We start from the raw sequence: 55,044 nt of genomic DNA, 5'->3' as shown, positions 1-55,044 counted from the left end.
TGGCTCGGGGACACCTGGACGGTCGGGTGCCGCATCGGGCCGATGCGCGGCCGTCGTCGCGCGCCCGAACTGCGACGCAACCCCGGCGAGTACGTCGGGGTGCTGATGGTCCACCACGGGACCGAGATCTTCTCCCAGCAGGGGACGACCGCGACGATCACGCCCGGCACCGCGGCGCTGTGGGACGGCGTGCGGCCGGTCGACTGCGCCACCGGTGGTCACCTCGTCAAGCACACGATGTTCGTGCCGCGCGAGGCCCTCGCCCGCGAGGTACCGGACCTCGACGCGGTGTTCGTCCGCACGCTGCCCGCCTCGGACACGCTGCAGCTGCTGCGCGGCTGGCTGAACGTCGCGCGCGGGCAGGCCGTCCTCGACCCGGAGGCGGCGCGGACCGCCGAACGCATGGCGGTCGACCTGCTCGTCGCCGCGATCGACCGGGCCCGCGACGGATCGCGGGGGACCCAGGCCGTCCTGCGCGCGCAGGTCAAGGCGTTCCTCGACGACCATCTCGACGATCCGGACCTGACCCTCGACACCGTCGCGCGGGCCACCGCGATCTCGCTGCGCTACCTGCACCTGCTCTTCGAGGGGACCGGCGAGACCGCCCGCGAGTACCTGCGCCATCGGCGCCTCGAGCGGGCCCACGACATCCTGCTGCGCCACGGTGACCTCGTATCGGTCGCCGAGGTCGCCCGCCGGTGCGGCTTCGACAACCCCTCGTCGTTCAGCCGGGCGTACCGCTCCCGGTACGGACGCAGTCCGCGCGAGGCACGGCACGAGGCGCCCGTCCTGCTCTGACGTCCCTGTGCCGGGCCTCTGCGCACCAGGACAAGTTCCGTGCTCGCCATGGCGAGACCGGCGGTGCACGACCGGTCAGGCTCGACGTGTGACCACCACCACCCGCAATGCCGCGGCGGCCGGACCCGTGGACATCGGGCCCGCGCACCCCGCGCCGCTGTTCCAGCCCGGCCGGATCGGGTCGATGACCCTGCGGAACCGGTTCGTCCAGGCCCCGATCTTCACGCAGTTCGCCACCACCTGGGGCGAGGTCGACCAGCGGCTCGTCGAGTACCACCGCGCCCGCGCCCGCGGGGGCGTCGGCCTGATCATCACCGAGAACACCTCGGTCGACTGGGAGCTCGGGCGCACCGTCGGCAACCCGATGCGCATCGACCACGACCGCTTCCGGGCCGGGCTCACCGAGCTCGTCGAGGCGGTGCAGAACGAGGGCGCGAAGATCGCCGTCCAGCTGCACCACACCGGGCGGCAGAACTCGCAGGGCAACACCGAGCGGAACGAACCCCCGATCGCCCCGACCGCCGGCATCACGAGCGCCTTCGGCACGCCGCCGCGGGCGATCGAGGAGTCGGAGATCCCGGGTCTGATCGACCTGTACGCCCAGGGCGCGCGCCGGGCGAAGGCCGCCGGGTTCGACGCGGTGGAGCTGCACGGTGCCCACGGGTACCTGCTCTCCCAGTTCCTCTCGCCGAAGACCAACCGGCGCACCGACGCGTGGGGCGGTCCGCTGGAGAACCGCGCACGGTTCGCTCTCGAGGTCGTCGAGGCGGTGCGGGAGGAGGTCGGGACCGACTTCCCCGTGCTCTACCGGCTCAGTGTCGAGGAGCCCTACGAGGGCGGGCTCCCGCTCGAGGACGGGCTCGCGTTCTGTGAACTGCTCGAACCGCTCGTGGACGCCCTGGACGTCACCGGCGGCAACTACGACACGGCGATGACCCTGCTCCCGATGGTGCCCCCGGGCTCGCTGCTCGGGTACGCCAAGGCCGTCAAGGCGCGGGTCTCAATCCCGGTGATCGGCGTGGGGCGGCTGACCTGGCTCATCGACGACCTGCAGGACGCCGTCGGGGACGAGGAGCTCGACTTCGTGGCCCTCGGACGCAGCCAGCTGGCCGACCCCGACACGGTCGCGAAGACGCGACGGGGCGAGCCCGAGCGTGTCCGGCGCTGCCTGGCGGTCAACGAGTGCGTCTCGCGGTGGATGTTCAACGGCCAGCGCACCCGATGCGTGATCAACCCGGGTCTGGGACAGGAGCAGCGCGCCGGCGAGGCCCGTCGTCCCGCCGCGGTCCGCCGTCGGGTCCTCGTCGCGGGCGCCGGCCCCTCGGGCTGCGAGGCGGCGCTCCTCGCCGCCGAGCGCGGGCACGACGTCGAGATCGTCGAGCGCGCCGACCGGGTCGGCGGCCAGCTCCACGCCTGGGGTGCCGCGAGCACCTTCCGCGCGGAGATCGGCAACCTCGTCGCCTTCTACGAGGGCGAGCTGCGCCGAGCCGGGGTGCGGGTCCGACGGGGCACCGACGTCGCGTCGGTCGACCTCACCGGCTACGACCACGTCCTGCTGGCCACGGGCACGGAGACCGCCGACACCGGCGTGGACGCCGTGGCCCTCCTCGACGCCGGGACCGTTCCGGAGTCCGACGAGGTCACCGTGTTCGGCGAGACCGAGACCGCCCTGTTCGCCGCGCTCTGGCTCGCCGAGCAGGGTCGGCGGACCACCCTGATCTCGCCGGCCGAGGGCGTCGGCGTGGACAGCAACGACATGGAGGCCGGTCACCTCGCCGGGCAGCTGGAAGCCCTCGGGGCGACGGTGCTGACCGGGACTCCTGATCCCGGTGGCGCCGACGTCGTGCGCGCAACCACCCGGCGCCCGTCGGACGTGCTCGAGGACGCCGTCGACGGCGCGCGGGTGCGCGCCATCGGCACCCGGGCCCGGGGCGGGCGCATGTACGAGGCCACCCAGTCCGGGTTCTGGGCCGCGGCGGAGATCTGAGAGGAGCCCGCGATGACCGTGCGAGCGATCGAGCACGTCGGGCTGACCGTTCCCGACCTCGAAGCGGCGACGACGTTCTTCGAGGACGCGTTCGGCGCCCAGAAGATCTACGACATGATCGACCGGCCGCTGTCCGGGCCGGCGATCGAGAACGGGCTCGGCGTCCCGCCCGGGGCGACCATCGGGGCGATCCGCATGCTGCGCCTCGGCCACGGGCCCAACCTGGAGCTCTTCACCTACTCCGGGGTCGAGCAACGGTCCCCGGCACTGCCGTCGGACTTCGGGCTGCAGCACTTCTGCGTGTACGTCGACGACATCGACGCCGCCGCGGCCCGGCTCGAGAAGGCCGGCGCGACCCTGCTCAGCACGCCCTCCGACCTGCCCGGCGGCGATGCGGGCGAGGGCAACCGCTACGTCTACGCCCGCACCCCGTGGGGCAGCACGGTCGAGCTCGTCACCTACCCGTCCCCGCAGGCCTACGAGGCCACCACGACGCTGCGCCGGTGGCGCCCGGAGGAGTCATGAACCCGCGTTTCGAGCTCGCCCACCTGGCCCACGCCGAGCTGCTGACCCCGGACATGGAGGGCTCGCTCTGGTTCTTCACCGAGCTGCTGGGCATGCGGGAGGTCGCGCGGCAGGGCGATTCGGTGTACCTGCGGTGCTACGAGGACCCGTACCACCACAGCCTCAAGCTCACCGGGTCCGACGCCCCGGGGCTCGGCAACCTCGGCTGGCGGGCGACGTCGGCCGACGCGCTCGACCGGCGTGCCGCGGCGCTCGACACCGCCGGGCTGGGTCGCGGCTGGACCCGGGGTGATCTCGGTGTCGGGCGCACCTTCGCCTTCGAGAGCCCGGACGGGCACCCGATGGAGCTCGTCTGGGACATCGAGAAGTACGTCGCCCCGCCGGAGCTGCGCAGCCCGATCCTGACCCGCCGGTCGAAGCGCCCCCTGCAGGGCCTCCCGCCGCGCCGCCTCGACCACGTCAACCTCATGGCCTCGGACGTGACCGCGCAGAAGGAGGTGTTCGAGCAGACGCTGGGCTTCGGCACCCGCGAGCGGGTGGTCGACTTCAGCTCCGGCACCGAGATCGGCGCCTGGATGAGCGTGAACATCCTGGGCCACGAGATGGCGATCATGGCCGACTCGACGGGCTCCCGCGGGCGGCTGCACCACCTCGCGTTCTGGTACGGCGTGCCCCAGCACAACACCGACGCCGCCGAGCTCTGCCGCGAGTACGGCGTCCGGATCGAGGCGGGACCCGACGTCCACGGCATCACGCAGGGTGCGTTCCTCTACGTGTTCGAGCCCGGCGGCAACCGGATCGAGCTCTTCGGCAACTCCGGCATCCTCGAGCTCGAGCCGGACTTCGAGACGGTGACGTGGGACCTCGCCGACTTCGACACCGGCATCGCGATCGGCGGGGCGACGCTGCCCGCCGAGACCTACTTCGTCTACGGGACGCCGCCGGTCCCCGGGCAGGAGAAGCTCGTCGCCACGGGAGGGGCGCGCTCGTAGCGGCGTGACGACCGTCATCCCGGGTCGTGTGGGGGTGCACGGCGGGCGCTGATCACGGTTCCATACCCGGCGTGCCGCCCCCACCCGTCGCCGTCGAGGTCCGCGCCGACGGCACGGGGCGCGCCCGCGGTACCGGTGTCCGCGCGGGCGGGCTGGTGGTCGCGGCGCTGCTGCTCGCCGTGGCGGTCGTCGCGAGCCTCATGGTCGGCAGCCGGGGGATCGCCCCGGGCGTGGTGCTCGACGCGCTGCTGCACGGCCCGTCGGGATCGGCCGACACCGACGCGGTGGTGGTGCTCGACCAGCGCCTCCCGCGCACCCTGCTCGGCCTCGCGGCCGGGCTGGCGCTCGGTGCGGCCGGCGCGCTGATGCAGGCGCTGACCCGCAACCCGCTCGCCGATCCCGGCGTCCTCGGCATCACCTGGGGCGCCTCGGCCGCGATCGTCGCCGGCATCGTGCTGTTCGGGATCACCACGCTGAACGGCTACGTCTGGTTCTCGCTGGTGGGCGCGACGGTCGTCGCGGTGCTGGTCTACCTGCTCGGCGCGACGGGCCGCAGCGGCGCCACACCGGCCCGTCTCGCGCTCGCGGGCACGGCGATCGGGGCGTCGCTGCAGGGCGTGATCTACGCGGTCGTCCTCGTCGACGCGACCACGTTCGACCAGTTCCGCGTCTGGCGGATCGGCACGCTGACCGGCCGCGATCCGCAGGCGCTGCTGCAGGTGCTGCCGTTCCTCACCGTGGGGCTCCTGCTCGCGCTCGGGCTCGCGCGGGCGCTCAACGCCCTGGCGCTCGGCGAGGAGACCGCGCGCGGGCTCGGGGTCCGGGTCGGCGCGATCCGGGCGCTCACCGGCGTCGGGATCGTGCTCCTGTGCGGGGGCGCGACGGCGGCGTGCGGGCCGATCGCGTTCGTCGGGCTCGCCGTGCCGCACCTCGCGCGCCTCGTGACGGGACCCGATCAGCGCTGGGTGATCCCGTGGTCGATGGTGCTCGGCGCGCTGCTCGTGATCGTCGCCGACGTCGTCGGACGCGTCGTCGCGATCCCGGCCGAGCTGGAGGTCGGCGTGGTCACGGCGTTCCTCGGTGCGCCGGTGTTCCTCGCGATCGCCCGCCGGCCCCGGGTGGTGGCGCTGTGACCGTCCTGCGAACCGGCGGGGTCTCGCTGCGTTTCCGACGGCGGGCGGTGGCCGGCGTGCTCGTGCTCGCGGCCGCCGCCGTCGTGCTCGCCGCCGTGGCGCTGACCCTCGGTGACTTCCCGCTGTCCCTCTCGCAGGTCGTCGGCGCGCTCACCGGCACCGGCTCGCGTGCCCAGCAGTACGTCGTGGTCGGGCTGCGCCTGCCCCGCGTCGCGCTGGCCCTGGTGGTGGGCGCGGCGCTCGGGGTCGCCGGCGCGGTGTTCCAGTCGCTGGCCCGCAACGACCTCGCGAGCCCCGACCTGCTCGGCTTCACCACCGGCGCGGCCACCGGGGCGCTCGTCGCGATCGTGCTCGCCGGCGGGGGACCGGTCGGGACGACGGTCGGGGCGGTCGTCGGCACGCTGGTCGCGGCGCTCGTCGTCCAGGCGCTGCTCGGGGGTGCGGTCGGCGGCTACCGCCTCGTGCTGGTGGGGATCGGCGTCAACGCCGTGCTCGCCGCGCTGAACAACTTCCTCATCCTGCGCACCGACCTGCAGACCGCGGTCGCCGCGCAGAGCTGGCTGGTGGGGACCCTCAACGGGCGTGGCTGGGGCCAGGTCGTGGCGGTGGGGGTCGCGCTGGTCGTGCTCGTCCCGCTCGCGGTCGCCGGCAGCCGGCGTCTTGACCTGCTCGGGATGGGCGACGACATGGCCCGCGGGCTCGGCGTCGACGTCGCCCGCACCCGGGTCGCGGTGCTGCTCGTCGGCGTCGCGCTCGTCGGCGTCGCCACCGCCGCGGTCGGCCCCGTCGCCTTCGTCGCCCTCGCGGCCCCGCAGCTGGCCCGGCGGGTCACCGGCGCCACCGGCCCGGGCACGGTCGCGGCGGGCCTGATGGGGGCGGCGCTGCTGCTGGCCGGCGACGTGCTCGGGCAGCGCCTGGCCGCCCCGACCCAGTTCCCCGCGGGCACCATGACCGCGGCCGTCGGCGGGCTCTACCTCGTGTGGCTGCTGGGCAGGGAATGGAGGGCGGGACGGTGAGCTCCAGGCTGCGCGCCGAGGCCGTGACGCTGGCGTACGAGCAGCGGACGGTGATCCGCGACCTCGACCTCGAGGTCCCCGACGGGTCGTTCACCGTGGTCGTCGGCCCGAACGCGTGCGGGAAGTCCACGCTGCTGCGCGGCCTGGCGCGGATGATCCGCCCGGCCGCGGGCGCGGTGACCCTGGACGGCCGTCCCGTCTCCTCCTACGGGCCCAAGGAGATCGCCCGGCGGCTCGCGCTGCTCCCGCAGAGCCCCACCGCGCCCGACGGCATCACGGTGCTCGATCTCGTCGCGCGCGGCCGCTACCCGCACCAGTCGTTGCTGCGGCAGTGGTCGCCGGCCGACGAGCGGGCCGTCGGTGAGGCCATGGCCGCCACCGGCGTCACCGAGCTCGCGGAGCGGGAGGTCGGGCAGCTCTCCGGCGGTCAGCGCCAGCGGGTGTGGATCGCGATGGTGCTCGCCCAGCAGACCCCGCTGCTCCTGCTCGACGAACCGACGACGTTCCTCGACATCGCCTTCCAGCTCGACGTGCTCGACCTGTGCGCCGACCTGCACGCCGGCGGCGAGCGCACCCTCGTCGCCGTGCTGCACGACCTCAACCAGGCGTGCCGCTACGCCACCCACCTCGTCGCGATGCGCGAGGGCCGGATCGTCGCGCAGGGCCCGCCCGCGGAGATCGTCGACGCGGCGCTCGTCGGCTCCGTCTTCGGCATCACGTGCGAGGTCGTGCCGGACCCGCAGACCGGCACCCCGATGGTCGTCCCGGCCGGCCGGGAGGCTCGCCGTGTGAGTAGGTGAGGCTAACCATACGATCAGGGCATGGCCCTCCTCGCTCCTCCACGTCCGTCCGCACGCCGCGGACTCACGCGCCGCGGCTTCCTGGCCGGCGCCGGCGGTGCGGCGGCACTCGTCCTCGCCGCCTGCGGCAGCGGGGAGCCCAGCGGCGGCGCCGGGGGCGCAACGCGGACCGTCGAGGGCGCGAACGGGCCGGTCCAGATCCCGGCGAACCCGCAGCGGATCGTGTGCACGGACTTCTACACGACCTACGCCCTGCTCGACGTCGGCGTGACCCCCGCCGGGACGGCGCAGGCGACGCTCGGCGGGGTGCTGCCCGCGTACCAGCAGGCCTACGACGCGATCCCGAAGGTCGGCACGCCGACGACGCTGAACTTCGAGGCGATCGCGGCGCAGGGTCCGGACCTCATCCTCGGCACCTTGGTCCCGAACCTGCCGGCCGACCTCGGTGCGCAGCTCAGCGGCATCGGGCCGACGCTGCTGCTGCCGTCGGCCGCGAACCCCGGCAGCTGGGGCGAGCGTGCCCTGCGCACCGCCGACGCCGTGAACAGGCTCCAGCAGGGGGAGGCGCTGAAGGCGAGGTACGAGCAGCACGCGGGGCGCATCCGCGAGCAGTACAGCGCCACGCTCGCCCGCACCCGATGGGCACTCGTGCGCGGGAGCGCGGGCGGGGTCTTCTTCTCCGACTACCCGACCTCGTGGAGCGGTGTCGTGCTCGCCGACGCGGGCTTCCGGTTCGGGGCGTTTGCCGAGGGGAAGACCGGCGCCGGCGGCCGCCTGTCGTACGAGCAGGCCACGCAGCTCGACGACTGCGACGTCGTCCTCCACCTCGCCGACACCACCGGAGGGGTCGACGCGAACACGCAGACGCTGCTCGCGCAGCCGGCGTTCCAGCAGGTCCGGGCCGTGCGTGAGGGCCGGCTGTTCCCGCTGCCGAACTACTACTGCAGCCACTACCAGCAGGGCGAGGCCGTGCAGAGCTACCTGGAGACGCTGCTGCCGCGGGTCTGAACGGACGCGTCCCGATCGACGATCTCGCCGGCGTGGGCGAGCACCCAGTCCAGCAGCGGAGCGATCGCCTCGGCGAGCTCGTCGCCGAGCGGGGTGAGGGAGTACTCCACGCGCGGCGGGATCTCGGGGTAGGCGCGGCGCTCGACCAGACCGTCGGCCTCGAAGGTCCGCAGCGTGGAGGCGAGCATCTTCTCGCTGATGCCGTCGACCTCGCGGCGCAGCTCGCCCCAGCGCCGGGTGCCGTCCGCGAGCGCGGCGAGCACGAGGACGCCCCACTTGCTCGTCACGTGGTCGAGCACGACCCGGGTGGGGCACAACGCCGTGAGCACGCCGGGCGAGCGCGTACGCAGGACCTGGAGACTCACCGCCATGCCACCACCTTACCGAAAGGTGGGTACCTCCCAGCGGGAAGTTTCCTGGTGAGCGCCGTGGTTCCGCCTCCTGACAGGCAGAACCACGGAAGGACCCCTCATGACCATCCTCGTCACCGGCGCCTCCGGCGGCCTCGGCCGCCTCGTCCTCGACGGCCTCCTCGCGCGCGGCGTCGCGCCCGCCTCCCTGCGCGCCGGGGCCCGTCGCACCGACTCCCTGGCTGCGTACGCCGACCGCGGCGTCGAGGTCGTCGAGCTCGACTACGACCGCCCCGACACGGCCAAGGCCGCCGTCGACGGCGTCGAGCGCGTCCTGCTCATCTCGGGCAGCGAGCTCGGCCGGCGCGTCGAGCAGCACCGCACGGTGATCGACGCCGCGGCCGCGGCCGGCGTCGCCCACCTGCTCTACACGAGCGTCACGCGCGCCGACGACACGACGATCGTCGTCGCCCCCGAGCACACGGCCACCGAGCAGCTCCTCCGGGCGTCCGGGCTCCCGGTCACCGTGCTGCGCAACAACTTCTACAGCGAGGTGTTCGGTTCCGCCCTCGACGGCGCCCGCGGCAGCGGGGTCGTCCTGACCAGCGCCGGCGAGGGCCGGGTGGCCAGTGCCTCGCGCGCGGACTTCGCCGGGGGTGCCGTCGCGGCGCTCACGGGGGAGATCCCCGCCGGGGTCGAGATCCTCGAGCTCGCCGGTGACACGGCCTGGACCCGGTACGACCTCGCCGCGGCCGCCGCCGAGGCGCTCGGACGCGACGTCCGCGTCGAGCAGGTCTCGCCCGAGGAGCACCTGGCACGGCTGCAGGGCCTCGGGCTCGACGACGCCACCGCGGGCTTCCTCGTCACGCTCGACGGCAACATCCGCGACGGCGAGCTCGACATCACCGACGGCACCCTCGCGCGCCTGCTGGGCCGCCTGACCACCCCGCTCGTCGACACCCTGCGCGCACTCGCCTGAGCCCCGCGGTCACGTCAGGGGAGTGCCCTGCCCGGCGACGAGGGCGTCGAACTTCGCCGGGCCCACGATCGTCAGCAGTCGGGCCGGCCGGCCGCCGACGACCTCGAGGCCGTGGACGACGTCGCGGGGCAGGAAGATGAACCCGCCCGCCGCGGCGGTGAACTCCTCGTCGCCGCAGAAGCCGCGCACCTCGCCGTCGAGGACGTAGAACATCTCGTCCTCGCCGTCGTGGGTGTGTGCCGGGACGGTGAGCCCGGCGGGCGCCGCTTGCTCCATGACGCCGACCCGTCCCTCGGTGTCGGTCCCGCTCGCCTTGACGGTGAAGGTGGCGCCGCCGAACGCGTAGGTGTCGCCGCCGCCCGCCGGCCGCACGAAGAAGGTCATGGACCCATGATCGGTGATGGGTCTCGGGACCTTCGGCCCTGCACGGGGCCGACCCCCGACGGTCACCGTGGGGAGCGCCCCGAACGCTCTCCGGTGCCGAAGGAGGTCCCTCGTGGACGAGGACGCGTCGCCACCACCCGCGCCCCGGCACGGCGGCGGGTCGGCACGCCCCGACGGCGAGCCCGATCCCGCCTCACCCCCGATGCCGCCGCCGCGCGAACGGCGCCGCTACCGCCCCCTGCGGGGCATGGAGGAGCTGGTCGACGACTTCCTCGGATAGGACCCGTTGGTCCCTGCCGGAGCGGGGCCGGTCGACCCTGCCGCCCGCTCCACCGCGCCGCACACGCTCGGGAGCTCCGGGTGTGGGAGGGCGGGCATGGGCGCGAGGACGGGCGCGGTGCGCCGGGCCGTCGGGGTGCTCGTGCCCCCGCGCTCGGCGCTCCGGCGGCCCAGCGACCGCCTCGAGGTCACGGCGCGTTGGGTACTGCTGCTCACCGGTCTGCTGCTCCTGCCGCTCGCGCTCGCGGCCGGCGGGGAGGTCACCGCCCGGCTCGGCGCCCAGGCCGCGATCGAGCACGGCGAGCGCCATCCGGTGACCGCCGTGGTGCTGCCCACCCCGACACAGGGCACGCCGGCCGGCGGCGACGTCGCCTCGGCGCCCGCCGACGGCTGGACCGACCGGTCCACCGACATCGTGCGCACCCCGGTGCGCTGGACCGGCGCCGACGGGACCCCGCGCACCGGGCTCGCCCGGGTGCCCGACACGACCGTCCCCGGCGAAACGCGGGTGCTGTGGGTGGATGCCGCCGACCGCCCGACCCCGCCGCCGATGCCGCCCACGGCGCCCGGAGCGCACGGTGCCCTCGTGACGGGGTTCCTCCTGCTCATCCACCTGACCGTCTCGCTCGTCCTGCTCGCGGGTCTGCGCCACGTCCTCGACCGCGCGCGCCTGCGCTCCTGGGACCGGGCGTGGCGCCGGTTCACGGACCCCGAGCCGGACCCCGAGCCGGATCCCGACCGCCTGCCGTGACTCAGCCCGGCAGGACGGTGTTGCGCACGGCCCGGACGACGTCGTCGAGCTCGGTGACCTGCGCGAGCAGCTGGTCGCGCAGCGGGCCGTCGGCGCCCGAGGCGCTGCTCGTGAGCGCCAGCCCGACCCGCTGCACCCGGCGGACCACCCCCTCGGAGATCGACAGCACCAGCTGCTCGCGCTCCTCCAGGACGTGGACGGCCTCGCGGTCGCGCCGGCCCCGGGCGAGCTCGATCGCCGTGGTGGCGTGGGCCGCGAACCCCAGCAGCATCTCGGCCTCGACCGCGCCGAAGGCCTCGTCGCCGTCGGTGCGGGCGAGGATGAGGACCGTCCGGTCGGACGGGCCGGGCAGCGACACCGCGAGCACGGACCGCACCTCGGGGGCGCGCTCGACGACGCCGGTGGTGCGCGGGTCGGCGAGCGCGTCGGCGATGAGCAGCGGCCCGTCCTCGTCGAGCGCCGCCCGGGTGATCGAGCCGGGACTCGCCGCCGACCGGCCCGCCCACTCCCGCAGCAGGCCGGCCGCCGCGACGACGTGCGCGGTGCCGGGGTCGGCGTCGACGACCCGCGTGACCGCCGCCCCGTACGCCTGCGCCACGTCGACCGCGGTGTCGAGGAGGTGCTGGACCTCGTCCTCGGCCGCGATCTCGCCGGAGAGCAGCCCGCTCGACAACCGCGCGGACGCCGCTTGCCACCGCTCCCGGCGCCGGGCGGTGTCGAGCAGCAGGGCGTTCTCGACGGCGATCCCCGCGGCGCCGGCGAGCGCGGTGAGCAGCTGCTCGTCGTCGGCGGTGAAGCCGCCGTCGTGCTCGCTGCCGGCGACGTAGAGGGCGCCGCGGACGACGCCGCCCGCGCGCAGGGGGACGCCGAGGAACGACGGCACCGGCGGGGCGCCGTCGCGGTCGACCTCGCCGTGCGGGAGGCCGCCGACGAGCGTGGCGGTCTCGGCGTCCATCCCGGCGTGCACGAACCGCAGCACCCGGTCGTCGCGGACCACCGCGAGCGCGGCGGAGCGCGCCCCGACCAGCGTCCGCGTGCTCTCGACGATGCGCCCGACCAGGTCGTCGAGGTCGTGCCCGGCGGTGATCCGGTGGGTCGCGTCCAGCAGGTGGCGCAGCCGCCCCTGGGTCAGCTTCACCTCGGTCGCGCGCGCGATCAGCTGGTCGAGCAGCTCGTCGAGCTCCAGGCGGGCGACCGAGGGGAACGCGAGTCCCTCCGACGGCGCCGCGAGCGGTTCGGGCTGGTCGGGCACAGCACCACTTCTCGATGCCACGCTTCGTCATGGTCGTGCCGACCCTCGCCGTGTCAAGCGTTCCGGACTGATCGTCGGGACGTCCGGCCCTGGCTCCACGCCCCGGGCGGCGTGACGATGAGGCCCGGGAGGCGCGCGCGGGAGGTGGCGACGGTGGAGGAGCCGCACGGTCGCGCGCCCGTCGCCGCCCTCCTGCGCTCCCTGACCGCCCTGGCCACCGGGGCCGACCTCGACACCGTCCTCAAGCACCTGGTGGCGGCGGCCGCCGACCTGACCGACGCCCGGTGGGGCGAGCTGTGCGTGCACGGCGAGGACGGGTCACCGGCGCACGTCGTGTCGGCCGGCAGCGACGAGCCGCCGACCCGGACCCGCCTCGAGGTGCCCGTCCGGACGGGCGAGCGGGTGATCGGCACCCTGTCGCTGACCGGCCGCGACCTCACCGACGACGACGAGGAGACCGCGGCCGCGCTGGCCGGGACCGCCGCCGTCGCCGTGGAGCACGGCCGGCTGCTCCGCGACACCCGGCGGCTGCTGGACGAGGTGCGACGGCGGCAGCGCTGGCTCGAGGCGTCGGGGGAGATCACCGCGCAGGTGCTGGCGGGCGCCGACCCGGCCGAGGTGCTCGTGCTCGCCGCCGAGCGCTCCGTGGAGATCTGCGACGGCCTCGGCGCGGTGATCACCTCGCCGCCGGGCCCGGTCCTCGACGGCGACGACGTGCCGCCGGTCCGCGTCACGGTGAGCGTGGGGCTGGAGGGCCCGCTGCCCGTCGGCGCGCGGATCGCGGCGGTGTCGTCGCCGCTGGCCGAGGTGGCCCGCACGCGGGTGCCCCGGGTCGACGACGGCCTCGTGCTCGCCGTCGACGGGCACGAGCGCCGGCTGGGTCCCGCGCTGCTCGTCCCGCTCGACGGTGCCGAGGTCGTCACCGGCGTGCTCGTGGTGGTCCGCGACCCGCGGCGCGGCGGCGTCGACGACGAGGGCCTGGCCACCGTCGCGTCGTTCGCGGACCAGGCGGCGCTGGTGCTGCGCCTGACCGAGTCGCAACGGGCCCGGCGGCAGCTCGACGTGGCCGCCGACCGGGAGCGGATCGCCGCGGACCTGCACGACCACGTCCTGCAGCGCCTGTTCGCGCTCGGCCTGGGGCTGCAGGCCACCCAGGCCCGCATGCGGACGCTGCCCGAGGCCGCGAGCCGCGTCAACGAGGCGGTCGACCAGGTCGACGGCATCGTCCGCGACATCCGCACCAGCATCTTCGACCTCCACGCGCTCGACGGCGCCCCGGGCCTCGGCGGGCGGCTGCGCGGCGCCGTCGCGGAGATGGCGGTGCACGTCGAGACCGAGCCGGTGGTGCGCCTGTCGGGACCGGTCGACACCGTCCCCGAGGCGCTCGCCGCGCAGGTCGAGGCGGTGGTCCGCGAGGGCGTCTCCAACGCGATCCGGCACGGCGCCGCCGACTCGGTGATCGTGACGGTCTCCGTGGACACCGTCCTCGCGGTCGGCGTCACCGACGACGGCGTCGGCATCCCCGACACCGTGGCCCGCAGCGGCCTGGCCAACCTCGTCGCGCGGGCCCGCGCCCTCGGCGGCGACTCCGACGTCGGACGCCGGTCGCCCGGCCCCGGCACCCGGCTCACGTGGTGGGTCCCGTTCGACCCACCGGCCCCGCACGAGAGGACCCTGCCGTGATCACGGTGTTCCTGGTCGACGACCACGAGGTGGTGCGCCAGGGCGTCGCCGCGCTGCTCGACACCCAGGACGACATGGAGGTCGTCGGGGGCGCGGGCACCGTGACCGAGGCGCTGGCGGCGATCCAGACGCTGGCGCCCCGGGTGGCGGTGCTCGACGTGCGGCTGCCCGACGGCACGGGGATCGAGCTGTGCCGGGAGCTGCGCTCGCTGATGCCCGACCTCGCGTGCCTGATGCTGACGTCGTACACCGACGAGCGCGCGATGTTCGACGCGGTGCTCGCCGGCGCGTCCGGCTACGTGATCAAGGACGTGCGCGGCAACGACATCGTCAACGCCGTGCGCGAGGTGGGCTCGGGACGGTCGCTGCTGGACGGGCGGGCCGCGTCGGTACTGATGACACGGCTGCGGACGCGGACCGAGGCGCCGGACCCGCTCGCGGAGCTGACCGCCAAGGAGCGCGAGGTCCTCGGCTACATCGGCGACGGGCTGACCAACCGCGAGATCGGCGTGCGGATGTTCCTCGCGGAGAAGACCGTGAAGAACTACGTGTCGGCGCTGCTCGCGAAGCTGGGGATGCAGCGCCGGGTCCAGGCCGCCGTCCTCGCCGACCGGGTGCGCGCGGAGCGGGCGCGAGAGCTCTGACGATCCGGTAGGAACCCGGGCATGGACCTCGAGTTCACCGCCGCGCTGTTCGAGTGGCGCGGTCCCGCGCCGTTCTGGTGGCTGGCGCTGCCCGAGCACGGCCGCGACGTCGTCGACGCCGAGGACGCGTCGTACGGCTGGGGCGCGGTCCCGGTGCGCTGCCGCATCGGGGCGACGGAGTGGGAGACCTCGCTGCTGCCGAGGGACGGCGGCTACGTGCTGCCCGTGAAGAAGGCGGTGCGGTCCGCGGAGCAGCTCGGCGACGGCGACGAGGTCACGGTGGCGATGAGCGTCGTCCCGCGCGGCGGGCGCGCGGCCAACGGCACGGGCCGGACGGTCTGAGCGCCCCAGAGTCTGAGCGCCCTAGAACGGTGGCGGGTCGTCGATGAGGGGTGGCACGTCGTCGGCGGCGGTCGGCGTCGGGGCGGGCGCGGTGTGGCTTCGTGTGGCGAGCCGGGACGCGATCTTGGCGAGCCAGTCGGGGTCGTAGTCGCCATCGGTGATGTTGGGACCGTCGTCCGGCAGAGGCCGGGGTCGCCCTGCGGGGCGCGGGTCGGGGAGCGGTCGCAGGATCGTCCTCGGCCCGAAGGTGTGGGTCACCCCCGCGCGGGTGGTGATGACGAAGTGGCCGGGTCGGGGTCGGCGCACCGTCCAGCCGGCGAGGTGCTTCACGCGGTGGTCATGAGTGCACCAGGCGCCGAGGTTCCACGTCAGCGTCGGGCCCCCGGCGGCGTGGTCCCGGGTGTGGTCGATCTCGGCGCGATGCGCGGACCGACCGCACCACGGCGCGACGCACGCCCGGTCACGGGCGCGGACCCAGCGTTCCGCCTCGGCGCCCGCTCGACGGCGGCGCCGGCGATCGGGTCCGGCGTCGGCGTCCGGCGGACGTCCGAGCTGCCCGGTCGCCTCGAGGCCGTCCACGCGGTGCCGTAGCTCGGCGAGCAGATCGCCCCAGCCGAGATGATCAGCGGGGTCGAGGGCGTGGAGCAGCGTCGTCGGAACCTGGAGTTCGACGATCGCCCCGCAGCGCACCGCACCGGGTGCTCGCTGCCCCCGCGCCCGGTGCGGACCGCGGGGGCCGGGTGGTCGGGTCGGTCGTCGCCGGGCGAGCAGGACGTGGTGGAGGTGTCCGTCGGGGGTGGTGAGCACGACACGCCACTCGCCGTCGTGGCGAGCGGCGAGGAGGTCGCGGGCGAGGGACGCGGTGGCCGCGCCGTAGCCGGGGACGGTGGCGGGGTGCTCGTCGAGTCCGAGTGCCGTGGTCAGCCGGAGGCGCACCTCCACGGCGCCCTGGCGGATCCGCCCGGTGCGGCGCTCGCGCGCCACCGGCTCGTCCTCGTCCGGATCGCCCGGGAGGTCGGGGAGATCGAGCGCACCCTGCTGGGGGTTCTCGTCGGGGACATCGTCCGACGGGTCCTCCGGGTCGCCGCACGGTCTGGCGTCGGGGCTGCTGCCGTCGTCGGGGCTGCTGCCGTCGTCGGGTCCGCCGTCGTCGGGTCCGCCGTCGTCGGGTCCACCGTCGTCCGGACCGTCGTCCGGACCGTCGTCCGGACCGTCGTCCGGACCGTCGTCCGGACCGTCGTCCGGACCGTCGTCCGGACCACGGTCGTCGGGGTCGTCGTCGGCGGCGATGGTGGAAGCGGCGTGGTACTCGGCGGCGAGCTGGACGGCGATGTCACGGTCGGTCATGCCCGCGGTGCTGCCGTTGAGCAGCCGCATGCCGACCTGCAGCCGCAGCTGATTGATCGGGGTGAGGACCCCCAACTGGCGTGCGGCCGCCGCCAACGCGTCGATCCGTGCGTTGGAGTCGATGCCGTCCTCGGCCGGCGTGTCCACGAACGACAAGGTCGCCGTCCCCGCCGGGTTGGCCGTCAGCAGGACCCGCCCGCGGGCCTCGGCCCGCCGGCGGCGGCGCTCGGCCCACTCCGGGTCGATGGCGAGCACGATCTCCTCGAGCCGCTCTCGCAGCATCGCCACCGGCAGTCCGGCCGCGTCGGGCAGCACCTCACCGACAGCATGGCCGGCGTGGTCCTGAGAGAGATCGGTCGTCAGCTCGCTGATCGCGCGGACCTTCGGCTCGTCGAGCTCGCCACGCCACAACGCGTCGCCGAGCGCCGGGAGCCGCTCGAACAGGTCGTCGGCGAGGTCGAGGCGCCGCGAGGCCATGGTGCGCGACCAGCCCAACAGGGCGGCGACCTCGTCGCCGGAGAACTCGTCCGAGCTCGCCAGCCGCCCCGTGGTCTCTTTCTGGGCGATCCCCAGCTCTCGCAGGCCGGCCAGGAGCTGGGCCTCGGCGCGGTTGTGCGCCCGCCACCGGCCCCGGACGTAGGCGGCCAGGGCTTCGCCGGTCAGGTCCGTCGGGTCGAGGGCGTCGAGCACCCCGACGAGGTCGGCATCGGGGTCACGACCGTTCAGCGCGGCCGCCAGGCCCGCCTCCAGGTTGTCCACGATGCTCACACCGATCACGCTAGAGGCGACCCCCGACAACGACGCCCCGCGGAAGGCGTGCACGGCTCCGGTGCAGATCACGGAACGGTCACGATTCGGCGGGTCGGCGAGGTGGGTCCGCGAGGGACTACCCGGCCTGCGCCGTCCGCGCTCCCGAGCGTTCGGCCCCGATCCCGGCGGCGACGACCGCGGCGATCCCCAGGGCCGCCTCGAGCGACGGTGTCTGGGCGAGCAGCGCGGCGCCGATGGCGAGCGCGATCGCGGGCTCCAGACACATGAGCGTGCCGAACGCGGCGGTCGTGAGCCGGCGCAGCGCCAGCAGCTCCAGGCTGAACGGCACGACCGGCATGAGCAGCGCGATCCCGAGGGCGACGAGCAGCACCGTGAGGTCGAGCTGCCCGGTGCCGAGGTCGGCGAGCAGGCCGGGCCCGGCGACGACGGCCGCGACGAGCCCCGCCACCGGCATCGAGACGGCAAGCCCCGTCAGGCCGGTGACGTGGTCGCCGACGCGCTGGGTGAGCAGGATGTAGCCCGCCCAGCAGGCCGCCGCGGCGAGGGCGAAGCCGACGCCGGCGGGATCGAGGCCGGCCTGCCAGGGGTGGGTCAGCAGCACGACGCCGACGGCGGCGAGCAGCGCCCAGCCCCGGGCGCGCCCGCGACCCCGGACCAGCGCGACCCCGAGCGGGCCGAGGAACTCCAGCGCCGACGCGGTGCCCAGCGGGATGCGGGCGATGGCCTCGGTGAACAGGATCGTGAGCCCTGCGGTGACTGTGCCCAGCGCGACGCACGCGAGCAGGCTCGAGCGCGTGAACGCCGACGGGCGCGGGCGCACGAGCGCGAGCAGCAGCACCCCGGCGAACAGCAGCCGCAGCGCCGCCGTGCCGGCCGGGCCGACGGCCTCGAAGAGCCCGACCGACAGTGCGAGCCCCAGTTGCACGCACAGCATGGCGCCGATCGCCATCCCCGCCCCGGCGCGGGGGGAGGCGAGGCGGCCGGGGGTGGCGGGGAGCGCGGGGGCGGTCACGAGCACAGTGAAGAGCGCGCGACCGTTCACGTCCACGTGAGATTGCTTCACAGAACGTTCGCTGATCACGGATGATGGCTGCGTGGACACCCGACGCCTGCCCTATCTCGTCGAGTTCGACCGGCACGGCTCGATGCGGGTGGTCGCCGAGCTCCTGGGGACGAGCACCTCGGTGGTCTCCCAGCAGATCGCGGCCCTCGCCCGCGAGGCCGGCACGGCGCTCGTCGAGCCGGACGGGCGGCGCGCGCGCCTGACGCCCGCCGGGCAGCGTCTCGCCGAGCACGGGCGCGCGATCCTGGCCGCGGTCGAGTCGGCGCAGCGCGACCTCGACCCGCACGCCGAGCCCCGCGGGCTGGTCCGCGTCGCCGGGTTCGCCAGCGCGATCCGCCGCACGCTGATGCCGACCGTCGTCGCGCTGGGCCGCACGCACCCGCAGGTCGCGCTGACGATCCGCGAGTACGAGCCGGCCGAGGCGCACGCGATGCTCGTCGCCGACCGGATCGACCTCGCCCTGACCTACGACTACGACCTCGCCCCGGCCGCGCTCGACCCCGACCTCGCCGCGACGCCGCTGTGGACCACGGCGTGGGTGCTCGCGGTCCCCGCCGGCGAGGTGCCGGACGAGGCGGCCGACTCCCTCGCGGTCATGACCGCCTTCCGCGACCGCGCCTGGATCGGCAACTCCCGCAATCCCGCCGACGAGCAGGTGCTGCGCACGCTCGCGTCGATGGCGGGCTTCGCGCTGCGGACCACGCACGAGGCGGACAGCCTCGACCTCGTCGAGGACCTCATCCTCGCGGGCCTCGGCGTCGGCCTGCTCCCGCACGACCGCCCCACCGCGCCGGGCGTCGCGATCGTCCCGCTGAGCGCCCCCGCGGTGCGGCTGCGCGCGGCCGCCGTCGTTCGCCGGGGCCGCGAGACCTGGCCGCCCCTGGCCCTCGTGCTCGACCAGGTGGCGCAGGCGGTCGGCTAGAGCGACGGCACGCGCTCGTCCAGCTCGGCGAGCCAGGCGAGGAACGCCCGGGCCTGCGGTGACGGCCGCGGCTCGGAGTGGGGCCGCAGCAGGTAGTGCGCCTGGCGGGCCGGCCAGGCGCCGTCCAGGGCGAGGGCGACCCGCCCAGCGCGGACGGCCGTGCGGGCGAAGCGCTCGGGGATCACCGCGCACGCGTCCCCGGCGGCGACGATCTCGAGCGCCGCCAGGCTGGTGTCGACGGTGAGTGCCCGCGACGGGCGCGGGGCGTCGGCGGGCAGCAGCCGCGGCCAGAGGTCGTCGAAGCCGAGGACCTGGACCCGGTGGCGGGCGGCGAGGTCGGCGACCGACTCCACCGGGCGGTCGCCGGGCCCCCGGATCGCGAGGGCGTGGTCCTGGTGGAGCACCTCGCTGTGCACGCCGGCCCACGGTCCGCGGCCCTGGTGGATGTCGACGTCCACGTCCCCGGGGTCGAGCGCCTCGGACCAGACGGCGCACACGACGCGCAGGTCGATCTCGGGGTGGCGGTCCTGGAAGTCGCCGACGTGCGGGGCCAGCCACGTGGCCGCGTAGGAGACCTGGGTGCGCACGGTGAGCTGCTCGCGGCGCGCCGGCCCGAACAGCCCGGTCGTCGCGACGGCGAGGTCGTCGAGGCTCTCGCGCACGGCGGGCAGGTAGGCGCGGCCGAGCTCGGTGAGCCGGACGGTGCGGGGGAGCCGTTCGAAGAGCGGCACGCCGAGGTGCGTCTCCAGCGACCGGACGCGCTGGCTGATCGTGGCGGGGGAGACGTGCAGCTCCTCGGCGGCCGCCGCGAAGCTCTCGTGGCGCGCGGCCGCCTCGAACGCCTGGACGGACACGAGCGGGGGCAGCGGTGCGCGCACGTCGGGACCCTAGCCTCAGGATTCCGGGGTCTCAGGGTCCGTTCGCGTTGTTTGATCGTGGCCCGAGTTCGCGACGAGGGTGGAGGCGCTCGCCCGCATCCCCTGGAAGGACCCTCCGTGAGCCAGACCCTCGACCACCCGCCCGCCGCGCCGGAGGGCACGGTGACGCTCGACGAGCGCCACCTCGCGCTCGTGCTCGACGGCCGGCGGCGCCGCTTCCACTACGTGTGGTTGCGCGACAACAGCTGGGCCGGTCCGGACCGGGTGGCGCAGTCCGGCGAGCGCCGGCTCGTCACCGGGGCGATCCCACCCGGCGTCCGCCCGACCGCCGCCTCGTTCGACGCCGTCGCGGGTCTCGAGGTGCTGTGGAACGACGGGCAGGCCTGCGTGTACGCGCCGGAGTGGCTGCGCCGTCACGACTACTCGACCGGTCCCCGCCGGCGTCCCCGTCCCGCGGCGGCGCTGTGGCCGGCGGACGCGGGGAATCCCCCGCGGTTCGCGCACGCCGACGTCGTCGGCAGCGTCGACGGGCAGCTCGCCTGGCTCGACGCCGTCGCCGCGCACGGGGCCGCGGTCGTCACCGGCGTCCCGTCGCGCCACCACGAGGTCGAGCGGTTCGCGCAGACCGTCGGCCACGTCCGCGAGGTCGCGTTCGACCGCGTGCACGACGTGCGCCACGACCCCGCCGGCTACAACGTCGCGCACACCTCCGGCGAGCTGCGTCCGCACACCGACATGCCGAGCTACGACTGGCCGCCCTCGGTGCAGCTGCTGCACTTCCTCGTCAACCGGGCACGGGGCGGCGACTCGACGCTGGTCGACGGGTGGGCGGCACTCGCCGAGCTGCGCCGCGACGCGCCGGAACACTTCGCCACCCTGTGCCGGGTCCCCGTGCCGTTCCAGTTGTTCAGCGAGGACGAGGACACCTGGGCGGAGAACCCGATGGTCACCCTCGACGCCGACGGCGAGGTCCGGCTCCTGCGCTTCTCCAACCAGCTCGCCCAGCCCCTCGCCGCGCCCTTCGACGAGGTCGAGGCCTTCTACGCCGCCTACCGGCACCTCGCCGGGATCATCGACTCGGGCCGGTACCGCGCGAGCTTCCGGTGCGACGACGGCGACCTCGTCACCGTGCACTCCCACCGCGTGCTGCACGGCCGGCTGCCCTACGACCCGGCCAGCGGCGCCCGGCACCTGCAGGACGTCTACATGGACGTCGACGACCTCCTCGCCCGCCGCCGCGTGCTGCGCGGCGAGCACAAGCCGCTGCCCGCGCAGACCCCGGGGGAGACCGCATGACCGACACCGTCGGGTTCACCGCCATGGCCGACGGGACGGCCGACGACTACCGGTTGCTCGCGCGCTACGAGGACGCCGAGCTCGCCCGCTTCCCGGACCGCGTATTGGGCTGGCTGCGCGCGATGGACGACCACACCGGCTACCGGGTCACCCGCCTCGAGCACAGCCTGCAGGCCGCCACCCGGGCCCACCGCGCCGGCGAGGACGAGGAGACCGTCGTCTGCGCGCTCCTGCACGACATCGGCGACGTGCTCTCGCCCGCCAACCACTCCGAGGTCGCCGCCGCGGTGCTGCGCCCGTACGTCTCGGAACGAAACCACTGGGTGCTCGCCCACCACGGGGTGTTCCAGGGCAAGTACTGGTTCCACCACGTCGGCGCCGACCCGGACGCGCGCGAGCGGTGGGCCGACCACCCCTGGTACCAGGACTGCGTCGACTTCTGCGCGCGCTACGACCAGAACAGCTTCGACCCCGACCACCCGTCCGAGTCGCTGGCGTTCTTCGAGCCGATGGTCCGGCGGATCCTGGCTCCCGAGCGGGTCACCGCGCCCGATCAGGCTCCGACGTAGTCCGCGAGGTGCCGGCCGGTCAGCGTCGACCGGTCGGCGACCAGCTCGGCCGGCGTGCCCTCGAACACCACGAGACCGCCGTCGTGCCCGGCGCCCGGACCGAGGTCGATGATCCGGTCGGCGTGCGCCATCACGGCCTGGTGGTGCTCGATGACGATCACCGACTTCCCGGAGTCGACGAGCCGGTCGAGCAGCCCCAGCATCTGCTCGACGTCGGCGAGGTGCAGGCCCGTGGTCGGCTCGTCGAGCACGTACACGGTGCCCTGCTCGGCCATCTGCGTCGCGAGCTTGAGCCGCTGGCGCTCGCCGCCCGACAGCGTGGTCAGGGGCTGGCCGAGCGTGAGGTAGCCCAGGCCGACGTCGGCGAGCCGCACGAGGATCCTGTGCGCGGCCGGGGTCTTCGCGGGACCCGCGCCGAAGAACTCGACGGCCTCCGCGACCGGCATCGCGAGGACCTCGCTGATGTCCTTGGCTCCCAGGCGGTACTCCAGCACCGACGCGTCGAAGCGCTTGCCCTCGCACACCTCGCAGAGGGTCGAGATGCCCGCCATGATCCCGAGGTCGGTGTAGATCACGCCCGCGCCGTTGCAGTTGGGGCACGCGCCCTCGGAGTTGGCGCTGAACAGCGCGGGCTTCACGCCGTTGGCCTTCGCGAACGCCTTACGGATCGGCTCGAGCAGCCCGGTGTAGGTGGCCGGGTTGCTGCGCCGCGAGCCCTTGATCGGGGCCTGGTCGACCACGACGACGCCGTCGCGCCCGGCGACCGACCCGTGGATCAGCGAGCTCTTGCCCGAGCCCGCGACGCCGGTGACGGCGACCAGCACGCCGAGCGGGATGTCGACGTCGACGCCGCGCAGGTTGTGGCTGTCGGCGCCGCGCACCTCGAGCGCGCCCGTCGGGGTCCGGACCGCGTCCTTGAGCGACGCGCGGTCGTCGAGGTGGCGGCCGGTCAAGGTGCCGCTGCGGCGCAGGCCCTCGAGGGAACCCTCGTAGACGATCTCGCCGCCGGCGCGGCCCGCACCCGGCCCGAGGTCGACGACGTGGTCGGCGATCGCGATGGTCTCGGGCTTGTGCTCGACGACGAGGACGGTGTTGCCCTTGTCGCGCAGGCGCAGCAGCAGGTCGTTCATGCGCGCGATGTCGTGCGGGTGCAGCCCGATGGTGGGCTCGTCGAAGACGTAGGTGACGTCGGTGAGCGCCGAGCCGAGGTGGCGGATCATCTTGGTGCGCTGCGCCTCGCCGCCCGACAGCGTGCCCGCCGGCCGGTCGAGCGAGAGGTAGCCGAGCCCGATCTCGACGAACGAGTCGAGAGTCTCCGACAGCGACCCGAGCAGCGGGCGCACTCCTTCACGGGTCGAGCTCCGCTCCGCTCCGTCTCCCGCCGACGGCTCGTCCAGCCCCCGCACCCAGTCGGCGAGGTCGCTGATCTGCATCGCGGCGACGTCGCCGATGTTCTTGCCGTCGATCGTCGAGGACCGGGCGGCCTCGCTCAGGCGCGTGCCGTGGCAGTCCGGGCAGGTCGTGAACACCACCGCGCGGTCGACGAACGTCCGCACGTGCGGCTGCATCGCCTCCCGGTCCTTGGACAGGAAGGACTTCTGGATCTGGTTGATCAGCCCGGTGTAGGTGAGGTTGATGCCCTCGATCTTGAGCTTGACCGGCTCCTTGTAGAGCAGATCGTTCAGCTCGCGCTTCGTGAACTGCCCGATCGGCTTGTCCGGGTCGAAGAACCCGCAGCCGCGCAGGATGCGGCCGAACCAGCCGTCCATGCTCATGCCCGGGATCGTGATCGCGCCCTCGTTGATCGACTTCGAGGCGTCGTAGAGCGCGGTCAGGTCGAAGTCGGACGCGGTGCCGCGGCCCTCGCAGCGCGGGCACATGCCGCCGGTGATGCTGAAGTCGCGGCGCTCCTTGATCTCGCGGCCGCCCTTCTCGAACGTCACCGCGCCGGCGCCGCTGATCGAGGCCACGTTGAACGAGAACGCCTGGGGGCCGCCGATGTGCGGCGTGCCCAGCCTGCTGAACAGGATCCGCAGCATCGCCCCGGTGTCGGTGGCCGTACCGACCGTCGAGCGGACGTCGCCGCCCATCCGCTCCTGGCCGACGACGATCGCCGTGGTCAGCCCGTCGAGGACGTCGACGTCGGGGCGGTTCAGCGTCGGCATGAAGCCCTGCACGAACGCGCTGTAGGTCTCGTTGATCATCCGCTGGGACTCGGCGGCGATCGTGCCGAACACCAGCGAGCTCTTGCCGGACCCGGAGACCCCGGTGAACACGGACAGCCGGCGCTTCGGCAGCTCGACGCTGACGTCACGCAGGTTGTTCTCGCGCGCGCCGTGGACGCGGATCAGGTCGTGGCTGTCGGCGTCGTGAGCGGTCGACGTCGCCGTCCCGTCGGCCTGACTCAGGACCGTGCTCATCGGATCTCCGTCCCCCTGCTGGCGGTCACTTCACCTCGAAGATGCGGATCATGTTGCCCGCCGGGTCGCGCAGCGCGCAGTCGCGCACGCCCCACGGCTGGTCGGTGGGCTCCGAGACGACGTCGGCGTCCCCGGCCTGCAGCCGCTCGAAGGTCGCGTCGACGTCGGGCGAGGCGAGGTTGATGCTCGCGTACGTCCCCTTGGCCATCATCTCCGCGACGACGCGCCGCTCGTCCTCGGTGATGCCGGGGTCGGCCGTCGGCGGGTGCAGCACGATCGACGTGCCCGGCTGGCCCGCGGGACCGACGGTGAGCCAGTGCATGCCCATGTACTCGACGTCGTTGCGGACCTCGAAGCCCAGGGTGTCGCGGTAGAAGGCCAGCGAGGCCTCGTGGTCGTCGTGGGGGAGGAACGCCTGGTAGATCGTGATGTCGGTGGTCATGACGTTCACGCTAGGGAGGCGCCGACGACCGGTGCTTCTCGATTCCTGACCGGTCGCGTGACCTTCTTGGCCACGCACGGCGCCATGCCCTCGGCCTCGCGCGAGGCCTCGCGGCGATAGACGCTCGGTGACATCCCGACCAGCTCGGTGAAGCGCGTGCTGAACGTCCCGAGCGACGACGAGCCGACCGCGAAGCAGACGTCGGTGACGCTCATGTCGCCCCGGCGCAGCAGCGCCATCGCCCGTTCGATGCGCCGGGTCATGAGGTAGCTGTAGGGCGATTCGCCGTAGGCGCGCCGGAACTCCCGGCTGAGGTGCCCCGCCGACCAGTGCACGCCGCGCGCCAGCGCCTCGACGTCGAGGGGCTGGGCGTACTCGCGGTCGATGCGGTCGCGGACGCGGCGCAGCAGCGCGAGGTCGCGCAGGTGCTCCTCCCGGGGCGTCCGGCTCGTCACCCGGTGGATCGTGCCACGTCGGGGCCCGGGGACGAACCGGACGAGGCGACGTGCGGGAGGACGTCGGCCGCGAGGCGCTCCATCTGCTCGCGGTCGTCGGCGACGCTCTCGCCCAACGGGTCGAGCAGGATCATCCCGGCGCCCGCGTCGCGGACCGCGACCAGCCCGCGCACCACGTCGTCGGGCGACCCGGTGACGGGCACGTCCTCGATCCCGGGCTTGTCGCCGTACAGCCCGTGCAGGCTCGCCACCATGCGCTCGCGCGCCCGCCCCGGGGCGTCGTCGACGCGGACGTAGACGCGCTTGGCGAGCGGGAACCCCGCCGCGTCGCGGCCCTGGTCCTCCAGCTCGCGGCGCAGCGTCACGACCTGGTCGGCGAAGGCCGCCGTGGTCACCGAGCCGGCGCCGAGGAACGCGTCGCCGAGCCGCACGGCGCGGGCGAGCGCCCGCGGTGCGCTGCCGCCGAACCAGACCGGCGGGTGCGGGCGCTGCACGGGCTTCGCGGCGATCGGCAGGTCCTCGACGCGCCGGAACCGCCCGTCGAACGTCACCCGCGGCGTGTCGGACCAGGCCTCCTTCATCAGCGCCAGCCCCTCGGTGAAGCGCGCGACGAAGCTCTCGCGCTCGACGCCGAACGCCGCGAACGGCCGCCCTCCGCCGCCGGGCGCGAGGCCGACGTCGAGGCGGCCGTGGCTCAGGCGGTCGACGGCGGTGAGCGAGGCCGCGAGGAGCAGCGGGTCGTGCAGGGTGGTGATGAGGACGCCGACACCCAGCCGGAGCCGCTCGGTGCACGCCGCCGCGTAGGCGAGCACCTCCAGCGGCGCGAGCACCGGCGCCTCGCCGATCGTCAGCTCCATGGTCCAGGCGCCGTCGAACCCCAGCTCCTCCGCGCGGGCGAGGTGCGCCTTCACGCCGTCCGCGTCGAACGCGTCCGCGCCGAACTGGGGGATCGCGATCGACCAGCGCACGCGCCGACGGTAGCGCCCGGCACCAGTCTTGTGCACGCTCCGTAGCGGCGCTGTCGTGTTGCTGACGGCCCCGGCCGCCGTCGTTGACCCCCTCGCGGGGCATGTCGAGACTCTCCGTGACGGGGCGCGGTCGCGGTCCCGCGGGGAGCACGCCCAGGGGGACGCCCATGACCACCGCCGCCCACCAGCCCGCGCGAGCCCGGTCGGGCGTCCTCGCCCGGTACCCGCTGACGTCCTTCTTCGTGCTCGCCTACCTGCTCACGTGGCTGGTCTGGTCGCCCTGGGTGTTCGGCCGCGACGGCGCGGGCTGGCTGCCGACCAGCATCGACCCGGCGCTCGTCGGCTACCTCAACGCGTTCGCGATCCTCATGGGCCCGACCGTCGCCGCCCTCGTGGTGACCGCGGCCTGTGAGGGCGGCGCCGGCGTCCGGCGCCTGCTCGCCCGCGTCGTGCGCTGGCGCGTGGGGTGGATGTGGTACCTGGTCGCCCTCGTCGCCGTGCCGGTGCTCGCCGTGCTCGGCTGCGTCGTCTACAGCGGGACGCTGCCCGACGTCGCCGCGATCGGCGGTCCGGCGTTCCTGCTGAGCTACGTCCCGTCCTTCCTGCTCGTCGCGGTCCTGGGCGGCCCGCTGTTCGAGGAGATCGGCTGGCGCGGCTTCGCCCTGCCCCGGCTGCAGCGCCGGATGGCGCCGGCCGCCGCGGCGCTGGTGCTCGGGCTGCTGTGGACGTTCTGGCACCTGCCGCAGTTCTTCAGCCCGTCCTGGGCCGAGGCGTCCGGCGGCGGGGGGCCGATCGGCATCGCGCTCTACACGCTGACCGTGCTGTCGTTCTCGGTCGTCATCTCGTGGATCTTCAACAACACCCGGGCCAGCGTGCTGATCGCGATCCTCGTCCACACCTCGATCGACGCCGTCTCGACCCTGCTGCCGCCGATGTTCCCGCCCGGCGTCGGGTCGAGCGCCGTTCCGGTGATCATCGCGTTCGGCGGTGCCGCCCTCGTGCTGCTGGCCGTCACGCGCGGCCGGCTCGGGATCGGGCGTCTGCGGGCGGAGGACGCGTAGCCTCGCCGCCCTGGGGGTGGTCGCGATCCCGCTCGACCCGTCCGCACGCCGGACCATGATCGCGGCCCTCGTCCCGGACGCCGAGCCGCTGGTCGGCGCGTTCCGGGACGAGCTCGACCCCACCGCGCGGCGCGGACTCGGCGCGCACCTGACGCTCGTGTACCCGTTCGTCGAGCCCGCGTCCGTCACCGACGGCGTCGTCACGGCGTTGCGTGCCGCGGTCGCGGAGGTGCCGGCGTTCGACGGCACGTTCGGCGAGCTCCGGTGGTTCGGCCGGCGCGTGCTCTGGCTGGCCCCGGATCCGGTCGCGCCGTTCCGGGAGATCGCCGACCGCGTCCGCGCGGCGTTCCCGCAGCTGCCCGCCGAGCAGCGCGAGCTCGTCCCGCACCTGACCGTCGGGCTCCGGCGCGAGGCCCCGGAGGCGTCCCTGCGGGCCGCGGCGGCCGCCATCGCGCCGCGGCTCCCGCTGACCACGCGCATCGACCGCGTCGCGCTGATGGTGCGGACCGCGACGTGGGACGTCGGCGCGGACGCCCCGCTCGGGGTCAGTCCTTCTGGACCGTCCGCGCCAGGATCCCGAGCGTCGCCCTGAGGGAGTTCGGGTGGATCACCGGGAAGATGTCGCGGGCCGCCCACTCCGGGTGGATGTCCGACCAGTCGTAGTAGGACGTCACGCGCGTGCCGTCCTCGGCGGGCTCGAGCCGGTAGCCGTAGACGTGGCCGATGATCGGGCGCACCTGGCCCTCGATCGTCCAGGCGATCTCGACGTCGGGCTCGTAGACGGTGATGACGACCTGGACGTCGTAGCGACCGAGGGGCCGGTCGCCCAGCGCCTCGCGGTCCATGTGGACGGTGAACCGGTCGCCGACGCCCTCGACGGGCTCGCCGTCGGCGTCCATGAGCATGCCCGAGCTGTCGATCGCGACGTGGCCGTGCGGGTCGCGCAGGACGTCGAAGATGGACGCCGGGTCGGCCGCGATCCATCGGGTGACCTCGATGCGCTGCTCGCTCACGGTACGGAGCATGTCACCCCGAGTGGCACATCAGCGGTCCGGATGGGGCGGAACAGCCGTCCCGCCGAACGCGTTGTGCCACCTGCAGGCGAAAGACGAGGAGGAAATCCGTGGCCACTCAGACCGCGATCCTGGCCGGCGGGTGCTTCTGGGGCGCCCAGGAGCTGCTGCGCCAGCGACCCGGCATCCTCTCGACCCGGGTCGGCTACTCCGGTGACCCGAACACCCCGAACGCCACCTACCGGCGCCACGGCGACCACGCCGAGGCCGTCGAGGTCGTGTTCGACGACTCCACGATCTCCTACCGCGAGATCCTCGAGTTCTTCTTCCAGATCCACGACCCGTCGACCCGCGACCGCCAGGGCAACGACATCGGTCGCAGCTACCGCTCGGCGATCTACTACACGACCCCCGAGCAGGAGAGCGTCGCCCGCGACACCATCGCCGACGTCGACGCCTCCGGCCTCTGGCCCGGACCGGTCGTCACCGAGGTGGAGCCGGCGAGCGACTTCTGGGAGGCCGAGCCGGAGCACCAGGACTACCTCCAGAAGATGCCCTGGGGCTACACGTGCCACTTCGTGCGCCCGGGCTGGGTGCTTCCCAAGCGCGAGGAGACGACGTCGGCATGACGGCCGTGGAGGAGGACCTGACCGCGGAGTGGGCCGCCTGGCACGCGGAGCGCGAGGACGTGCTCCGCGCGCCGCACGGGTGGCTCAGCCTCACGGGGCTGCACTGGCTCGACGGTGAGGCCCGCGCCTACGCGGACCTGCCGGGCACGTGGCGGGCCGCGGACGGCGGCGCGGAGATCACCGCCGCGGCCGGCGACGACGTGTCCGTGGACGGCGAGCGGGTCGACGGCACCGTCCGCGTGGAGCCCGTCGACGGCAAGCCCGGCGTGCTCGTCGCCGTCGGCGAGCGGCGGGTCGAGGTGATCCGCCGGGAGGAGCACGTCGCCCTGCGCGTCCGCGACCCGCAGGGTCCGACCCTGGCGGCGTTCACGGGCGTGCCGGCGTTCCCCGTCGACGCCGCGTGGGTCGTCAGCGGGCGGTTCAGCCCGTGGGACGAGCCGCGGCGCATCGACGTCGACACCGTCGTCGACGGCCTCGGGTTCCACCCGACCGCCGTCGGGACGGTGCGCTTCACCCTCGGCGGCGAGGAGCAGGAGCTCATCGCGCTCGGCGGCGACGGTGACGAGCTGCGGCTGCACTTCCGCGACGCCACCTCGGGGGACACCACCTACGGCGGCGGTCGTGTGCTGCGCACCGACGGTCCCGCCGAGGACGGCTCCGTGCGGATCGACCTCAACCGCACGCTGAACCTGCCGTGCTCGTTCACGGCGTTCGCCACCTGCCCGCTGCCCCCGGCGGGCAACGTGGTCACGGTGCCGGTCGAGGCGGGGGAGAAGACGCCGGTCTAGCCGGTCGTATGGCCGTACCGAGTGGTTGCAAATCAGGACCACTACGGTACGGTCATGCGCCATGTCCGCACACACCGGGAAGGTCGCGCTCATCACCGGCGCGGCGCGGGGACAGGGCCGCAGCCACGCGTGGCGGCTCGCCGAGCAGGGCGCGGACGTCGTCGCGATCGACGTCTGCGCGCCGCACCCGGGCGTCGCCTACCCGATGGCGAGCCCGGACGACCTCGAGGAGACGGCCGCGGGCATCCGCGCGCGGGGCGGGCGGGTGAGCGCTCACGTCGCCGACGTCCGCGACGCCCCTGCGCTGGATGAGGCCGTGGCGGCCGGGATCGACGAGCTCGGCGGGATCGACATCGTGCTCGCCAACGCCGGCATCGGGATGGCGTCGCCGGACGTCAGCGCCGCGCAGGCGTTCCGCGACCAGCTCGACGTCAACACCGTCGGCGTCTGGAACACCGTCCAGGCCGCGGCGCCCACGATGATCGAGCAGGGCCGCGGCGGCGCGGTCGTCGTCACCAGCTCGTCGATGGGGCTCACCGGCCGGGGTGGCGACGGCACCGGGCAGAGCGACGGCTACGTCGCCAGCAAGCCCGCGGTGGTCGGGCTCGTGCGGGCCTGGGCGCACTGGCTCGCGCCGCACTCCATCCGCGTCAACTCCGTGCACCCGTCGGGGGTCGCGACGACGATGGTGCTCAACGACGCGGTCGCCGCCCTCTTCACGGATCCGCCCGCCGGCGAGGTCCCCGACGTCGGCAACCTGCTGCCCGTCGGTCTCCTCGCCCCCGAGGACATCACCGCCGCCGTCGACTGGCTCGTCTCCGACGGCGCCCGCTACGTCACCGGCGTCGCGCTGCCCGTCGACGCGGGGTTCACGGCGCGCTGATGTGCTGCGACGACGACGAGGTGCTCGACCTCCCTGCGCCGGCGATCGAGGCGCTCGCCCACTACCGGCGCCTGCGCGATCAGCGCGTCTGGGACTGGGGCGACGAGGACCTGCCCGAGTTCTTCCGGCTCGCCCGCTTCTCGCGGCTCGGGGACCTGACCGACGCGCTCGCCGCGACCGGCGGGGACTGGCCTGCCGCGATCCGCCGCGTCGCGGGGGAGACGCCGCCGCCGGGCCTCGTGGTGCTCGACGTCCCGTCCGCCGGGGCGGTCGTCCCGCGGGTCGGGGCGCCGAGGCTCGCGATCGCCGGGCGTCCGGTGACCCTCGACGTCGTGGTCGACGCGGCCGTGGCCGCCACGGTGGTCGTCGCCGGCACGCCGGTCACGGTCGCCGCGGGCGGGGCGGCCGTCGCGACGGTGGAGGTCGACGGCGCGCTGGCGGTGTCGTGTGCCGGGTCGGTGGTCGACGTCCCGGGTGCGCTCGAGGTCCCGCCCGCGGCGACGCTGCGGGTGCGTTCCGGCGCGTGGTCGCGGTGGTCGGTGGTCGACGCCGCGGGCGGCGGGTGGTGGCCGGACGGGGTCCCGGCGAAGACCGATGCCGCGCACCGGCCGTACTTCCACGCCCGCGACACCACGCTGACCGTCCCGGCCGGCGAGCTGACCGTGACCTGCACGCGCGGGCCCGAGTACGCGCCGGTGACGACGACGGTGGCGGTCGCCGGTGAGGACGCGGTGGTCGACCTGGAGCCCGAGCGACTCGTCGACCCGGCCGCCGAGGGGTGGCACTCCGCCGACCTGCACGTCCACCTCAACTACTCCGGCGACCTCGTCGTCACCCCGGAGCAGGCCCGGGCGATGCAGCGCGGCGAGGGCTTGGAGCTCATGAACCTCACCGCGGGCAACCTCGGCGGCGCGCACGTCTACGACCGCGCCCTGTTCGAGGCGACGGTGGGGGAGGACCTGTGGGCCCTTCCCGACGGCACGGTCGCCCGCACGTCGGTGGAGTTCCGCAACGACCTGCTCGGCCACGTCCACGCCCTGGCCCCGACCGCCCCGCCGACGCGCTACCAGACCGGCCACCCGGGCTCGGAGCACCCGCACGACTGGCCGCCGAACGCCGTCGCCTGTGCCGAGCTGCGGGCCGCGGAGGCGTCGACGCACTACGCCCACCCGGTGTTCGCGGGGTGCGGGACCTCCGACGACCCCTACGACCCGTTCCTCGCGCCGCACCGGACCGTCGAGGCGCGCGAGCTCGTCGCCGACGCCGCGCTGGGGCTGGTCGACGCGATGGAGGTCGTGTCCTGCTTCGCCGACCGCGCCGGCGCGGAGCTCTACCACCGGCTGCTGGGGTGCGGGCTGCGCCTCGCGGCGGTCGCCGGGAGCGACGTGTTCCTGTCGTTCGCACACGGGCCGGGGGTGGCGTCGAACCCGCCGGGGTGGCTGCGCACCTACGCCGACCTGGGCGGCGCGCCGGTCACGGCCGAGGCGGTGCGCGACGCGATCCGCGCCGGGCGCACGCTCGCGACCAACGGGCCGTTCGTGACCCTGTCCGTCGACGGCGCCGGGCCGGGATCGGTGCTCGACGCCCGGGCCGGCTCCGTCCTCGAGGTGCGGGCCCGGGTCCGTGGGCTCGGGGCGCGGGAGATCGTGCTCGTGGGCCCGGACGGGGAGATCGCGGCCGGGGAGGACGTGGTCAGCGCGTCCGTGGTCGTCGACGGACCGCTGTGGCTCGCGGCGATCGCCCGGGGCGGCCCGCACCCCCAGGACCCGCAACGGTCGGTGTACGCGCACACCTCGCCCGTGCACGTCGAGGTCGGCGGGCGGCGCGTGGCGCGGGTGGCCGACGCGCGCTGGTGCCTCGGCCTGCTCGACCGGCTGGAGGAGCTCGTCGTCGCCGAGGGGCGGTTCGACCCCGAGCGGCGCGAGGCGCAGCTCGCGGACCACCGCGACGTGCTCGACCGCGCCCGCGCCGTGTACCGAGCGGTGGGCGAACCCTGAAGATCAGGAGCGTCCCTGTGCACCCGGACCGGCCGCGGGGGGTGGATGGCGTCGCCCATGATCACCGGCGTGGCGCGGCGAGGAGCACGATGCGCTGGTCGACGAGCCCGCCGACCTGCGCGACGTGCCGCTCGGCCGGCTCCGCCGCCGGCGGCGCTCCTGCTCGCCGCGCTCCACCGCGGTCGGCGTTCCGGCGAAGGGTGCCCCTCGCCCGTCTATCCGAGCGAAGGGGCCCTTCGGTCGGAAACCCCGGGACCCGCTACGGCCGGCAGTCCCGGCACGGCCGGTACCCCGCGGCGCGGGCGCGGTCCAGGCTCGCGAAGCCGTGGCGGTGGGCCGTCGTGATCCGGCGCGCGTGGTGGCACGTCGGCAGGCAGACGATGCCGGTGGTGTCGCTGCCGATCAGCTTCGTGCCCGAGGCGGCGAAGTCGGCGAGCCGGGGGAGGTCGACGCCCTCCCGTTCGAGCAGCGCCACCTTGTCGCCGCGCCCGAAGAGGTACTGCCCGAGGTCGCCGTCGCCGCGCACGACGCGGTGACAGGGCACGAGCAGCGGGACGGGGTTGCGGGCGAGCGCCGTGCCGACCGCGCGCACCGCCTTCCGGTGCCCGGCCTCCCGGGCCACCCAGCTGTACGGGCGCACCTGGCCCGCGGGGATGCGCGCCGTGGCGTCGAGCACCTTCCGCGCGAAGTCGCCGACGTCGGTCAGGTCCACCGCCGGCGCCCGTCCCGTGCCGCGCAGCGCGGGCAGCAGGCCCCGGGGCGTGCGCGACGCCGGGCGGACGGGACGGCCGTGACGCGCGCGGTAGCCCTCGAGGAACGCGTCCAGGTCGCCGGCGTAGGCGGCGGTCCGCAGCAGGCGCACCCCGCCGGCGCCGACGACGGCGTACACCTCGCCCAGCGGGCTCTCGGCGCGCACCCAGCCGTCGACGACCCGCTCGGCGAGGGTCGCGGGGGCGGGCTCGGCGAGGTCGCGGAGGTCTTCCAGCAGCGTGTCGGTCATGAGGGCTCCTCGGGAGAGAGACGGGCCCGCAGTGCGGCGAGCCCGCGGGCGGCGTGCGACCGGGCGGTGCCCTCGCTGCACGCGAGCACGGCGGCCACCTCGGCCACCGGCAGGTCCACGACGTGCCGCAGGACCACCGCCGTGCGCTGCGCGACCGGCAGCTCGGCGAGCAGGCCGGCGAGGCGGTCGCCCAGGTCGGTGGCCTCGGCGCGCTCGGCGGGCCCGGGGGCGGGGCTGGCGCGGTCGGGCGGGTCGGCGGCGGCGTCGGTGCGGGGCCGGCGGGCGGCGTCGCGGCGGTCGTTGCGAGCGGTGTTGAGCAGGATCGTCAGCAGCCAGGGCCGCAGGTCGAGCCGTGCGATCCGCGGCGCGTCGTAGCCGCGCAACGCCCGGTAGGCCCGCAGGAACGCCTCGGCGGCGAGGTCCTCGGCGTCCGCCGGACGGTCCGCCGTCCGCCGCGCCACCGCGTGCACCACGTCGCCGTGGGTGCGCACCACCGCCTCGAACCCCGCGTCGAGGTCCTCGACCAGCGCGGTGCGCAGCTGCTCGTCGTCCGCCACGTCAGGGAGAACACCACAGCGCCGGGATCCGTGGCGCGCCTCCGATTCCTGCAAGACCGCCGGCCCACGACACGCCAGGCTCGCCGCATGACCGAGATACGCCGCATCGTCGCCAACCTCGCCGTCGACGACCCGCGCGCCGACGCCCCCTTCTGGACCGGCCTGCTGGGGCTCGAGACCGCGATGGACATGGGGTGGGTGGTCAACCACCGCAGCGGGGCCGCGCAGGTGCAGCTCATCAGCCGGGACGCGAGCGCCCCGGAGGACAGCCGGGTGAGCGTGGAGGTCGACGACGTCGACGCCGTCCACGCTCGGGCGGTCGCGGACGGGTACGAGATCGTCCACCCGCTCACCGACGAGCCCTGGGGCGTGCGCCGGTTCTTCGTCCGCACCCCGCAGGGCGTCGTGGTGAACGTGCTCGCCCACCCGTGAGCTGGTAGGCACGGCCCTCGTGCGGACACTGATCACCGGGGCGAGCGCCGGGCTGGGCGCCGGCATGGCGCGCGAGATGGCCCGGCGGGGGCACGACCTCGCCCTGGCCGCCCGGCGCCTCGACCGTCTCGAGGCCCTGCGCGACGAGCTCGCCCCCACCGGCGTGCGGATCGCGATCGCGTCGCTCGACGTCGACGACCACGACGCCGTCTTCGCGACGGTCCGGGCGCTGCGCGACGAGCTCGGCGGCCTCGACCGTGTGATCGTCAACGCCGGGATCGGCAAGGGCGCGCCGATCGGCACCGGCCGGTTCGACGCCAACCTCGCCACGGCGCGGACCAACTTCGTCGCTGCCCTGGCCCAGTGCGAAGCGGCCATGGAGATCTTCCGGGCACAGGACGCCGGGCACCTGGTCGTCGTGTCCTCGGTGGCCGCCGACCGCGGGCTGAAGGGCGCGCAGACCACCTACGCCGCCACGAAGGCCGCCCTGTCGCACCTCGCCGAGGGCATCCGCGTCGACGTCGCCGAGACGCCGATCACGGTCACCACCCTCGCGCCCGGCTACATCCGCACCGAGCTCAACGGCGGGATGCGCCGGCCGATGTCGGTGGACGCCGCGACCGGCACCCGCGCGATGGCGGACGCGATCGAGAAGGCACCCGCGCACGCCTACGTGCCGACCTGGCCGTGGGCGGTGCTCGGCCGGCTGCTGCGCGTGATGCCGACGCCGATCCTGCGTCGCGTCACGTGACTACGGTGGAGCCGTGTCCGACCTGAAGGAACGTCTGCGCAGCGACCTCACCACCGCCATGAAGGCCCGCGACCAGGTGCGCGTGGCGACGATCCGCATGGCGCTCTCGGCGATCAACACCGAGGAGGTCGCCGGCGACACCCACCGCGAGCTCACCGACGACGAGGTCGTCACGGTGCTGGGTCGCGAGTCGAAGAAGCGCCGCGAGTCCGCCGAGGCGTTCGACGGCGCCGGACGCACCGAGCTCGCGGAGCGGGAGCGCGCCGAGCAGGCCGTGCTCACCGACTACCTGCCGAGCCAGCTCTCCGACGAGGAGCTGACCTCGCTGGTCGCGGCGGCGATCGCCGAGACGGGCGCCGAGGGGCCGAAGCAGATGGGGCAGGTCATGAAGGTCGTCCAGCCGCAGGTCGCGGGGCGCGCCGACGGCCGCCGCGTGTCGGGCGAGGTCAAGCGCCAGCTGAGCGGCTCGTGAGGACCGCGCTGGTCACCGGCGGCGGCACCGGCATCGGGCGCGCCTGCAGCCTCTCGCTGCACCGCGCGGGCCGCGCCGTCGCGATCTCCTACCGCCGCTCGTCGGACGACGCCGAGGCGGCCGTCGCCGAGATCGAGGCCGACGGCGGGCGCGCGATCGCCGTCGCCGCGGACGTCACCGACGACGCCGCGGTCACCGCGATGGTCGCCGACGTCCGCGGGCGGCTCGGTCCGGTCGAGGTGCTGGTCAACAACGCCGGCGCCACGATCCCGCTGCCGCTCGACGACCTCGACGGCGCCTCCGACGACGTCTGGCAGCAGCTGCTCGCGGTCAACCTCATGGCGCCCTGGTACTGCGCCCGCGCCGCCGCCGACGACCTGCGCGCCGCCGAGGACGGGGTCGTCGTCAACATCGGCTCGATCGCCGGGCTGACGGGCAGCGGGTCGTCGCTTCCCTACGCGGTGAGCAAGTCCGCGCTGCACGGGCTCACCCGCTCCCTGGCCCGCGCGCTCGCGCCGGTGCGGGTCAACGAGGTGGCCCCCGGGCTGGTCATGACGCGTTGGTGGGCGGGCAACGAGGAGCGCGGACGCCAGCTCGCGACGAAGGCGCTCATCGACCGCGAGACGACCCCCGAGGACGTCGCCCGCGCCGTGCTCGGGCTCGTCGAGAGCCGGGCGATGACCGGGCAGACGGTGGTCGTCGACGGCGGGCAGACCCTCTAGAGCGCGCGGTTCAGCAGGACGCCGGCGAGCACCAGGCCGGCCACCGCGATCCCGACCCGCAGCACCGTCGGCGGGAGGCGCCGGGCGATCGCCGGCCCGCAGTAGTTGCCGACGAGCAGGCCGGCGGTGAGGGGGAGCGCCGCCGACCAGGACACCTCGCCGAGCACCGCGAACCCGATCGCGGCGACGGCGTTGGACGCCCCGAGCAGCACGTTCTTCACGGCGTTGACGCGCACGAGGCTGTCGGCGAGCGAGCGCACCAGGAGCGCCATCATGACCACGCCGGCGGCGGCGCCGAAGTAGCCGCTGTAGACGCCGACGGCGAACACGCCCACCACCGTCGCCGCCCGACCGGTCCGCGACGTCACCGGCTTCGCGTCGGCCCGCCGCGGCAGCAGCAGGACCAGCGAGGCGCCCGCGACGAGGAACGGCACGATCAGCGCGAAGGCGTCGGACGGGGTGACGAGCACGAGGCCCGCGCCGACGGCGCCGCCGACGAGGGTCAGCGGCAGCAGGCGCAGCACGCGCGGGGCCTGCCCGCGCAGTTCCGGGCGCGAGCCGGCCATCGAGCCGACGCTGGCGACGGCCAGGGCGATCGTGTTGGTCTGGTTGGCCGCGACGGGGGAGAGGCCGGCGGCCAGCAGCGCCGGGTACGAGAAGAGCGACGCCAGCCCGGCCATCGAGCCCGACAGCCCGGCGGCGAACCCGGCGACGACGAGCAGCACGACCATCCGCGCCATCACACCAGCGGCGGGCCCCGCCTGCCCGCGAGCGAGGCGCGATGCACACTCGGCCCGTGGAGGACCGTGCGCCGATCCGGGACGTGGAGATCCGCGACGAGACGATCCGTCTCGGGCAGCTGCTCAAGCTCGCGGGGCTCGTCGAGCACGGCGCCGCCGCCCGGGAGGTCCTCGAGGCCGGCGAGGTGACCGTCAACGGGCGCGGGGAGACGCGGCGGGGCCGTCAGGTCGCGCCCGGCGACGTGGTCGCGCTGGCGGGGGAGAGGATCCGGGTCCGCAACCCGGGGGGCCCGGCGAGTTGATGTGTACAAGCAACGAAGCTCGGGGTCGACGCCCCGGCGGACCGGGTGGAACGGCGACGACCCCGAGCCTCGGTGGAAACAGCCCCACGGAGAGAGGTCCGAGATGGGGCTGGGCACGAGCTTAGCCCTCCGGCGGCGGGCCGTCGTCGCTGGACACGGCCTCCGTTCGGGTCGCAACGATGTCGTCCCGGGGACGTGACACGACCGTCACTCGGTAACGACCACGTCACCGTCCGTCACAGTCGTCGCGCACCCCCGGACGGGGCCCTCAGCACGCTGTGATGAAACCGAGACCTGCTCTATCGTGGCGATCGATCCCCTTCGTCCGGTGACGTCGACGGCGCGCCCGCGAGGGGGATCGACCGATCGCATCCACCGATCGTGATCACCGGGAGGACGCGGAGCGTGAGCGGCGGGGAGGGTGCCGACGGCCGTGGTGGCCGCCGTGGCCGCCGCGCGCGGGTCGGGCGCACCGGAGCCCGCTTCCCCCGTGCCCTCGCCGAGGAGGTCCTCGACGCGAACGGGCCCGGGGACGCCCCCGCGGAGTCCGCCGAGGAGCCCGCCGACGTCGTCCTGCCCGGTCAGGGGGAGGAGCAGCTCCCGCTCACCGGCGCGCGCTTCGGGTCGCACGCGCGGCGGGCCCGCAAGGAGGCCGAGCGGACGCAGGCCGAGGACGACGCCGTCCCCGCGCAGGCGCCCCCGCCCAGCCGCGCCCAGCCCGAGGCCGACGACGCGCCGACGCTGCCCCTGTTCCTGACCTCGGCCCCGCCGCCGGAGAGCACGCGCACGCGGGTGCGCCCCTACGTCCGCACGCGCGGGCGCACGCGGACCCGCGCCGACCTCGCCGTCGAGACGCTGGTGTCGATCCCCTCGCCGCGCCCGCCGCTGGAGGACCCCGAGCACGTCGCCCTCGGCGACGTCGTGGAGGACCCGCGCTCGGTCGCGGAGGTTGCCGCGCTGCTGTCGGTACCGCTGGGCGTCGCCCGCGTGATCATCGACGACATGGCGGGCGCCGGGCTGCTGCTCGTGCACCCGCGCGCGGTCGCGGCCACCGGCGCCCCGTCGCGCGACATCATGCAGCGGGTGCTGGACGGTCTGCACAAGCTGTAGAACGGGGTCATGACCGCGACGTCTCCCCGCCTGACCGGCTACGCCCACGGCGGCGGCTGCGCCTGCAAGATCCCGCCCGGCGAGCTCGAGGACGTGGTGCGCGGGCTGATGCCGTCCGCGTCGACCGAGCGCGAGGGCGAGCTCGTCGTCGGGCTGGAGGACGGCGACGACGCCGCGGCGGTGCGCATCCGCGACGGGCTCGCGCTGATCGCGACCACCGACTTCTTCACCCCGGTCGTCGACGACCCCTACGACTGGGGCCGCATCGCCGCCGCCAACGCGCTGTCCGACGTCTACGCCATGGGCGGGCGACCGGTCCTCGCGCTGAACCTCCTGTGCTGGCCCCGCGAGGTGCTGCCCTACGACCTGGCCGCCGAGGTGCTGCGCGGCGGCCTCGCCGTCGCCGACCAGGCCGGCTGCCACGTCGCGGGCGGGCACTCGGTGGATGACCCCGAGCCCAAGTACGGCATGGCGGTCACGGGCGTCGGCGACCCGGAGGCGCTCATCCGCAACGACGCCGCCCGCCCGGGCACGCCCCTGACGCTGACCAAGCCGCTCGGGCTCGGCGTGCTCAACAACCGGCACAAGGCCACCGGGGAGTCGTTCGCCGAGGCCATCGAGGTCATGACCCGGCTCAACGCCGACGCCTCCCGCGCCGCGCTGGCCGCGGGGATCCGCGCCGGCACCGACGTCACCGGCTTCGGGCTGCTCGGGCACGCCCACAAACTCGCCCGCGCCTCCGGGGTCACCGCGGTGATCGACAGCTCGGCGGTGCCGTTCCTCGACGGGGCGCAGGAGGCGGCGGCCGGGGGCTACGTTCCCGGCGGCTCGCGGCGCAACCTCGACTGGGTGCGCCCCCACGCGCGCCTCGACGTCGACGAGGTCACCGCGCTGCTGCTCGCCGACGCGCAGACCTCCGGCGGGCTGCTGCTCGCCGGCGAGATCCCCGGCCACCCCGTGATCGGCGAGATCGTGGCGCCCGAGCAGGGGACGACGCTGCGCGTCAGGTGAGCATCGCCTGGCCCCACAGGTCGAGGGCGGCCTCGCGGACCTCCTCGACGTCGACGTCGTGGGTGGCGCTCGCCCCGTGGCCGCACCAGCCCTCGAGCACGCGCAGGCCGCACACCTGGCAGCCGCCGTGCCACGACACGAGCACCCGGTGCCACACGCGGGTCAGCGGGGCGACGTCGGCGAGGTTGGCGTAGGTGAACACCGCCACTGTCGGCGTGCCGACCGCACCCGCCAGGTGCCGCGGGCCCGAGTCGTTGCCGAGCATCAGCGTCGCCCGCGAGAGCAGGCCGACCAGCGCGGACAGGTCGAGCGTCCCCACGGCCGTCTCCGGTGCCGTGCGCATCCCCGCGACCACGCGCTCGACCCGCTCGGACTCCCCGGCGCCGCCGGCGACGACGACGCGGGCACCCCGGTCCGCGAGGTCCTGCGCGATCGCGCCGAGGCGCTCCTCGGGGTAGCAGCGCCGCGCGTCGGTGGCGCCGGGGTGCACGACCACCAGCGGCGCGTCCCCGTCCGGCACCACGGCCTGCGAGGCCTTGAGGTCGTCGTCGGTGACCGCCACGCGGGGCTCGACCCGGGTCGGCGTGCCCCCCGCGGCCGCGGCGACCTCCAGCCAGCGGATCGTGTCGTGCTGGAACGGCCAGTACGGCACCCAGCGGTCGGGGCGCGGCGCGTCCGGGGTGGCGGTGCCGACGGTGACCCGCGCGCCGAGGCGCAGCAGCAGCGCGTTGGAGTTGCGCCCGCCGCCGTGGAGCTGGACGGCGAGGTCGTACTGCTCGGCGCGCCGCTCGGCGCACCACGCCTCGACCTCGTCCGCGCTCGCGTCGGGGGCGTCGCCCACGCGCACGCCGGCCATCGGCGGCACCGCGACGACGCGGTCCACCGGCGACGGGCGGTGCTCGAGCAGCGCGGCGTGGTGGGGCTGGCCGAGCAGCGTGACCTCGGCGTCCGGGTAGGTGCCGCGCAGGGCGGCCAGCGCGGGCTCGGAGACGACGTAGTCGCCGAGCCCGTTCGCGCGCAGCACCGCGATCCGGCGGACGTCGGGCACCGGGGGAGCAGGGGTGGCGGGAAGCCCGAGGGCGGGAGACGAAGCGGAGCGGAGCTCGACCCCTGAGCTCGGTACTGTCACGGACGGAGAGCCTACGGTCGGGGCATGGCGAACGAGCAGCGAGCAGCGGTGGTGACCGGTTCGGGCAGCGGGATCGGCCGGGCGATTGTGGACCGGCTCCACGGGGACGGCTGGTCGGTCCTCGGCGTGGACCTCAAAGCCGACGAGACCTTGCCCGGCCCGGCGCTCGGCGCCGACCTGACCACCCGCGAGGGCAACCGCGCGGCGGTCGACGCGGCGCTCGAGCACTTCGGGCGCCTCGACCTCGTCGTCGCCAACGCCGGCTTCCAGCACGTCTCGCCGGTGGTCGACTTCGACGAGGACCGCTGGGACGCGCTGCTCGGCATCCTGCTGACCAGCCCGTTCCTGCTCGCGAAGTACGCGTGGGAGTCCCTGCGCGCCGCCCCCGAGGGCGGCCGCTTCGTCGCGATCGCCTCCGCCCACGCGCTGGCGGCGTCGCCCTTCAAGGCCGGCTACGTCTCGGCGAAGCACGGCGTGCTGGGCCTGGTGAAGACCCTCGCGCTCGAGGGCGCCGACGACGGCATCACCGCCACCGCGGTCTGTCCCGGTTACGTGCGCACCCCGCTGGTCGAGAAGCAGATCGCCCACCAGGCCCGCGCGCACGGCATCAGCGAGGACCGGGTGATCGAGGAGGTGATCCTCACACCGCACGCGCGCAAGCGGCTCATCGAGCCCTCCGAGGTCGCCGACGTCGTCGCGTTCCTGCAGACCCCGGCCGGCAGCACGTTCACCGGGTCGCCCGTGACGATGGACATGGGCTGGACGGCGCGCTGAGCCTGCTGCGCCGGCACGGTCCGGGGGATACTCCCGGGCCGTGACCCTCCGGGAGCTCGCCCACGAGCGCTGGCTCACCGTCCCCAACCTGCTGTCCTTCGTCCGCCTCGCCGGCGTGCCGCTGTTCCTCTGGCTGCTGCTGGGGCCGCGGGCCGACGGGTGGGCGCTGGTGGTGCTGGTGGCCAGCGGGATCACCGACTGGCTCGACGGCCGCATCGCCCGCGCGCTCGACCAGTACAGCCGGCTCGGCGAGATGCTCGATCCCCTCGCCGACCGGCTCTACACCGTGGCCACGCTGGTGGCGTTCCTCATCCGCGGGATCGTGCCGTGGTGGGTGCTCGCGCTGATCATCGGGCGCGATCTCGTGGTCTCGCTCGCCCTGCCGCTGCTGCGGCGCAAGGGCTACCTCGCGTTCCCGGTGCTCTACATCGGCAAGGCGGCGACGCTGAACCTGCTCTACGCGTTCCCGCTGCTCCTGCTGGCCCAGATGGACTGGGCGGGCGCCGACCTGGCGCGGCCGTTCGCCTACGCGTTCACGACGTGGGGCATCGCGCTGCACCTGTGGTCCGGCACGCTCTATCTCGTGCAGCTGGTCCGGACGCGGCCCGCCGAGGTGCCGGACCGGGCGTGACGCGCGCCCCGGTCCGGTTGGCCCGCGTGTCCCGGGCGCTCTAGCCTGCCGCCGCCCGAGTCCGACCGAGCAGTAAACCGACACGAGGAGGCGCCGGTGGTCCCCGAGGGCCTGCGCTACACCGCCGAGCACGAGTGGATCACCGCGACCGGCGGGGACGCGTCGATCGTCCGCATCGGCATCACGGACTACGCCCAGGACCAGCTGGGCGACGTCGTGTTCGTCCAGCTGCCGACGGTCGGCGCGTCGGTCTCGTCCGGCGAGTCCGTCGCCGAGGTGGAGTCGACGAAGTCCGTCTCGGAGATCTACGCGCCGCTGGACGGCGAGGTCACCGCGGTCAACGACGCGCTGTCCGAGACCCCCGAGCTCATCAACTCCGACCCGTACGGCTCCGGCTGGATGATGGAGCTGCGGGTGCCCGACCCGCGGGCGGTCGACGAGCTGCTCGACGCGGAGGGCTACCAGGCCCTCGTCGACGGTTCCTGACGACTCGTCGCGAGGTTCGGCCGCCCGCCGGAACGCCCTGGACGAGGGGACTCCTCCCTACGCTCCGCCACAGCACGCGGATGCGCGCTCACGGTGGGTGGGGAGGGACTCGACCCCGTGACGGGGACCGGTACCGTGACGGCCACCTCGCGACGATCCGTCACCGAGCCCGCACCGGCGCCCTCCCGAGAGCGTCGAACCGGGCCCGCGGGACGGGCGGGACGACCTGGACGAGCACGACACGACGGAGGAGCACGGTGAGCACAGGCGGTCCCCCGGTCCCCCCCGAGCGTCAGGGCGAGACGACGTCGGTCTTCCGGGCCGACTTCCTGGCCGAGCCCGAGACCGAGTCGCGCAGCGCGCCGGTCTCAGGGGTCGACTCCCTGCCGGCCGGCTCGGCGCTGCTGGTGGTCAAGCGCGGCCCCAACGCGGGCTCGCGCTTCCTGCTCGATCGCGACACCACGAGCGCCGGGCGCCACCCCGACAGCGACATCTTCCTCGACGACGTCACCGTCTCCCGCCGTCACGCGGAGTTCCGCCGTGACGGGGCGGAGTTCGTCGTCGTCGACGTCGGCAGCCTCAACGGCACCTACGTCAACCGCGAGCCCGTCGACACGGCCGTCCTCGCCAACGGCGACGAGGTGCAGATCGGCAAGTTCCGGCTCGTCTTCCTCACCGGCCCCCGCGACGGCGGGTCGGCCGGGGCGGGGGCGGGGCTGGAGTGACCGCCGCCGGGCTGCCCGAGCCGGGGGGAGCCCCCCTCTCGATCGGTTCGGTCCTGGACGCGCTGCGGGCGGAGTTCCCGGAGATCACGATCTCCAAGATCCGCTTTCTCGAGTCCGAGGGGCTGATCCGCCCCGCCCGTACCCCGGCGGGGTACCGGCAGTTCTCGCACGACGACGTCGTGCGGCTGCGTTTCGTGCTGTCCGCGCAGCGCGACCACTACCTCCCGCTCAAGGTCATCCGCTCGCGGCTCGAGGAGTTCGACCGCAACCCGGTGCCCGGCGGGCCCACGCTGCCCGGTGACACGGTCACCGGCGGCGAGGTGGCGCTCGCGGGCGGTCCCGCCGTCGAGAGCGGCGGGCCCGGGGGACCGGGCGGTCCCGGCGGTCCCGGGGGTCCGGGCGGACCGAACGGGTCCGGACCATCCCTCGGCGGGCCGGGCACGCCCGTGTCCGCACGGGTGCGCAGCCTCGCCTCGGTGGCCGACCGCGCCGAGCCCGACGAGGACCCGGACGGTCTCGCCGGCGTGCCGCGCGGCGACGCCGTGGGTCGCGACGTGCTGCTGGCCGAGGACGGCGTCGACGCCGCCCTGCTCGACGGCCTCGAGCACCACGGCATCCTGCGGGCCGACCCGGACGGTCGCTACGAGCCCGAGGACGTCCTCGTCGCGCGCACGGCCGGCGCGCTCGCCCGGCTCGGTGTCGAGCCGCGCCTGCTGCGCTCGGCCCGCGCCAGCGCCGACCGTGAGGTGGGCCTGCTGACCCAGCTCGTGACGCCGGTGGCCCGCAGCCGCGGGCCGGAGGCGACGCGCCGTGCGGAGGAGCTGTCGTCCGAGCTCGCGGCCCTGTCCGGGCGCCTGCACGCCCTGCTCGTCGGGTCGGGTCTGCGCCACGGCCTGCGTCGCTGAGAGCCGCGTCGCGGGGTCGTCACACGGCTGTCACACGAGGGTCCGCGGGCGCCCGGATCCATGCCGGATCCACGGTCGGATCCACTGGGCGACGCGATCCTCGACGCATCCTCGGACGCGCGCGCAGGGGTTCCCGAGCGTGTAGCGTCACGGTTCGTCGACCGGTCACCGGGGAGACGGAGCCAGAAGCTCGACAGGGCTCGATTCAGTCGAGGAGGGCGAGTCGCATGAGCGAGATGCGTGTCGTGGGGGTTCGGGTCGAGCTTCCCGCGAACCAGCCGATCCTCCTGTTGCGCGAGGCCGAGGGCGACCGGTACCTGCCCATCTGGATCGGCTCGGTCGAGGCCACGGCCATCGCCCTCGAGCAGCAGGGTGTCAAGCCGGCCCGGCCCCTGACCCACGATCTCCTCAAGGACGTCCTCGGCGCGCTCGACCGCCGCCTGGAGCAGGTCCGCATCATCGACCTGCAGGAGGGCACCTTCTACGCGGAGCTCGTCTTCGACGGCGACGTCCGTGTCTCCGCCCGCCCGAGCGACTCGGTGGCCCTCGCCCTGCGTGTGGGCGTGCCGATCCACGCCGAGGAGGGCGTGCTCTCCGAGGCCGGGCTCGTCATCCCCGACGAGCAGGAGGACGAGGTCGAGAAGTTCCGCGAGTTCCTCGACTCCGTGTCCCCGGAGGACTTCCGCGGGGCGGATACGTAGCGGAGATCCGGCCTCGCTATTCTCACCCTCAACTCGAGGTCGAGAGTCGCCGCGCGTCGCGTTGACCCCCGTCTCCGCCGCTCGTACCGTCGGCGACACAACGGCACGAGGGAGGCACATCGGTGAGCGGTGGTCAGGACGGCGGTCCCGCCGGCCCCGAGCTCGAGCCCCTCGGCCCGGAGGGTGAACAGGGTCTGCTGTTCGCCGACGAGCTGTTCGGCGACGACGGATCGGGCAACGGCGAGGTCGTCGGCTACCGCGGTCCGGCCGCGTGCCAGATCGTCGGCATCACCTACCGCCAGCTCGACTACTGGGCGCGCACGAAGCTCGTGGTGCCGAGCATCCGGACGGCCACGGGGTCGGGCTCGCAGCGGCTGTACTCGTTCAAGGACCTCGCGGTGCTCAAGGTGGTCAAGAACCTCCTGGACACCGGCGTCTCGCTGAACAACATCCGCGTCGCCGTCGAGCAGCTGCGCCGCCACGGCGTGCGGGACCTCGCGCGCATCACCCTGTTCTCCGACGGGGTCACGGTCTACGAGTGCACCTCCCCGGAGGAGGTCGTCGACCTGCTGCAGGGCGGCCAGGGTGTGTTCGGCATCGCCGTCGGGGGCGCCATGCGCGAGATCTCCGGCAGCATCTCGCGGTTCCCGGCCGAGCGCGCCGACGCGGCCGTCGTCGAGCACGCGCCGGAGGACGAGCTCGCGTCGCGCCGCAACCGGGGAGCCCGCTCCGCCGGCTGACGGCCCGCGCGCGTCGGCGGTGCCGCAGGGCGGTGGTCGCTCTCCACAACGATCTCGCGAGGATGTCGCCAGGGTCGTCCCGCCATGACGACGCCCGAGATCACCGTGGCGAGCGCCGGGCGCCCCCGTGCCGGGCAGCCGTGGCGACATCGCCGAGAGATCGCTCTGGCGAGCACCCGGAGCGAGCAGCGCGGCCCGGCGACGACGCGCCGTCCGGCGTGACGCGAGCCACGGACCTCCTGGGTCCGGGGCGCCGACTGCGGTACCCTCAGCGCGTCGTTCTTGGACACCGCGCGGGAGAGACCTGCAGACAGAAGCCTCTGGGTGCAGGCGCCGAAGGAGCAACTCCTCCCCGGAACCTCTCAGGCACCCCGACCGCGCGGAGGAGACGACCTCTGGAAAGAGGTGCTCGGTCCGGCGCCCGCCGGTTCCGTGCACCCGCCGATGGTGCAAGCCGAGGGTGAGCCCACCTCACCGGCGAAGCTCTCAGGCGCTCGCGCTGTAGCGGGCAGCGGCAGAGGGGGAGGCCGCGTTCCGGACGGCGACGTCCGTGGCGCGAGGCCCCTGTTCGCCCTGCTCCGGAGGCGTCATGAACGCATCGCACGGTCCCGCATCCTCCTCGTCCTGGGAGAACGCTCCGCTCGCCGCGCTCGAGCACGGAGTCCCCTTCGCCGACCGCCACGTCGGGCCCGACGCGCGCGGGCTCGCCCGCATGCTCGAGACCGTGGGCGTCGGCTCGCTGGAGGAGCTCGCCGACCGGGCGATGCCCACGTCGATCCGCACCGACCCCGCCGACTGGTCCGACGACCCGACCGGCCACGCGCCGCCCGCGCCGGCCACCGAGGCCCAGGTCCTCGAGGAGCTCCGCGGGCTCGCCGCGCAGAACACCGTCCTCGAGCCGATGCTCGGGCTGGGCTACCACGGCACCATCACCCCGCCGGTGATCCGACGCAACGTCCTCGAGGACCCGGCCTGGTACACCGCCTACACGCCCTACCAGCCCGAGATCTCGCAGGGCCGCCTCGAGGCGCTGCTGAACTTCCAGACGATGGTCTGCGACCTCACCGGCCTCGACGTCGCCGGGGCGTCCATGCTCGACGAGTCGACCGCGGCCGCCGAGGCGATGCTGCTGCTGCGCCGGGCCGACAAGACGAAGAGCTCGCGCTTCCTGATCGACGCCGACACGCTGCCCCAGACGATCGCCGTGCTCCGCACGCGCGCCGAGTCGCTGGGGATCGAGCTCGAGGTCGTCGACGTCACCGCCGAGCTGCCCGAGCACGACTTCTTCGGCCTGCTCCTCGCCGCCCCGGGCGCGTCCGGCGCGCTGCGCGACCACCGCGCCGTCGTCGAGGCCGTCCACGGGCGCGGCGCGGCCGTCGTGGCGGCCTGCGACCTGCTCGCCGCCGCGCTGGTGATCCCGCCCGGGGAGATCGGCGCCGACGTCGCGGTGGGCTCGACCCAGCGCTTCGGGGTGCCGCTCGGCTTCGGCGGCCCGCACGCCGGCTTCCTCGCCGTGCGCCAGACGCTCGCGCGCCAGCTCCCGGGCCGGCTCGTCGGCACCTCGGTCGACGCCGACGGCGACCCCGCCCACCGCCTGGCCCTGCAGACCCGCGAGCAGCACATCCGCCGGGACAAGGCCACCAGCAACATCTGCACCGCCCAGGTGCTCCTCGCGGTGATCGCGTCGATGTACGGCGTGCACCACGGCGCCTCGGGTCTGCGCACCATCGCGCGGCGCACCCACCGCATGGCTGCGGTGCTCGCCGCCGGGCTGGTCAAGGGCGGCGTCGAGGTCGTGCACCGCGAGTTCTTCGACACCGTGCTCGTGCGCGTGCCGGGCGGCGCCGCCGGGGCCGTGGCGGCGTGCCGGGCCGAGGGGATCCTGGTCCGCGAGGTGGACGCCGACCACGTCGGCGTCTCCTGCTCCGAGCAGACCACCCGCGAGCACCTGCGCGCGCTGTGGCGGGCGTTCGGCGCCGGGGAGATGGACGTCGAGGACCTCGACGCCGCCACCGACGACGCGATCCCCGCGGCGCTCGCGCGGACGTCGTCGTACCTCACCCACCCGGTCTTCCACCGCCACCGCAGCGAGACCGCGCTGCTGCGCTACCTGCGCGAGCTCTCCGACAAGGACGTGGCGCTCGACCGCAGCATGATCCCGCTGGGCTCCTGCACGATGAAGCTCAACGCCACCGCCGAGATGGAGCCGATCACCTATCCCGGGTTCGCGGGGTTGCACCCGTTCGCGCCGGAGTCGGACGCGCCGGGGATGCTGCAGGTGATCCACGACCTCGAGGACTGGCTGGTCCACCTCACCGGCTACCACGCGGTGTCGCTGCAGCCCAACGCCGGCTCGCAGGGCGAGCTCGCGGGCCTGCTGGCGATCCGCGCCTACCACCGCAGCCGCGGCGACCTGCAGCGCGACGTCTGCGTCATCCCGTCCTCGGCGCACGGCACCAACGCCGCGTCGGCGATCTCCGCGGGGATGCGGGTGAAGGTCGTGAAGACGACGGACCGCGGGGACGTCGACCGCGAGCACCTGGACGAGGTGATCGCCGAGGCCGGCGACGCGCTCGCCGCCATCATGATCACCTACCCGTCGACGCACGGGGTGTACGAGCCGCACGTGCGCAAGGTCTGCGCGGCGGTGCACGACGCCGGTGGGCAGGTCTACGTCGACGGCGCCAACCTCAACGCGCTGGTCGGGCTCGCCCGGCCCGGCCGCTTCGGCGCCGACGTCAGCCACCTGAACCTGCACAAGACCTTCTGCATCCCGCACGGCGGCGGCGGCCCGGGCGTCGGCCCGGTGGGCGTGGCCGAGCACCTCGCCCCGTTCCTCCCGAACCACCCGGCCCAGCCGTCGGCGGGCCCGGACACCGGCGTCGGCCCGGTCGCCGGCGCGCCGTGGGGGTCGGCGTCGATCCTGCCGATCTCCTGGGCCTACGTGCGGCTGATGGGGGTCGACGGCCTGCGCCGCGCCACCCTCACCGCAGTCGCGGCCGCGAACTACGTCGCGAAGCGCCTCGCCGACCACTTCCCGACGCTCTACACCGGGCCGGACGACTTCGTCGCCCACGAGTGCATCCTCGACCTGCGCCCGATGACCAAGAGCTCGGGCGTGACGGTCGACGACGTCGCCAAGCGCCTCGCCGACTACGGCTTCCACGCGCCGACGATGTCGTTCCCGGTGGCGGGCACGCTCATGGTCGAGCCCACGGAGTCCGAGGACCTCGCCGAGATCGACCGCTTCTGCGACGCCATGATCGCGATCCACGGCGAGGTGGCCCGCGTCGAGTCGGGGGAGTGGCCGGCGGACGACAACCCGCTGGTGCACGCCCCGTTCACGGCCCGCTCGGTGCTGGTCGGGGAGTGGGACCACCCCTACAGCCGCGAGGAGGCCGCCTTCCCGGCCGGCGGGCGCCCGACGAAGATCTGGCCGCCGGTGCGCCGCATCGACGCCGCCCACGGCGACCGCCACCTCGTCTGCTCCTGCCCGCCGCTGGAGGAGCTCGCCGAGTCGTGAGCCCTCGGGGCCGCCGCCGGGTGATCGTCGGCGGCGGTCCCGAGCACGCGGCGTGTCGGTCTCACTCGATCGTGGTGCCAGAGGTGACACTGTGGCGGACGATACGAGGGGGATCCTTGTGACCACGTACATCGCCGCCGGGGTCATCGCCGGCATCACGGTGGGGTTCTTCGTGGGACGGCGCTGGGCCGAGTACTTCCGCGCCGCCGCCGACGCCCGGGGGATCATGAACAACCGCGCGAAGTACCGCGGCACCAGCACCCTCGCGTTCGTCCTCGGCGGACTGCTGATCCTCGGTCTCGCGATCTTCTTCGGCAACAGTCCGTCCTACTGAGCCGCCGCCCCGGGCTCGTCGAGCGCGGCGCGCATCGGCGCCAGCGTCACACCCCGCGCGGCGAGCAGGGGCATCGCGCGCCCGGTCTCGGTGTGCAGCATCCCGAGCAGGACGTGCTCGGAGCCGATCGAGCGGTCGCCGCGCCGGATCGCCTCGCGCAGCGCGAGCTCGAGGACCTTCTTCGCCCCGCGGTCGAACGGGATGTGGCCCCACCGCCGGCGTCGCGCACCCCCGGCTCGCGTGCTCTCCAGGGCCCCCGGCCCGAAGGCGTCCTCGACGCGCTCGCGGACCTCGTCGAGGTCGATTCCGACGCTGGCCAGCGCGTCCTTGTCGGGCAGGTCGACCCCGGGCGCACCCAGATCGTCCTCCACCGTCGCGCGCGTGACCCCGCGCGCGGCGAGCAGCGCCGCCCCGCGCGTGTCGCTCGCCCGGCACAGCGCCAGGAGCAGGTGCTCGCTGCCGATCCGGCCGGCGGCGCGCTCGCGGGCGTCCTCCTGCGCGAGCACGACCACCCGCCGCGCCGGGTCGGTGAATCGTTCGAACACGTCGGCCTCCCGCCGTCGATCCTCAGAGGATGTGCCGGCGGTACTTCTTGTGCACCGCCTGCCGGCTGACCGAGAGTCCCTCGGCGATCTGCTGCCAGGACCACCCCTGGTCGCGCGCGTTGCGCACCTGGAGCTCCTCCAGGGACTCGAGGAGGGTGCGCAGCGACGCCACCGCCGCGAGCCCCGTCGCCGGATCCCGCGAGGACGCCGCTGCCGCCACCGCCGTCGCATCAGCCATGCGTGTCAATCTAGGTTGACACGACCGACGCTGTCAACCGGAGTTGACGCGCACAGGGGCGAAGGACTCCCTGGCTGCGTCGAGGCTGGTGCGAGGGACTCCTCGGCTGCCTCCGAGGCAGCGAACGTGACCCTCGCGCCCACCCCCGGCGCTCACACCGTGATCGCCTCCGCGGGAGCCGCCGGCGCGGGCACGATCGGCGGCGGGGTCGTGGCGTGGCGCAGGGCCCAGGCCAGGACGTAGTCGGCGATCTCCTCCCAGCCCGGCGCGGCGGGCAGGAGGTGGGGCTTGCTGCCGAACTCGACGACCTCGGTGATCGTCTTCTCGCCCTTGTAGTGCGCCGCGTTCGACCACTGCACCTTCGGCGGCATGATGTTGTCGCAGCTCCCGGCGACGAAGAGCAGCGGCGCCCGCTGCTCGTTGCGGTAGTCCACCCACGTGCCCTGGTGCCCGGGCGTGAGGTTGGCGAGCGCGCTCTCGAACAGGATGCCGCCCGACACCGGCACGGCGTAGCGCTCGTAGAGGGCGCGGGCCTGCTCCTCGGGGAAGGTGTTGGTGAAGGCGTAGTTCCAGTGCTCGAAGTCGTAGCGCACCGCGCGGTGGCGGTTCGCCGGGTTCTTCAGCACCGGGAACGTGGCCTTGACCTGCGACAACGGGACCACCGGCACGCCCTCGGTCGGCGCCGAGTTCAGGGCGACGCCGGCGGCGCCGAAGCCGTGGTCGAGCAGGATCTGGGTGAACGCGCCGCCCGCGGAGTGCCCGATGATGATGGGCGGCGACGACAGCCCGCGCAGGATCTCCTCGAGGTGCTCGACGATCCCGGGGATCGTGACGTCCTCGACGGGGGAGGGGTCGGCGTTGAGCGCCTCCACCTCGACCTCGAAGCCCGGGTAGGCCGGGGCGATCACGCGGTAGCCCCGGGCCTCGTAGTGGGCGACCCACTGCTCCCAGGAGCGCGGGGTCACCCAGAACCCGTGGACGAGGACGATGGTGTCGGGGGTCTGGCGGGCGTGGGTCAACGGGGGCTCCTCGGTCGGCCTACAGTGGTGATCACGGTAGGTAGACCGTCGGCGCCGGAGTTGCCCGACAGTGCACGGTTCTGGGCTCACGATGCGGGCGATGCCTTGGGATCGACCCTGATCGCGTCTACGCTGAGTCACCATGCTGGTGCTCGACTCCCGGGACGCCCCGGCCGCCGAGCGCGCCGAGCTCGTCACGACGCTGATGGCCGAGACGAGCGCCGCCACCGTCACGCTCGCACCGCACGACGACCTGTACGCGCGCATGGACCTCTGGCAGCTCGGCCGGCTCCCGCTGTTCCGCAGCGAGTCGTCGGGGATGGCGATGTCCCGCGACGTGCGCCGAGCCCGCCGGGACGAGGCGCCGATCGTGGCGCTGGCGGTCCAGGAGCGCAGCACCGCGCGCCACGAGCAGTTCGGCCACCAGCAGGCCGTCGCGCCGGGGCGGCTGATGCTGGTCGACCTCACCGCGCCCTTCGCCTTCTCGTGGGCGACGTCGGGGGCGTCGCGGGCGCTCCAGGTGCCGGTCGAGGCGCTGGCGCTCCCGCCGGAGGTCGTGCGGGAGGCCGCGCCGCGCCTCGACGCCAGCCCGCTCGCGGCGCTGGTCAGCCGTCACGTCGTCGACCTGTTCGACGCCGCCGACCGGCTCGAGGCCGGCGAACAGGCCGCGGCGATCGGGGCGGCGAGCATCGACCTCGTCCGCGCCCTGCTCACGTCGACCCACGGGAACCGGCAGGCCCGGACCGTGCACCACGAGACCCTGCTCGCGCAGATCCACGAGTACGTCCGGCAGCGCCTGCGCGACCCCGACCTCGGCGCCGACGAGATCGCGGCCGTTCACAACATCTCGCGCCGCCGGCTCTTCGCGCTGTTCGCCCGCGCCGGCGGTTCCCTCGAGCAGACGATCATCTCCCGCCGGCTCGAGGCCGCCCACGACGAGCTGGGACGGCCCGGCGCGCGCCACAAGGCGATCGCCACCGTGGCCCACGAGTGGGGCTTCCGCGACGCCGCGCACTTCTCGCGGAGGTTCAAGGACGCCTTCGGGATGACGCCGCGGGAACGGCGCGCAGCGGCGGAGGCGTCTACGCCAGGGTCGTCGTCCCCGGCGTGAGGACGACCGGCACCGGGGCGCCGCGGACGATCGCGCCGCCCGGGTCGCCGAGCAGGACGCGGGTGGCCGCGCCGGCCGCGTTGGCGCCGACGACGAGGATCTCGCCGTCGTCCCAGCCGATGCTCTCCACCGCCTCCTCGACGCTCGCCTCGGCGGCGGCCACGGTCTCGGCGTCGGTGACACCGAGCTCGGCGAGGGCCGCCCGCTGCGCGGCGAGCATCTGGTCGCGCCACTGCTCGACGACGATCTCCTCGGCGTGCAGGCCCGCCTCGGGGGGCACGGTGGGCCCGCGCTGGGGCCCGAACGACGCGACCCGCACCGATGCCCCGGTGCGGCGGGCGAGGTCGACGGCCGTGGCGAGGACCCGCGGGGCGTGCCGGCCGCCGCCGAACGCGCAGGTCACCCGCGTGATCGGGCCGTCGTGGACCGCGCGGTCCCCGGCGAGCGCCACGGGGACGTCGGCGGACCGCGCGAGGCGCGCGCCGACCGAGCCCGGGCCGGGCGGGGCGTCGCCGAGCACGATCACGGACGCGTGCTGGGCGTGCGCCGCGCGGGCGAGTCCGCCGGGGACCGAGCGGTCCTCGACGACGATCGTCTCGACGTCGACGCCGTCCACGACCGGAGCGGCGTCCGCGTGGGCGTCCGCGTCGCCGGGGGAGGCCACCGTGCACACCACCAGCGGGCCCCCGAGCGCGCGGGCCAGGCGGGTGCCGAGCACGAGCGCGCCGGGCCCCGGGTCGCTGCCGGGCACACGGCCGACCAGCACGGTCACGACGAGGCCTCCTCATCGGTCGTCGCGGCGGCCAGCCGCGAGTGGCGGGCGCCGTAGAACCCCCAGAACACCAGCGCGACGCCGAGCCAGAGCACGAACACGATCAGCGTGATCCACTGCAGACCGCTGATGAGGTAGACGCAGGCGGCGATCGAGAGGATCGGCGTCACCGGGTAGCCCGGCACCTTGAACCCGCGCGGCAGGTCCGGGGCGGTGCGGCGCAGGACCATCACGCCGACCGAGACCACCGAGAACGCCACCAGCGTGCCCACGCTGACCAGGTCGGCGAGGACGTCGAGCGGGATCAGCCCCGCGAGGATCGCCACGGCGACGCCGACGATGATCGTGGTGGGCACCGGGGTCAGCGTGCGCGGGTTCACCCGCGAGAGCAGGGGCGGGAGCATGCCGTCGCGGCTCATCGAGAACAGGATGCGCGACTGCGCGTACATCGTCACCAGCGTGACACTGAAGATCGAGATGACGGCGCCCGCCGCGACGACGATGCCCGGCCAGGCGGACCCGGTGACCTCGCCCATGATCGCGGCGAGGCCCGCCTCCTGGCCCTCGAACTCCTGCCACGGCTGGGCGCCGACCGCCGACACGGCGACCAGCAGGTAGATCGCGGTGACGGTGACGAGCGCGAGCATGAGGGCGCGCGGCAGGGTGCGCCGCGGATCGCGGACCTCCTCGCCGGCCGTCGACACCGCGTCGAGGCCGATGAACGAGAAGAACACCGTGCCCGCCGCCGCGCCGACGCCGCTGAACCCGAGCGGGGTGAACTCCGCGAAGTTGTCGGTGCTGAAGGCCGTGAACGCGATGCCGACGAACAGCAGCAGGACGCCGAGCTTGATGACGACCATGACGGCGTTGACGGTGGCGGACTCGCTGACGCCGCGGATGAGCAGCAGCGTGCAGAGCACGACGAGGATCACGGCCGGCAGGTTGAACGCCCCGCCCGCGCCGGGCGCGCCCGACAGCGCGTCGGGGAACCGGAGGCCGACCGTGGCCTCGAGCAGGGCGTTGAGGTACTCCGACCAGCCGACCGCCACGGCCGCCGAGGACACGAGGTACTCGAGGATCAGGCACGCCGCGACGGCCATGGCCGCGCCCTCGCCGAGGGTGGCGTAGGCGTACGAGTACGACGAGCCGGACACCGGCACCGCCGAGGCCAGTTCGGCGTAGCAGAGCGCGGTGAGGCCCGCGGTGATCGCGGCGATGACGAAGGACAGGACCACGGCGGGCCCGGCCTCCGGGGTGGCCTCGGAGAGCACGAAGAAGATGCCGGTGCCGACCGTGGAGCCGATGCCGATGGCGGCGAGCTGACCGAGGCCCATCGACCGCTTGAGCTCGCCGCCCTCGCGGCCGGCGTCGGCGCCGGTCTCGGCGGCCATCGCGGTGACCGGTTTGCGCCGCAGGAAGGCGGTGCGGTCGGCTCCGGGCACGGGTCCCCCTCGAGGTGTGTGCTGCGCGTGTGACCCGTCGACCTCGAGCGGGTGATCGGACTCTAGCCCGTGGTCCCGCTCACCGACTCGCGCGACGCGTCACGACTCGTCCGGCGCCCGACCGACAGCGCGACGACCGCCGCCACGACCGTCACGACGCCGACCACCCAGAGGCCCGCGCGCTGGCTGCCGGTGAGGTCCGCGAGCCCGCCGGTGACGTACGGGGCGGCGAACCCGGAGATGTTGCCCAGGGAGTTGATCAGCGCGATGCCGCCGGCCGCGGCCGCCCCGGTGAGGAACTGCGAGGGCAGCGGCCAGAACGTCGGCAGGGCCGCGCACGTGCCGACGGCGCAGACGGTGACCGCGGCGATCGCCGAGTACGGATCCTGCAGGTAGAGCGCGATGGGGATGGCGATCCCGCCGAGGATCATCGGCAGCGCGAGCCAC

General features: G+C 74.6%; 61 protein-coding genes and 1 riboswitch (2 of these 62 cut by a window edge). Of the genes, 40 read left to right on the top strand and 21 right to left on the bottom strand.

Features of this window, described 5'->3' with window-relative positions:
• The 8 genes from WCD58_RS26410 to WCD58_RS26375 all read left to right on the top strand — a co-directional run.
• Positions 1-798, top strand: partial view of a helix-turn-helix transcriptional regulator gene (locus WCD58_RS26410; protein WP_337706084.1) — the 3' portion only. It extends 132 nt beyond the left edge of the window; only the last 798 of its 930 coding nucleotides appear in the window; its start codon lies off the left edge, out of view; the stop codon is at positions 796-798.
• A gap of 88 nt (positions 799-886) precedes the next feature.
• Positions 887-2,785: an oxidoreductase gene (locus WCD58_RS26405; RefSeq protein ID WP_337706083.1), complete on the top strand. Its 1,899-nt coding sequence runs from the start codon at positions 887-889 to the stop codon at positions 2,783-2,785.
• A 12-nt stretch (positions 2,786-2,797) separates the two neighbouring features.
• On the top strand, positions 2,798-3,310 hold the full coding sequence (locus WCD58_RS26400) for a VOC family protein (RefSeq protein WP_337706082.1): 513 nt from the start codon (positions 2,798-2,800) through the stop codon (positions 3,308-3,310).
• A complete protein-coding gene (locus WCD58_RS26395; protein WP_337706081.1) occupies positions 3,307-4,302 on the top strand; it encodes a VOC family protein in 996 nt (331 codons plus the stop codon). The genes WCD58_RS26400 and WCD58_RS26395 overlap by 4 nt, the downstream gene beginning before the upstream one ends.
• Before the next feature lie 71 nt (positions 4,303-4,373).
• A complete protein-coding gene (locus WCD58_RS26390) occupies positions 4,374-5,435 on the top strand; it encodes a FecCD family ABC transporter permease (RefSeq protein WP_337706080.1) in 1,062 nt (353 codons plus the stop codon).
• The gene (locus WCD58_RS26385) at positions 5,432-6,451 is read left to right on the top strand and encodes a FecCD family ABC transporter permease (protein WP_337706079.1); all 1,020 of its coding nucleotides are present in this window, start codon (positions 5,432-5,434) and stop codon (positions 6,449-6,451) included. The genes WCD58_RS26390 and WCD58_RS26385 overlap by 4 nt, the downstream gene beginning before the upstream one ends.
• Complete coding sequence (locus tag WCD58_RS26380; RefSeq protein ID WP_337706078.1) at positions 6,433-7,251, top strand: ABC transporter ATP-binding protein; 819 nt, start codon at positions 6,433-6,435, stop codon at positions 7,249-7,251. Before WCD58_RS26385 ends, WCD58_RS26380 begins: the two co-directional genes overlap by 19 nt.
• A gap of 21 nt (positions 7,252-7,272) precedes the next feature.
• Positions 7,273-8,259 (top strand): ABC transporter substrate-binding protein, encoded by a 987-nt coding sequence (locus WCD58_RS26375; RefSeq protein WP_337706077.1) that lies wholly within the window; start codon positions 7,273-7,275, stop codon positions 8,257-8,259.
• On the opposite strand, the gene WCD58_RS26370 is transcribed toward WCD58_RS26375, so the two are convergent.
• Entirely contained in the window at positions 8,229-8,630 is a 402-nt protein-coding gene (locus tag WCD58_RS26370) for a winged helix-turn-helix transcriptional regulator (RefSeq protein ID WP_337706076.1), read from the bottom strand. The genes WCD58_RS26375 and WCD58_RS26370 overlap by 31 nt on opposite strands.
• A gap of 100 nt (positions 8,631-8,730) precedes the next feature.
• Between WCD58_RS26370 and WCD58_RS26365 the strand changes: the two genes are divergently transcribed.
• Positions 8,731-9,588, top strand: coding sequence for an NAD(P)H-binding protein (locus WCD58_RS26365; protein ID WP_337706075.1), 858 nt, complete (start codon positions 8,731-8,733; stop codon positions 9,586-9,588).
• A gap of 9 nt (positions 9,589-9,597) precedes the next feature.
• On the opposite strand, the gene WCD58_RS26360 is transcribed toward WCD58_RS26365, so the two are convergent.
• Complete coding sequence (locus tag WCD58_RS26360) at positions 9,598-9,972, bottom strand: cupin domain-containing protein (RefSeq protein ID WP_337706074.1); 375 nt, start codon at positions 9,970-9,972, stop codon at positions 9,598-9,600.
• Between the two features lie 112 nt (positions 9,973-10,084).
• Here WCD58_RS26360 and WCD58_RS26355 point away from each other — a divergent pair, with 112 nt between their 5' ends.
• Positions 10,085-10,252 (top strand): hypothetical protein, encoded by a 168-nt coding sequence (locus WCD58_RS26355; RefSeq protein ID WP_337706073.1) that lies wholly within the window; start codon positions 10,085-10,087, stop codon positions 10,250-10,252.
• 96 nt (positions 10,253-10,348) lie between these two features.
• Entirely contained in the window at positions 10,349-11,002 is a 654-nt protein-coding gene (locus tag WCD58_RS26350) for an Rv1733c family protein (RefSeq protein ID WP_337706072.1), read from the top strand.
• 1 nt (position 11,003) lies between these two features.
• Here the strand turns inward: WCD58_RS26350 and WCD58_RS26345 are convergent, their stop codons facing one another.
• On the bottom strand, positions 11,004-12,254 hold the full coding sequence (locus WCD58_RS26345; protein ID WP_337706071.1) for a GAF domain-containing protein: 1,251 nt from the start codon (positions 12,252-12,254) through the stop codon (positions 11,004-11,006).
• A 153-nt stretch (positions 12,255-12,407) separates the two neighbouring features.
• On the opposite strand from WCD58_RS26345, the gene WCD58_RS26340 reads away from it, so the two are divergent.
• From WCD58_RS26340 to WCD58_RS26330, 3 genes are read left to right on the top strand one after another with little or no spacing between them, the layout of a single operon-like run.
• Positions 12,408-13,937, top strand: coding sequence for a sensor histidine kinase (locus tag WCD58_RS26340; protein WP_337706070.1), 1,530 nt, complete (start codon positions 12,408-12,410; stop codon positions 13,935-13,937).
• Entirely contained in the window at positions 13,934-14,581 is a 648-nt protein-coding gene (locus WCD58_RS26335; RefSeq protein ID WP_337706069.1) for a response regulator, read from the top strand. The genes WCD58_RS26340 and WCD58_RS26335 overlap by 4 nt, the downstream gene beginning before the upstream one ends.
• 21 nt (positions 14,582-14,602) lie before the next feature.
• Positions 14,603-14,923: a DUF1905 domain-containing protein gene (locus WCD58_RS26330; RefSeq protein WP_337706068.1), complete on the top strand. Its 321-nt coding sequence runs from the start codon at positions 14,603-14,605 to the stop codon at positions 14,921-14,923.
• Between the two features lie 21 nt (positions 14,924-14,944).
• On the opposite strand, the gene WCD58_RS26325 is transcribed toward WCD58_RS26330, so the two are convergent.
• A complete protein-coding gene (locus WCD58_RS26325) occupies positions 14,945-17,038 on the bottom strand; it encodes an HNH endonuclease signature motif containing protein (RefSeq protein ID WP_337706067.1) in 2,094 nt (697 codons plus the stop codon).
• Positions 17,039-17,156: 118 nt separating this feature from the next.
• Complete coding sequence (locus WCD58_RS26320) at positions 17,157-18,053, bottom strand: EamA family transporter (protein ID WP_337706066.1); 897 nt, start codon at positions 18,051-18,053, stop codon at positions 17,157-17,159.
• A gap of 82 nt (positions 18,054-18,135) precedes the next feature.
• Here WCD58_RS26320 and WCD58_RS26315 point away from each other — a divergent pair, with 82 nt between their 5' ends.
• On the top strand, positions 18,136-19,026 hold the full coding sequence (locus WCD58_RS26315) for a LysR family transcriptional regulator (RefSeq protein ID WP_337706065.1): 891 nt from the start codon (positions 18,136-18,138) through the stop codon (positions 19,024-19,026).
• Here the strand turns inward: WCD58_RS26315 and WCD58_RS26310 are convergent.
• Positions 19,023-19,904 (bottom strand): LysR substrate-binding domain-containing protein, encoded by an 882-nt coding sequence (locus WCD58_RS26310; protein ID WP_337706064.1) that lies wholly within the window; start codon positions 19,902-19,904, stop codon positions 19,023-19,025. The genes WCD58_RS26315 and WCD58_RS26310 overlap by 4 nt on opposite strands.
• A 117-nt stretch (positions 19,905-20,021) precedes the next feature.
• Here WCD58_RS26310 and WCD58_RS26305 point away from each other — a divergent pair, with 117 nt between their 5' ends.
• Both WCD58_RS26305 and WCD58_RS26300 read left to right on the top strand, forming a co-directional pair.
• A complete protein-coding gene (locus WCD58_RS26305; protein WP_337706063.1) occupies positions 20,022-21,200 on the top strand; it encodes a TauD/TfdA family dioxygenase in 1,179 nt (392 codons plus the stop codon).
• Positions 21,197-21,769 (top strand): HD domain-containing protein, encoded by a 573-nt coding sequence (locus WCD58_RS26300; protein ID WP_337706062.1) that lies wholly within the window; start codon positions 21,197-21,199, stop codon positions 21,767-21,769. The genes WCD58_RS26305 and WCD58_RS26300 overlap by 4 nt, the downstream gene beginning before the upstream one ends.
• Here the strand turns inward: WCD58_RS26300 and WCD58_RS26295 are convergent.
• The 4 genes from WCD58_RS26295 to WCD58_RS26280 are packed head-to-tail and all read right to left on the bottom strand — an operon-like array spanning position 21,754 to position 26,054.
• Positions 21,754-24,189: an ATP-binding cassette domain-containing protein gene (locus tag WCD58_RS26295; protein WP_337706061.1), complete on the bottom strand. Its 2,436-nt coding sequence runs from the start codon at positions 24,187-24,189 to the stop codon at positions 21,754-21,756. The genes WCD58_RS26300 and WCD58_RS26295 overlap by 16 nt on opposite strands.
• 25 nt (positions 24,190-24,214) lie before the next feature.
• Positions 24,215-24,631, bottom strand: a complete 417-nt coding sequence (locus tag WCD58_RS26290) for a VOC family protein (RefSeq protein ID WP_337706060.1) — start codon at positions 24,629-24,631, stop codon at positions 24,215-24,217.
• 5 nt (positions 24,632-24,636) lie between these two features.
• On the bottom strand, positions 24,637-25,086 hold the full coding sequence (locus tag WCD58_RS26285; RefSeq protein ID WP_337706059.1) for a helix-turn-helix transcriptional regulator: 450 nt from the start codon (positions 25,084-25,086) through the stop codon (positions 24,637-24,639).
• A complete protein-coding gene (locus tag WCD58_RS26280; RefSeq protein WP_337706058.1) occupies positions 25,083-26,054 on the bottom strand; it encodes an LLM class flavin-dependent oxidoreductase in 972 nt (323 codons plus the stop codon). The genes WCD58_RS26285 and WCD58_RS26280 overlap by 4 nt, the downstream gene beginning before the upstream one ends.
• 167 nt (positions 26,055-26,221) lie before the next feature.
• Here WCD58_RS26280 and WCD58_RS26275 point away from each other — a divergent pair, with 167 nt between their 5' ends.
• Both WCD58_RS26275 and WCD58_RS26270 read left to right on the top strand, forming a co-directional pair.
• The gene (locus WCD58_RS26275) at positions 26,222-27,115 is read left to right on the top strand and encodes a CPBP family intramembrane glutamic endopeptidase (RefSeq protein ID WP_337706057.1); all 894 of its coding nucleotides are present in this window, start codon (positions 26,222-26,224) and stop codon (positions 27,113-27,115) included.
• A 16-nt stretch (positions 27,116-27,131) separates the two neighbouring features.
• Positions 27,132-27,707 (top strand): 2'-5' RNA ligase family protein, encoded by a 576-nt coding sequence (locus tag WCD58_RS26270; protein ID WP_337706056.1) that lies wholly within the window; start codon positions 27,132-27,134, stop codon positions 27,705-27,707.
• On the opposite strand, the gene WCD58_RS26265 is transcribed toward WCD58_RS26270, so the two are convergent.
• Entirely contained in the window at positions 27,661-28,128 is a 468-nt protein-coding gene (locus tag WCD58_RS26265) for an SRPBCC family protein (RefSeq protein ID WP_337706055.1), read from the bottom strand. The two genes, WCD58_RS26270 and WCD58_RS26265, sit on opposite strands and share 47 nt — an antisense overlap.
• A gap of 110 nt (positions 28,129-28,238) precedes the next feature.
• Between WCD58_RS26265 and msrA the strand changes: the two genes are divergently transcribed.
• The 4 genes from msrA (at position 28,239) to WCD58_RS26245 (ending at position 32,425) form a co-directional block, all read left to right on the top strand.
• Positions 28,239-28,757 carry a peptide-methionine (S)-S-oxide reductase MsrA gene (gene msrA, locus WCD58_RS26260; RefSeq protein WP_337706054.1) on the top strand — a complete coding sequence of 173 codons (519 nt, stop codon included), beginning with the start codon at positions 28,239-28,241 and terminating at the stop codon, positions 28,755-28,757.
• A complete protein-coding gene (locus WCD58_RS26255; RefSeq protein WP_337706053.1) occupies positions 28,754-29,545 on the top strand; it encodes a DUF1684 domain-containing protein in 792 nt (263 codons plus the stop codon). Before msrA ends, WCD58_RS26255 begins: the two co-directional genes overlap by 4 nt.
• A 61-nt stretch (positions 29,546-29,606) precedes the next feature.
• Positions 29,607-30,428: a mycofactocin-coupled SDR family oxidoreductase gene (locus WCD58_RS26250; RefSeq protein ID WP_337706052.1), complete on the top strand. Its 822-nt coding sequence runs from the start codon at positions 29,607-29,609 to the stop codon at positions 30,426-30,428.
• The gene (locus tag WCD58_RS26245; protein ID WP_337706051.1) at positions 30,428-32,425 is read left to right on the top strand and encodes a CehA/McbA family metallohydrolase; all 1,998 of its coding nucleotides are present in this window, start codon (positions 30,428-30,430) and stop codon (positions 32,423-32,425) included. The genes WCD58_RS26250 and WCD58_RS26245 overlap by 1 nt, the downstream gene beginning before the upstream one ends.
• A gap of 259 nt (positions 32,426-32,684) precedes the next feature.
• Here the strand turns inward: WCD58_RS26245 and WCD58_RS26240 are convergent, their stop codons facing one another.
• Together WCD58_RS26240 and WCD58_RS26235 are read right to left on the bottom strand one after the other, a co-directional pair.
• Positions 32,685-33,425: a methylated-DNA--[protein]-cysteine S-methyltransferase gene (locus tag WCD58_RS26240; protein WP_337706050.1), complete on the bottom strand. Its 741-nt coding sequence runs from the start codon at positions 33,423-33,425 to the stop codon at positions 32,685-32,687.
• A complete protein-coding gene (locus tag WCD58_RS26235) occupies positions 33,422-33,982 on the bottom strand; it encodes an RNA polymerase sigma factor (protein WP_337706049.1) in 561 nt (186 codons plus the stop codon). The genes WCD58_RS26240 and WCD58_RS26235 overlap by 4 nt, the downstream gene beginning before the upstream one ends.
• A gap of 87 nt (positions 33,983-34,069) precedes the next feature.
• Between WCD58_RS26235 and WCD58_RS26230 the strand changes: the two genes are divergently transcribed.
• The 4 genes from WCD58_RS26230 to WCD58_RS26215 are packed head-to-tail and all read left to right on the top strand — an operon-like array spanning position 34,070 to position 36,359.
• The gene (locus WCD58_RS26230) at positions 34,070-34,414 is read left to right on the top strand and encodes a VOC family protein (RefSeq protein ID WP_337706048.1); all 345 of its coding nucleotides are present in this window, start codon (positions 34,070-34,072) and stop codon (positions 34,412-34,414) included.
• A gap of 19 nt (positions 34,415-34,433) precedes the next feature.
• Positions 34,434-35,165: an SDR family oxidoreductase gene (locus tag WCD58_RS26225; protein WP_337706047.1), complete on the top strand. Its 732-nt coding sequence runs from the start codon at positions 34,434-34,436 to the stop codon at positions 35,163-35,165.
• A gap of 13 nt (positions 35,166-35,178) precedes the next feature.
• Positions 35,179-35,637 (top strand): GatB/YqeY domain-containing protein, encoded by a 459-nt coding sequence (locus tag WCD58_RS26220; protein WP_337706046.1) that lies wholly within the window; start codon positions 35,179-35,181, stop codon positions 35,635-35,637.
• Positions 35,634-36,359, top strand: a complete 726-nt coding sequence (locus tag WCD58_RS26215) for an SDR family NAD(P)-dependent oxidoreductase (protein WP_337706045.1) — start codon at positions 35,634-35,636, stop codon at positions 36,357-36,359. Before WCD58_RS26220 ends, WCD58_RS26215 begins: the two co-directional genes overlap by 4 nt.
• Here the strand turns inward: WCD58_RS26215 and WCD58_RS26210 are convergent.
• The gene (locus tag WCD58_RS26210; RefSeq protein WP_337706044.1) at positions 36,356-37,090 is read right to left on the bottom strand and encodes a sulfite exporter TauE/SafE family protein; all 735 of its coding nucleotides are present in this window, start codon (positions 37,088-37,090) and stop codon (positions 36,356-36,358) included. The genes WCD58_RS26215 and WCD58_RS26210 overlap by 4 nt on opposite strands.
• A gap of 83 nt (positions 37,091-37,173) precedes the next feature.
• On the opposite strand from WCD58_RS26210, the gene WCD58_RS26205 reads away from it, so the two are divergent.
• The 3 genes from WCD58_RS26205 (at position 37,174) to selD (ending at position 39,522) form a co-directional block, all read left to right on the top strand.
• Positions 37,174-37,401, top strand: a complete 228-nt coding sequence (locus tag WCD58_RS26205; protein ID WP_337706193.1) for an RNA-binding S4 domain-containing protein — start codon at positions 37,174-37,176, stop codon at positions 37,399-37,401.
• A 405-nt stretch (positions 37,402-37,806) separates the two neighbouring features.
• On the top strand, positions 37,807-38,511 hold the full coding sequence (locus WCD58_RS26200; RefSeq protein ID WP_337706042.1) for a DUF742 domain-containing protein: 705 nt from the start codon (positions 37,807-37,809) through the stop codon (positions 38,509-38,511).
• Between the two features lie 9 nt (positions 38,512-38,520).
• On the top strand, positions 38,521-39,522 hold the full coding sequence (gene selD / locus WCD58_RS26195) for a selenide, water dikinase SelD (RefSeq protein WP_337706041.1): 1,002 nt from the start codon (positions 38,521-38,523) through the stop codon (positions 39,520-39,522).
• Here selD and WCD58_RS26190 read toward each other — a convergent pair.
• Positions 39,515-40,570: a glycosyltransferase family 9 protein gene (locus WCD58_RS26190; RefSeq protein WP_337706040.1), complete on the bottom strand. Its 1,056-nt coding sequence runs from the start codon at positions 40,568-40,570 to the stop codon at positions 39,515-39,517. The genes selD and WCD58_RS26190 overlap by 8 nt on opposite strands.
• Before the next feature lie 105 nt (positions 40,571-40,675).
• Here WCD58_RS26190 and WCD58_RS26185 point away from each other — a divergent pair, with 105 nt between their 5' ends.
• From WCD58_RS26185 to WCD58_RS26145, 9 genes are all read left to right on the top strand, one after another.
• Positions 40,676-41,425: an SDR family oxidoreductase gene (locus tag WCD58_RS26185; protein ID WP_337706039.1), complete on the top strand. Its 750-nt coding sequence runs from the start codon at positions 40,676-40,678 to the stop codon at positions 41,423-41,425.
• A 40-nt stretch (positions 41,426-41,465) separates the two neighbouring features.
• The gene (gene clsA, locus WCD58_RS26180; protein ID WP_337706038.1) at positions 41,466-42,056 is read left to right on the top strand and encodes a cardiolipin synthase ClsA; all 591 of its coding nucleotides are present in this window, start codon (positions 41,466-41,468) and stop codon (positions 42,054-42,056) included.
• A gap of 96 nt (positions 42,057-42,152) precedes the next feature.
• Positions 42,153-42,542 (top strand): glycine cleavage system protein GcvH, encoded by a 390-nt coding sequence (gcvH, locus tag WCD58_RS26175; protein ID WP_337706037.1) that lies wholly within the window; start codon positions 42,153-42,155, stop codon positions 42,540-42,542.
• A 257-nt stretch (positions 42,543-42,799) separates the two neighbouring features.
• The gene (gene garA, locus WCD58_RS26170) at positions 42,800-43,267 is read left to right on the top strand and encodes a glycogen accumulation regulator GarA (protein WP_337706036.1); all 468 of its coding nucleotides are present in this window, start codon (positions 42,800-42,802) and stop codon (positions 43,265-43,267) included.
• Positions 43,264-44,172: a MerR family transcriptional regulator gene (locus WCD58_RS26165; protein ID WP_337706035.1), complete on the top strand. Its 909-nt coding sequence runs from the start codon at positions 43,264-43,266 to the stop codon at positions 44,170-44,172. The genes garA and WCD58_RS26165 overlap by 4 nt, the downstream gene beginning before the upstream one ends.
• Before the next feature lie 227 nt (positions 44,173-44,399).
• Positions 44,400-44,873: a bifunctional nuclease family protein gene (locus WCD58_RS26160; RefSeq protein WP_116710890.1), complete on the top strand. Its 474-nt coding sequence runs from the start codon at positions 44,400-44,402 to the stop codon at positions 44,871-44,873.
• Positions 44,874-44,995: 122 nt separating this feature from the next.
• Positions 44,996-45,613, top strand: a complete 618-nt coding sequence (locus WCD58_RS26155; protein ID WP_373696288.1) for a MerR family transcriptional regulator — start codon at positions 44,996-44,998, stop codon at positions 45,611-45,613.
• 284 nt (positions 45,614-45,897) lie between these two features.
• Positions 45,898-46,001, top strand: a riboswitch (glycine riboswitch).
• A gap of 201 nt (positions 46,002-46,202) precedes the next feature.
• Positions 46,203-49,136 (top strand): aminomethyl-transferring glycine dehydrogenase, encoded by a 2,934-nt coding sequence (gcvP, locus tag WCD58_RS26150; protein WP_337706034.1) that lies wholly within the window; start codon positions 46,203-46,205, stop codon positions 49,134-49,136.
• Positions 49,137-49,254: 118 nt separating this feature from the next.
• On the top strand, positions 49,255-49,470 hold the full coding sequence (locus WCD58_RS26145) for a hypothetical protein (RefSeq protein WP_337706033.1): 216 nt from the start codon (positions 49,255-49,257) through the stop codon (positions 49,468-49,470).
• On the opposite strand, the gene WCD58_RS26140 is transcribed toward WCD58_RS26145, so the two are convergent.
• From WCD58_RS26140 to WCD58_RS26130, 3 genes are all read right to left on the bottom strand, one after another.
• Complete coding sequence (locus tag WCD58_RS26140; RefSeq protein ID WP_337706032.1) at positions 49,464-50,015, bottom strand: Clp protease N-terminal domain-containing protein; 552 nt, start codon at positions 50,013-50,015, stop codon at positions 49,464-49,466. The two genes, WCD58_RS26145 and WCD58_RS26140, sit on opposite strands and share 7 nt — an antisense overlap.
• 22 nt (positions 50,016-50,037) lie before the next feature.
• Positions 50,038-50,253, bottom strand: coding sequence for a helix-turn-helix domain-containing protein (locus WCD58_RS26135; RefSeq protein WP_337706031.1), 216 nt, complete (start codon positions 50,251-50,253; stop codon positions 50,038-50,040).
• A gap of 152 nt (positions 50,254-50,405) precedes the next feature.
• Complete coding sequence (locus WCD58_RS26130) at positions 50,406-51,272, bottom strand: alpha/beta hydrolase (RefSeq protein ID WP_337706030.1); 867 nt, start codon at positions 51,270-51,272, stop codon at positions 50,406-50,408.
• A 142-nt stretch (positions 51,273-51,414) separates the two neighbouring features.
• Here WCD58_RS26130 and WCD58_RS26125 point away from each other — a divergent pair, with 142 nt between their 5' ends.
• Positions 51,415-52,383 (top strand): AraC-like ligand-binding domain-containing protein, encoded by a 969-nt coding sequence (locus WCD58_RS26125; protein ID WP_337706029.1) that lies wholly within the window; start codon positions 51,415-51,417, stop codon positions 52,381-52,383.
• Here the strand turns inward: WCD58_RS26125 and WCD58_RS26120 are convergent.
• From WCD58_RS26120 to WCD58_RS26110, 3 genes are all read right to left on the bottom strand, one after another.
• Complete coding sequence (locus WCD58_RS26120) at positions 52,355-53,155, bottom strand: universal stress protein (protein ID WP_337706028.1); 801 nt, start codon at positions 53,153-53,155, stop codon at positions 52,355-52,357. The two genes, WCD58_RS26125 and WCD58_RS26120, sit on opposite strands and share 29 nt — an antisense overlap.
• Positions 53,152-54,597 carry an APC family permease gene (locus WCD58_RS26115; RefSeq protein ID WP_444876329.1) on the bottom strand — a complete coding sequence of 482 codons (1,446 nt, stop codon included), beginning with the start codon at positions 54,595-54,597 and terminating at the stop codon, positions 53,152-53,154. The genes WCD58_RS26120 and WCD58_RS26115 overlap by 4 nt, the downstream gene beginning before the upstream one ends.
• A gap of 62 nt (positions 54,598-54,659) precedes the next feature.
• Positions 54,660-55,044: the final stretch of an MFS transporter gene (locus tag WCD58_RS26110; protein ID WP_337706027.1), read on the bottom strand. It continues 1,016 nt past the right edge of the window; the window shows 385 of its 1,401 coding nt (coding positions 1,017-1,401); its start codon lies off the right edge, out of view; it ends in the stop codon at positions 54,660-54,662.

The organism is Actinomycetospora flava (assembly GCF_037400335.1).
In the GTDB taxonomy this organism is placed as follows: Bacteria; Actinomycetota; Actinomycetes; order Mycobacteriales; family Pseudonocardiaceae; genus Actinomycetospora; species Actinomycetospora flava.
This window is presented reverse-complemented; position numbering and strand designations above follow the sequence as displayed.

Coding starts and splice junctions, on each gene's coding strand:
- WCD58_RS26295 (WP_337706061.1), bottom strand. CDS start 24,189: ATGAGCACGGTCCTGAGTCAGGCCGACGGGACGGCGACGTCGACCGCT.
- WCD58_RS26240 (WP_337706050.1), bottom strand. CDS start 33,425: ATGACCGACACGCTGCTGGAAGACCTCCGCGACCTCGCCGAGCCCGCC.
- WCD58_RS26400 (WP_337706082.1), top strand. CDS start 2,798: ATGACCGTGCGAGCGATCGAGCACGTCGGGCTGACCGTTCCCGACCTC.
- WCD58_RS26290 (WP_337706060.1), bottom strand. CDS start 24,631: ATGACCACCGACATCACGATCTACCAGGCGTTCCTCCCCCACGACGAC.
- WCD58_RS26360 (WP_337706074.1), bottom strand. CDS start 9,972: ATGACCTTCTTCGTGCGGCCGGCGGGCGGCGGCGACACCTACGCGTTC.
- WCD58_RS26250 (WP_337706052.1), top strand. CDS start 29,607: ATGTCCGCACACACCGGGAAGGTCGCGCTCATCACCGGCGCGGCGCGG.
- WCD58_RS26370 (WP_337706076.1), bottom strand. CDS start 8,630: ATGGCGGTGAGTCTCCAGGTCCTGCGTACGCGCTCGCCCGGCGTGCTC.
- WCD58_RS26350 (WP_337706072.1), top strand. CDS start 10,349: ATGGGCGCGAGGACGGGCGCGGTGCGCCGGGCCGTCGGGGTGCTCGTG.
- WCD58_RS26330 (WP_337706068.1), top strand. CDS start 14,603: ATGGACCTCGAGTTCACCGCCGCGCTGTTCGAGTGGCGCGGTCCCGCG.
- WCD58_RS26185 (WP_337706039.1), top strand. CDS start 40,676: ATGGCGAACGAGCAGCGAGCAGCGGTGGTGACCGGTTCGGGCAGCGGG.
- gcvP (WP_337706034.1), top strand. CDS start 46,203: ATGAACGCATCGCACGGTCCCGCATCCTCCTCGTCCTGGGAGAACGCT.
- WCD58_RS26300 (WP_337706062.1), top strand. CDS start 21,197: ATGACCGACACCGTCGGGTTCACCGCCATGGCCGACGGGACGGCCGAC.
- WCD58_RS26160 (WP_116710890.1), top strand. CDS start 44,400: ATGAGCGAGATGCGTGTCGTGGGGGTTCGGGTCGAGCTTCCCGCGAAC.
- WCD58_RS26365 (WP_337706075.1), top strand. CDS start 8,731: ATGACCATCCTCGTCACCGGCGCCTCCGGCGGCCTCGGCCGCCTCGTC.
- WCD58_RS26255 (WP_337706053.1), top strand. CDS start 28,754: ATGACGGCCGTGGAGGAGGACCTGACCGCGGAGTGGGCCGCCTGGCAC.
- WCD58_RS26230 (WP_337706048.1), top strand. CDS start 34,070: ATGACCGAGATACGCCGCATCGTCGCCAACCTCGCCGTCGACGACCCG.
- WCD58_RS26380 (WP_337706078.1), top strand. CDS start 6,433: ATGGAGGGCGGGACGGTGAGCTCCAGGCTGCGCGCCGAGGCCGTGACG.
- WCD58_RS26395 (WP_337706081.1), top strand. CDS start 3,307: ATGAACCCGCGTTTCGAGCTCGCCCACCTGGCCCACGCCGAGCTGCTG.
- WCD58_RS26275 (WP_337706057.1), top strand. CDS start 26,222: ATGACCACCGCCGCCCACCAGCCCGCGCGAGCCCGGTCGGGCGTCCTC.
- WCD58_RS26135 (WP_337706031.1), bottom strand. CDS start 50,253: ATGGCTGATGCGACGGCGGTGGCGGCAGCGGCGTCCTCGCGGGATCCG.
- WCD58_RS26245 (WP_337706051.1), top strand. CDS start 30,428: ATGTGCTGCGACGACGACGAGGTGCTCGACCTCCCTGCGCCGGCGATC.
- WCD58_RS26375 (WP_337706077.1), top strand. CDS start 7,273: ATGGCCCTCCTCGCTCCTCCACGTCCGTCCGCACGCCGCGGACTCACG.
- WCD58_RS26125 (WP_337706029.1), top strand. CDS start 51,415: ATGCTGGTGCTCGACTCCCGGGACGCCCCGGCCGCCGAGCGCGCCGAG.
- WCD58_RS26210 (WP_337706044.1), bottom strand. CDS start 37,090: ATGGTCGTGCTGCTCGTCGTCGCCGGGTTCGCCGCCGGGCTGTCGGGC.
- selD (WP_337706041.1), top strand. CDS start 38,521: ATGACCGCGACGTCTCCCCGCCTGACCGGCTACGCCCACGGCGGCGGC.